Annotated in this window: 53 protein-coding genes, 2 tRNA genes, 1 other RNA gene and 1 CRISPR repeat array (2 of these 57 only partly in view); of the genes, 34 read left to right on the forward strand and 22 right to left on the reverse strand. The window is 58.0% G+C overall.

Annotation, left to right across the window (positions count from 1 at the left end; genetic code table 11):
- The 9 genes from cas3 to ABRP95_RS04600 all read left to right on the forward strand — a co-directional run.
- On the forward strand, positions 1-2,023 hold the 3' portion of the coding sequence (gene cas3, locus ABRP95_RS04560; protein ID WP_349839012.1) for a CRISPR-associated helicase Cas3'. 758 nt of this gene lie to the left of the window's left edge; the window shows 2,023 of its 2,781 coding nt (coding positions 759-2,781); its start codon lies off the left edge, out of view; the stop codon is at positions 2,021-2,023.
- 96 nt (positions 2,024-2,119) lie between these two features.
- Entirely contained in the window at positions 2,120-3,865 is a 1,746-nt protein-coding gene (gene casA, locus ABRP95_RS04565; protein ID WP_349839013.1) for a type I-E CRISPR-associated protein Cse1/CasA, read from the forward strand.
- The gene (gene casB / locus ABRP95_RS04570; protein WP_349839014.1) at positions 3,858-4,529 is read left to right on the forward strand and encodes a type I-E CRISPR-associated protein Cse2/CasB; all 672 of its coding nucleotides are present in this window, start codon (positions 3,858-3,860) and stop codon (positions 4,527-4,529) included. Before casA ends, casB begins: the two co-directional genes overlap by 8 nt.
- A gap of 35 nt (positions 4,530-4,564) precedes the next feature.
- Positions 4,565-5,707, forward strand: coding sequence for a type I-E CRISPR-associated protein Cas7/Cse4/CasC (gene cas7e / locus ABRP95_RS04575; protein ID WP_349838253.1), 1,143 nt, complete (start codon positions 4,565-4,567; stop codon positions 5,705-5,707).
- A 13-nt stretch (positions 5,708-5,720) separates the two neighbouring features.
- A complete protein-coding gene (gene cas5e, locus ABRP95_RS04580) occupies positions 5,721-6,437 on the forward strand; it encodes a type I-E CRISPR-associated protein Cas5/CasD (protein WP_349839015.1) in 717 nt (238 codons plus the stop codon).
- The gene (gene cas6e / locus ABRP95_RS04585; protein WP_349839016.1) at positions 6,434-7,132 is read left to right on the forward strand and encodes a type I-E CRISPR-associated protein Cas6/Cse3/CasE; all 699 of its coding nucleotides are present in this window, start codon (positions 6,434-6,436) and stop codon (positions 7,130-7,132) included. The genes cas5e and cas6e overlap by 4 nt, the downstream gene beginning before the upstream one ends.
- A 47-nt stretch (positions 7,133-7,179) precedes the next feature.
- Positions 7,180-8,070 (forward strand): type I-E CRISPR-associated endonuclease Cas1e, encoded by an 891-nt coding sequence (gene cas1e / locus ABRP95_RS04590; protein WP_284852219.1) that lies wholly within the window; start codon positions 7,180-7,182, stop codon positions 8,068-8,070.
- On the forward strand, positions 8,067-8,423 hold the full coding sequence (cas2e, locus tag ABRP95_RS04595; RefSeq protein ID WP_284854151.1) for a type I-E CRISPR-associated endoribonuclease Cas2e: 357 nt from the start codon (positions 8,067-8,069) through the stop codon (positions 8,421-8,423). The genes cas1e and cas2e overlap by 4 nt, the downstream gene beginning before the upstream one ends.
- Before the next feature lie 86 nt (positions 8,424-8,509).
- Positions 8,510-9,821: direct repeats of the CRISPR family, unit length 29 nt; unit sequence GTGCTCCCCGCGTGAGCGGGGATGAGCCC.
- A gap of 332 nt (positions 9,822-10,153) precedes the next feature.
- Positions 10,154-10,227 (forward strand) — tRNA-Ile (locus ABRP95_RS04600).
- Between the two features lie 42 nt (positions 10,228-10,269).
- Here ABRP95_RS04600 and ABRP95_RS04605 read toward each other — a convergent pair.
- Complete coding sequence (locus tag ABRP95_RS04605; RefSeq protein WP_284854152.1) at positions 10,270-10,800, reverse strand: hypothetical protein; 531 nt, start codon at positions 10,798-10,800, stop codon at positions 10,270-10,272.
- A gap of 130 nt (positions 10,801-10,930) precedes the next feature.
- On the opposite strand from ABRP95_RS04605, the gene ABRP95_RS04610 reads away from it, so the two are divergent.
- A complete protein-coding gene (locus ABRP95_RS04610) occupies positions 10,931-11,986 on the forward strand; it encodes a trimeric intracellular cation channel family protein (protein ID WP_349839017.1) in 1,056 nt (351 codons plus the stop codon).
- A 106-nt stretch (positions 11,987-12,092) separates the two neighbouring features.
- Positions 12,093-13,691, forward strand: a complete 1,599-nt coding sequence (locus ABRP95_RS04615) for a mechanosensitive ion channel family protein (protein WP_349839018.1) — start codon at positions 12,093-12,095, stop codon at positions 13,689-13,691.
- A gap of 3 nt (positions 13,692-13,694) precedes the next feature.
- Here ABRP95_RS04615 and ABRP95_RS04620 read toward each other — a convergent pair whose 3' ends face one another.
- The gene (locus tag ABRP95_RS04620; protein ID WP_284850117.1) at positions 13,695-14,282 is read right to left on the reverse strand and encodes a hypothetical protein; all 588 of its coding nucleotides are present in this window, start codon (positions 14,280-14,282) and stop codon (positions 13,695-13,697) included.
- Between the two features lie 155 nt (positions 14,283-14,437).
- On the opposite strand from ABRP95_RS04620, the gene ABRP95_RS04625 reads away from it, so the two are divergent.
- Positions 14,438-15,526: an alkene reductase gene (locus ABRP95_RS04625; protein WP_349839019.1), complete on the forward strand. Its 1,089-nt coding sequence runs from the start codon at positions 14,438-14,440 to the stop codon at positions 15,524-15,526.
- Positions 15,527-15,650: 124 nt separating this feature from the next.
- Here the strand turns inward: ABRP95_RS04625 and ABRP95_RS04630 are convergent, their stop codons facing one another.
- Complete coding sequence (locus tag ABRP95_RS04630; protein WP_284850118.1) at positions 15,651-17,351, reverse strand: alkaline phosphatase D family protein; 1,701 nt, start codon at positions 17,349-17,351, stop codon at positions 15,651-15,653.
- A gap of 145 nt (positions 17,352-17,496) precedes the next feature.
- On the opposite strand from ABRP95_RS04630, the gene ABRP95_RS04635 reads away from it, so the two are divergent.
- Positions 17,497-18,291 (forward strand): serine hydrolase domain-containing protein, encoded by a 795-nt coding sequence (locus tag ABRP95_RS04635; protein WP_349839020.1) that lies wholly within the window; start codon positions 17,497-17,499, stop codon positions 18,289-18,291.
- A gap of 819 nt (positions 18,292-19,110) precedes the next feature.
- Positions 19,111-19,527: a hypothetical protein gene (locus tag ABRP95_RS04640; RefSeq protein WP_284769450.1), complete on the forward strand. Its 417-nt coding sequence runs from the start codon at positions 19,111-19,113 to the stop codon at positions 19,525-19,527.
- A 76-nt stretch (positions 19,528-19,603) separates the two neighbouring features.
- Here the strand turns inward: ABRP95_RS04640 and ABRP95_RS04645 are convergent, their stop codons facing one another.
- The 3 genes from ABRP95_RS04645 to aceE all read right to left on the reverse strand — a co-directional run bounded on the left by ABRP95_RS04645 (position 19,604) and on the right by aceE (position 23,587).
- Entirely contained in the window at positions 19,604-20,392 is a 789-nt protein-coding gene (locus tag ABRP95_RS04645) for an HAD-IIA family hydrolase (RefSeq protein WP_284769451.1), read from the reverse strand.
- Positions 20,389-20,688 carry an acyl carrier protein gene (locus tag ABRP95_RS04650; RefSeq protein WP_284769452.1) on the reverse strand — a complete coding sequence of 100 codons (300 nt, stop codon included), beginning with the start codon at positions 20,686-20,688 and terminating at the stop codon, positions 20,389-20,391. The genes ABRP95_RS04645 and ABRP95_RS04650 overlap by 4 nt, the downstream gene beginning before the upstream one ends.
- 154 nt (positions 20,689-20,842) lie before the next feature.
- On the reverse strand, positions 20,843-23,587 hold the full coding sequence (aceE, locus tag ABRP95_RS04655) for a pyruvate dehydrogenase (acetyl-transferring), homodimeric type (RefSeq protein ID WP_284782373.1): 2,745 nt from the start codon (positions 23,585-23,587) through the stop codon (positions 20,843-20,845).
- A gap of 358 nt (positions 23,588-23,945) precedes the next feature.
- On the opposite strand from aceE, the gene ABRP95_RS04660 reads away from it, so the two are divergent.
- The 4 genes from ABRP95_RS04660 (at position 23,946) to ABRP95_RS04675 (ending at position 25,567) form a co-directional block, all read left to right on the forward strand.
- Positions 23,946-24,344, forward strand: coding sequence for a DUF3052 domain-containing protein (locus tag ABRP95_RS04660; RefSeq protein ID WP_284782375.1), 399 nt, complete (start codon positions 23,946-23,948; stop codon positions 24,342-24,344).
- Between the two features lie 67 nt (positions 24,345-24,411).
- Positions 24,412-24,487 (forward strand) — tRNA-Val (locus tag ABRP95_RS04665).
- A gap of 310 nt (positions 24,488-24,797) precedes the next feature.
- Complete coding sequence (locus ABRP95_RS04670; protein WP_237791676.1) at positions 24,798-25,127, forward strand: hypothetical protein; 330 nt, start codon at positions 24,798-24,800, stop codon at positions 25,125-25,127.
- A gap of 95 nt (positions 25,128-25,222) precedes the next feature.
- On the forward strand, positions 25,223-25,567 hold the full coding sequence (locus ABRP95_RS04675; protein ID WP_284769455.1) for a hypothetical protein: 345 nt from the start codon (positions 25,223-25,225) through the stop codon (positions 25,565-25,567).
- A 5-nt stretch (positions 25,568-25,572) separates the two neighbouring features.
- Here ABRP95_RS04675 and ABRP95_RS04680 read toward each other — a convergent pair whose 3' ends face one another.
- The gene (locus ABRP95_RS04680) at positions 25,573-26,532 is read right to left on the reverse strand and encodes an SURF1 family cytochrome oxidase biogenesis protein (protein ID WP_284769456.1); all 960 of its coding nucleotides are present in this window, start codon (positions 26,530-26,532) and stop codon (positions 25,573-25,575) included.
- Between the two features lie 10 nt (positions 26,533-26,542).
- Entirely contained in the window at positions 26,543-27,034 is a 492-nt protein-coding gene (locus tag ABRP95_RS04685; protein WP_005285561.1) for a low molecular weight protein-tyrosine-phosphatase, read from the reverse strand.
- A 93-nt stretch (positions 27,035-27,127) separates the two neighbouring features.
- Between ABRP95_RS04685 and ABRP95_RS04690 the strand changes: the two genes are divergently transcribed.
- The 4 genes from ABRP95_RS04690 to rnpB all read left to right on the forward strand — a co-directional run bounded on the left by ABRP95_RS04690 (position 27,128) and on the right by rnpB (position 30,631).
- On the forward strand, positions 27,128-28,270 hold the full coding sequence (locus ABRP95_RS04690) for a Nif3-like dinuclear metal center hexameric protein (protein ID WP_284769457.1): 1,143 nt from the start codon (positions 27,128-27,130) through the stop codon (positions 28,268-28,270).
- A complete protein-coding gene (locus tag ABRP95_RS04695; protein ID WP_284769458.1) occupies positions 28,271-28,990 on the forward strand; it encodes a zinc ribbon domain-containing protein in 720 nt (239 codons plus the stop codon).
- Positions 28,987-30,162: a bifunctional RNase H/acid phosphatase gene (locus ABRP95_RS04700; protein ID WP_284785340.1), complete on the forward strand. Its 1,176-nt coding sequence runs from the start codon at positions 28,987-28,989 to the stop codon at positions 30,160-30,162. Before ABRP95_RS04695 ends, ABRP95_RS04700 begins: the two co-directional genes overlap by 4 nt.
- A gap of 15 nt (positions 30,163-30,177) precedes the next feature.
- An RNA gene (gene rnpB, locus ABRP95_RS04705) (RNase P RNA component class A) lies at positions 30,178-30,631 on the forward strand.
- A 3-nt stretch (positions 30,632-30,634) separates the two neighbouring features.
- Here the strand turns inward: rnpB and ABRP95_RS04710 are convergent.
- Positions 30,635-31,909, reverse strand: coding sequence for a galactokinase family protein (locus ABRP95_RS04710; protein WP_349838260.1), 1,275 nt, complete (start codon positions 31,907-31,909; stop codon positions 30,635-30,637).
- Between the two features lie 251 nt (positions 31,910-32,160).
- Here ABRP95_RS04710 and ABRP95_RS04715 point away from each other — a divergent pair, with 251 nt between their 5' ends.
- Positions 32,161-32,355 carry a hypothetical protein gene (locus ABRP95_RS04715; RefSeq protein ID WP_349838261.1) on the forward strand — a complete coding sequence of 65 codons (195 nt, stop codon included), beginning with the start codon at positions 32,161-32,163 and terminating at the stop codon, positions 32,353-32,355.
- 70 nt (positions 32,356-32,425) lie between these two features.
- Here the strand turns inward: ABRP95_RS04715 and ABRP95_RS04720 are convergent, their stop codons facing one another.
- The 3 genes from ABRP95_RS04720 to ABRP95_RS04730 all read right to left on the reverse strand — a co-directional run bounded on the left by ABRP95_RS04720 (position 32,426) and on the right by ABRP95_RS04730 (position 35,399).
- The gene (locus tag ABRP95_RS04720; RefSeq protein ID WP_349838262.1) at positions 32,426-34,183 is read right to left on the reverse strand and encodes a CYTH and CHAD domain-containing protein; all 1,758 of its coding nucleotides are present in this window, start codon (positions 34,181-34,183) and stop codon (positions 32,426-32,428) included.
- A 174-nt stretch (positions 34,184-34,357) separates the two neighbouring features.
- Positions 34,358-34,819 carry a hypothetical protein gene (locus ABRP95_RS04725; RefSeq protein WP_502880352.1) on the reverse strand — a complete coding sequence of 154 codons (462 nt, stop codon included), beginning with the start codon at positions 34,817-34,819 and terminating at the stop codon, positions 34,358-34,360.
- Complete coding sequence (locus ABRP95_RS04730; RefSeq protein WP_349839022.1) at positions 34,710-35,399, reverse strand: DUF2786 domain-containing protein; 690 nt, start codon at positions 35,397-35,399, stop codon at positions 34,710-34,712. The genes ABRP95_RS04725 and ABRP95_RS04730 overlap by 110 nt, the downstream gene beginning before the upstream one ends.
- A 195-nt stretch (positions 35,400-35,594) precedes the next feature.
- On the opposite strand from ABRP95_RS04730, the gene ABRP95_RS04735 reads away from it, so the two are divergent.
- The 6 genes from ABRP95_RS04735 (at position 35,595) to ABRP95_RS04760 (ending at position 42,121) form a co-directional block, all read left to right on the forward strand.
- Positions 35,595-36,932 carry a glutamine synthetase family protein gene (locus ABRP95_RS04735; protein ID WP_284769463.1) on the forward strand — a complete coding sequence of 446 codons (1,338 nt, stop codon included), beginning with the start codon at positions 35,595-35,597 and terminating at the stop codon, positions 36,930-36,932.
- Between the two features lie 7 nt (positions 36,933-36,939).
- Positions 36,940-39,999, forward strand: coding sequence for a bifunctional [glutamine synthetase] adenylyltransferase/[glutamine synthetase]-adenylyl-L-tyrosine phosphorylase (locus ABRP95_RS04740; protein ID WP_349839023.1), 3,060 nt, complete (start codon positions 36,940-36,942; stop codon positions 39,997-39,999).
- A gap of 97 nt (positions 40,000-40,096) precedes the next feature.
- Complete coding sequence (locus tag ABRP95_RS04745) at positions 40,097-40,468, forward strand: Cgl2226 family protein (RefSeq protein WP_284782386.1); 372 nt, start codon at positions 40,097-40,099, stop codon at positions 40,466-40,468.
- Positions 40,461-40,910 carry a hypothetical protein gene (locus tag ABRP95_RS04750; protein ID WP_349839024.1) on the forward strand — a complete coding sequence of 150 codons (450 nt, stop codon included), beginning with the start codon at positions 40,461-40,463 and terminating at the stop codon, positions 40,908-40,910. The genes ABRP95_RS04745 and ABRP95_RS04750 overlap by 8 nt, the downstream gene beginning before the upstream one ends.
- Before the next feature lie 204 nt (positions 40,911-41,114).
- The gene (locus tag ABRP95_RS04755) at positions 41,115-41,312 is read left to right on the forward strand and encodes a hypothetical protein (RefSeq protein ID WP_284782389.1); all 198 of its coding nucleotides are present in this window, start codon (positions 41,115-41,117) and stop codon (positions 41,310-41,312) included.
- A gap of 47 nt (positions 41,313-41,359) precedes the next feature.
- The gene (locus ABRP95_RS04760; protein ID WP_284782390.1) at positions 41,360-42,121 is read left to right on the forward strand and encodes an AAA family ATPase; all 762 of its coding nucleotides are present in this window, start codon (positions 41,360-41,362) and stop codon (positions 42,119-42,121) included.
- Positions 42,122-42,126: 5 nt separating this feature from the next.
- Here the strand turns inward: ABRP95_RS04760 and ABRP95_RS04765 are convergent, their stop codons facing one another.
- On the reverse strand, positions 42,127-43,434 hold the full coding sequence (locus ABRP95_RS04765; protein WP_284769468.1) for an MFS transporter: 1,308 nt from the start codon (positions 43,432-43,434) through the stop codon (positions 42,127-42,129).
- A 38-nt stretch (positions 43,435-43,472) separates the two neighbouring features.
- Between ABRP95_RS04765 and thrC the strand changes: the two genes are divergently transcribed.
- The 4 genes from thrC to ABRP95_RS04785 are packed head-to-tail and all read left to right on the forward strand — an operon-like array spanning position 43,473 to position 46,465.
- Positions 43,473-44,915 carry a threonine synthase gene (gene thrC, locus ABRP95_RS04770; RefSeq protein WP_296088872.1) on the forward strand — a complete coding sequence of 481 codons (1,443 nt, stop codon included), beginning with the start codon at positions 43,473-43,475 and terminating at the stop codon, positions 44,913-44,915.
- Between the two features lie 7 nt (positions 44,916-44,922).
- Positions 44,923-45,069: a hypothetical protein gene (locus ABRP95_RS04775; protein WP_005278279.1), complete on the forward strand. Its 147-nt coding sequence runs from the start codon at positions 44,923-44,925 to the stop codon at positions 45,067-45,069.
- Positions 45,044-45,889: a trypsin-like serine protease gene (locus ABRP95_RS04780; RefSeq protein ID WP_296088868.1), complete on the forward strand. Its 846-nt coding sequence runs from the start codon at positions 45,044-45,046 to the stop codon at positions 45,887-45,889. The genes ABRP95_RS04775 and ABRP95_RS04780 overlap by 26 nt, the downstream gene beginning before the upstream one ends.
- A gap of 30 nt (positions 45,890-45,919) precedes the next feature.
- On the forward strand, positions 45,920-46,465 hold the full coding sequence (locus ABRP95_RS04785; RefSeq protein ID WP_296088864.1) for an NUDIX hydrolase: 546 nt from the start codon (positions 45,920-45,922) through the stop codon (positions 46,463-46,465).
- Here ABRP95_RS04785 and ABRP95_RS04790 read toward each other — a convergent pair.
- The 3 genes from ABRP95_RS04790 to glnA form a co-directional block, all read right to left on the reverse strand.
- Positions 46,462-46,836, reverse strand: a complete 375-nt coding sequence (locus ABRP95_RS04790) for a hypothetical protein (RefSeq protein ID WP_349839025.1) — start codon at positions 46,834-46,836, stop codon at positions 46,462-46,464. The two genes, ABRP95_RS04785 and ABRP95_RS04790, sit on opposite strands and share 4 nt — an antisense overlap.
- A gap of 31 nt (positions 46,837-46,867) precedes the next feature.
- Entirely contained in the window at positions 46,868-47,812 is a 945-nt protein-coding gene (locus ABRP95_RS04795; RefSeq protein WP_349839026.1) for an SLAC1 family transporter, read from the reverse strand.
- A 231-nt stretch (positions 47,813-48,043) separates the two neighbouring features.
- Entirely contained in the window at positions 48,044-49,477 is a 1,434-nt protein-coding gene (gene glnA, locus ABRP95_RS04800) for a type I glutamate--ammonia ligase (RefSeq protein WP_349839027.1), read from the reverse strand.
- Positions 49,478-49,595: 118 nt separating this feature from the next.
- On the opposite strand from glnA, the gene ABRP95_RS04805 reads away from it, so the two are divergent.
- Complete coding sequence (locus tag ABRP95_RS04805; RefSeq protein ID WP_284782403.1) at positions 49,596-50,069, forward strand: RDD family protein; 474 nt, start codon at positions 49,596-49,598, stop codon at positions 50,067-50,069.
- A gap of 144 nt (positions 50,070-50,213) precedes the next feature.
- On the opposite strand, the gene ABRP95_RS04810 is transcribed toward ABRP95_RS04805, so the two are convergent.
- The 6 genes from ABRP95_RS04810 to gcvP form a co-directional block, all read right to left on the reverse strand.
- On the reverse strand, positions 50,214-50,999 hold the full coding sequence (locus tag ABRP95_RS04810; RefSeq protein WP_284769476.1) for a DUF4191 domain-containing protein: 786 nt from the start codon (positions 50,997-50,999) through the stop codon (positions 50,214-50,216).
- A gap of 82 nt (positions 51,000-51,081) precedes the next feature.
- The gene (gene lipA, locus ABRP95_RS04815; protein WP_023023160.1) at positions 51,082-52,146 is read right to left on the reverse strand and encodes a lipoyl synthase; all 1,065 of its coding nucleotides are present in this window, start codon (positions 52,144-52,146) and stop codon (positions 51,082-51,084) included.
- Between the two features lie 136 nt (positions 52,147-52,282).
- Positions 52,283-53,086: a lipoyl(octanoyl) transferase LipB gene (lipB, locus tag ABRP95_RS04820; RefSeq protein WP_284795963.1), complete on the reverse strand. Its 804-nt coding sequence runs from the start codon at positions 53,084-53,086 to the stop codon at positions 52,283-52,285.
- Positions 53,087-53,189: 103 nt separating this feature from the next.
- Entirely contained in the window at positions 53,190-53,582 is a 393-nt protein-coding gene (gene gcvH / locus ABRP95_RS04825; RefSeq protein ID WP_284782407.1) for a glycine cleavage system protein GcvH, read from the reverse strand.
- A gap of 45 nt (positions 53,583-53,627) precedes the next feature.
- A complete protein-coding gene (gene gcvT, locus ABRP95_RS04830) occupies positions 53,628-54,740 on the reverse strand; it encodes a glycine cleavage system aminomethyltransferase GcvT (RefSeq protein ID WP_284853353.1) in 1,113 nt (370 codons plus the stop codon).
- 2 nt (positions 54,741-54,742) lie between these two features.
- Positions 54,743-56,356, reverse strand: partial view of an aminomethyl-transferring glycine dehydrogenase gene (gcvP, locus tag ABRP95_RS04835; RefSeq protein ID WP_349839028.1) — the 3' portion only. 1,230 nt of this gene lie beyond the right edge of the window; 1,614 of the gene's 2,844 nt are visible here — the last part of the coding sequence; the start codon falls outside the window, past its right edge; the stop codon is at positions 54,743-54,745.

Below are 56,356 nucleotides of genomic sequence, written 5' to 3' on the forward strand. Positions count from 1 at the left end.
TCAACTAGACCGAGTGACAAGGGCTGCAGAGCTGATTGACTTGACCTCACCCTGGGAACCGGAAACTCGATTGCATCAGGACATCGACGAGCAATTCCGGCAATCGTTTGGGTGGCCTGCAGAGTTTAAAGCACGGCAAGTACAACAGGAAATGGTGGAGGCTGCCAGAGCGATCAATGAGCCAGCGCTCATAGTCCTGGAAGCCGAAACAGGCGTAGGTAAGACTGAAGCTGCCTTAGCGGCGGCGGAAGTGCTTGCGGCGCGTAGTGGGGCACAAGGAATCTTTTTTGCCGCTCCGACCATGGCCACCGCGAATGGCCTATTGCAAAGGACCATCGAATGGAGTCGAAATGTAACGACAGATTCGGTTCGATCGATGTACCTCGCCCATTCCAAAAATGCATTGGCCAAGCCTTATACGGATTTAAAATTTACGGGAATCAACCGTTATGAAGAAGAAGGCGGCAACGTTGTTGCATCGCAGTGGATGTCCGGTCGGCGGCTCGGCATTCTTTCCAATTTCGTGGTGGGTACCGTTGACCAAGTGCTCATGATGGCACTACAGCAACGATTTTCCATGCTGAGACATGTCGGCCTGGCAGGCAAAGTAGTCATTTTTGATGAGGTGCATTCTTTTGATGTGTATTCCTCGGATTACCTGCGAAGTGCCATCGAATGGCTAGGATTTTATGGTGCCAGCGTCATCGTTATGTCAGCCACGTTGCCGGCGGACAAGCGGCGCGCATTGGTAAGCGCATACTCTGACGGTCAATGGCCGGAGAAGGAGCCGACTGGATACCCGTTAATTACTGTGGCGACAGAAGACAAAATTCGTTCTCTAGACGTCCCTGCTTCTCCAACAAATCTTGAAGCCACCATTGATTTCCTTGCAGAAAGCGAAGATTCACTGCAAGAACTTATCGAGGAATGGCTCGTAGATGGCGGGTGCGTTCTTATTATTTGCAATACTATCGCACGAGCCCAGGCAGCGTATTCGGAACTTGCCGAAAGCTACGGCGATTGCGTAGAGCTTCATCATGCGGGATTTGTGGCTTGGGAGCGCGTGGAAAAAGAGGATTCATTACGGCGCCAACTTGGCCCGGATGCCCACAGGGGAGCAGGCCGGCCGAAGCAAAAGATTGTGGTGGCCACTCAGGTAGCGGAGCAGAGCTTGGATATTGATGCCGATGCTCTGATTACTGATATTGCACCCATGGATTTGCTCATTCAGCGCATCGGGAGGCTGCACCGTCACGCACGTCCTTCCAGCGATCGACCCGAAAAATTGCGGGAGCCAAAGGTTGTTATTCGCGGGATAGACGCTTCCTCACCAGTCCCGGAATTTGAATCAGGTGCCGAGGCCATATACGGCCGAGCAATATTGCTATCAACGTATGCAGCCTTGCCAAGTAGGATTCGCCGGCCGGATGACATCGCTCCGCTTGTAGCAGTTGCATATGATCGCAACTTTAAGCCTCCAGAGGCCTGGGAAGAATCTTGGGAAGACGCCACCGCGAAGCGTGACTTTGACGAATCGACAGCGCATTCAGCGTCCTCAACGTTTCGATTGCCGGATCCGTGGAGCACCAATGGCCTCGACGCACTATTTGCACGACTACAGGATGATTCGGCAGAGGATGCCGAGATCAAAGGTGCGGCCCAAGTTCGTGACGCAGAGCCCAGCGTTGAGGTGATCCCCATCATCGAGACTGATTACGGCTATCGACCGTGGGGCTGGGATGAAGAAGTCATCGAGGCTGCCGATATTCCGTATGGTCTGGCTTTCCATTTAGCGTCTAGTACAGTACGGCTACCTGTGCGAATGACCTGCTATGACTTGGACTTTAATGCGGTAGTCGATGACCTCGAGAGAGCAACCCCGGCCGAGTGGGGCTCACACTACTTACTGCGGGGACAACTGGCGCTGCCGCTAAATGATGGGGCAGAGGCGCAGGTAGGGCGCTTTGTTTTGCGATATACGAGCCAACTGGGCATCGAAATTATGAGTGATGGGCGTGAGTGATATGTCCAAGGTGCTAGATAGGCTGCGAGCACCACCTTTTACTAGGGGTAGCCATATCAACCAACAATTCGTTAGAAAGAAAGGAGGCGAAAGATAATGACTGATACAGAAACCTTTAATCTGCTCGATGAGCCATGGATTTTGTGCATGGACAGTGCGGACAATCGCAAGGCGTTGAGCATCCGGGACATATTTTCCGGACAGGATGATGCCCGCAAAATTGTGGGAGACTCACCAACCCAAGATTATGCGGTCATAAGACTGCTATTAGCCATATTTTGGCGCGCTCATGCGCAAGAGTTGGCGGAACTAGCAGGCGGAAGGCGGAAACGTGCCAGCTTTGATTGGGGCGAATGGTTCGCAGAAAAGCGCGATGAATTATGCCATACCAAGCGGGACCAAGTTGTTCTAGATTATCTTGATGCCTTTACCGATCGATTCGATTTGCTCTCTGAGACCGTTCCCTTCATGCAGGTAGCGGATCTTCACTCGAACAAAGGGGAAACACGACCCATAGTTCACATCGTTCCGGAAGCGGCTGATGATCACTTCACCATGCGTACAGCTAAAGGCCGGCAAGCGATTTCCTTGGCTGAGGCAGCCCGTTGGCTTGTTCACTTGCAAGCTTATGATTACGCCGGTATTAAAACCGGTGTAGTAGGGGACCCCCGAGTAAAAGACGGAAAAGGTTTTCCTATTGGCACAGGTTGGACTGGCCGAACGGGTGGAACTTTGGTGCTTGGAACTGAGGGACTCCTAGAAACGCTTTTGCTGAACACTCCCATGACAGCTGTTATGACGGAGCAGGGAACAAACCCAATTGAACTGGATAAACCGGTATGGGAAAGAGAGCCTGATACCGCTGCGCAACGCCGTGGCTCGGATGACAAGCTTGGTGCTGTGCCTCAAGGTGCGGCCGATTTGGCAACGTGGCAGGCACGGCGAGTGCGCCTCGTGACTGAAGAAGGCCAAGTGACTCGCGTCCTCGTATCAAACGGTGATCGCATTCCGGATAACGGAAAGAATGTCATGGATGATCCCATGACGCCGTATCAGTATAATCCCAAGCAGTCGAAGGTCGGCCAAGATGCTTACTACGCGCGTCCCTACGACCCTACTCAGACCATGTGGCGCGCACTCGATGCGTTGGTGGCCGTCGAAGACGATCCAGGGGTCGACCAGAAAAAGGCAAAAGCTCTGAAACGGCCATCCAATCTCAGCAATCTCGCTGCGCTTGACGTTGATGGGTACCTCAACCAAAGCACCTTTGATATTGCTTTGGTGTCGATGGAATACGGACCGAAGAAATCTTCAGTAGCCACCACTTTTAGCACCACGATTGGGCTTCCCTTAGTGGTTTTGCGCGAAGATGATCTTGGCAGGCAAGCGCGGAACGCTGTCCGCACTGCCGCCCAAAAGACCTATGAAACAGCTGCGAGCTTGGGCTGGTTTGAAGGCCAACTGCGGGTAGCAGCGGGCGATGAGTATGAATTTGGGGTTAAGTCTGAGGACAGGTTTTATGCCCAGTTGGAGCCGGATTTTATTGCGTGGATGCAGACTACCTCTGTTGAAAATGCAGACAGCGCTCAAATCAACTGGCAAGAACGTGTTCGAACCGTAGCTGTCTCCCACGCAATGGAACTTCTGCGCGGCGCCGGGATGAAGGCGATCATCGGCAGGGAAGTAGACGCCGGAGAAGACGGAAAGGGTCGAATCGTCTCAGCTGGGTCCCTTTTCCAGCAGCTACAGTGGCGTTTTGATAAAAATCTGCCGTTAACAGGCAAGTCCACACGAAATCAGAATCCTAGCTCACTTATGAAGGAAGGCGTTGCCCATGCATGACACCAGTCATCCACAGGCAGACACTACTGCGGAGTACGCAGGTCCGCGATTGCGAACCTCCGTGGCGCGTACCGCAGAGGCACTGCAGAATGATTATTTGCATTCGCCACAGCACACTAAACAAGCGCGGGCGCGTGCAGCCCTAGCCCATTTGCGAAAATATTCTGCGGTCCGTCTTGAACAACATCCCGTGGCGTTTGAAGAGGTTCTTCTTTTATTGGAGCCTGCATTGAGCGAACAAGAGCTGGGTAAGGGCGCCACACCATCCGCCTCAGAGCTCGCGGCCTTTCAGGCTATGACGATGCTAGGCATTCATCTACAAAGCGCCAGCACTGAAGCCCATATTAAAGGCCAAAGCTTCGCACGTGCCTGCGGCCGTTTCTATGCGCGCAGTCAGTCACAATCCACTAAACCGCGGTTTGATGCGATGCTCGTATCCCCAGATGAGGCTTCCCGTCTAATACATATTCGTTCTTTGGTAACGCTATTGCGCGGGGAAAATTTGGGGTTTGACTACGGCGTATTTGCACAGGACCTGCGGGTTCTGGGTAGCAAAAGTACTACTCAAAAAGTGCATACACAGCGACAAGGCGTGCTACTGAAATGGGCACGCGACTTTGCTTTCGGTTCTTATGCGTCTGACCAGACCGAACCGGCTTCTTAAAATCAATTTTCATATTTTAGAAAGGAATTTTCGCAATGGCTTTGACCATCGATATTCACGCACTACAGACCCTTCCTCCTTCCCTGATCAACCGTGATGACACCGGTGCTCCTAAGTCTGCCGTTTACGGTGGTGTACCACGTCAGCGAGTCTCTTCGCAGGCATGGAAGCGTGCAATCCGCAAGTACTTTGAATCTGAAATCGATGCTGAATCTTTGGGAGATCGCTCGAAGCGGCTTCCAGAGAAGATCGCGCGTAAGGTTCAAGGACACGAAGGATGGGATGCAGAGCGAGCTCAAAAGGCAGTTGCTAAGCTCTTCGAATCTGCGGGAATTAAGACGGAAGTGGATGCAAAGCGCATCAAGGCGCTGAAAGATTCTGAGGAAACCACCGAAGAAGAACTAGCAGCAGCGCAGTATCCGCAGACCAAATACTTGTTGTTCTTGAGCCCACACCAGATTGAACGTGCCGCAGAGGCGATTATTGCGGCCGATGGTGAAAAGATTAAGAAGAAGGACGCTCTGGAGATCCTTGATACCCAGCACTCGGTAGATATGGCGTTGTTTGGGCGCATGGTTGCCGATGATGCTGCGTATAACGTCGATGCCGCAGTACAGGTTGCGCATGCACTGGGAATCCATGCCAGTGCGCCTGAATTCGACTATTTCACCGCGGTCGATGACTTGGCCGAGGAAGGCGAAGAAACTGGTGCGGGCATGATTGGCACTGTACAAATGATGTCTTCTACCTTGTACCGCTATGCCACGGTGAACCTAGATGGACTGACGCGAAATCTCGACTCGGCAGAAAACGCAAAGCAAGCCGCAGTGAACTTCGTTGATGCATTCATCAAGTCCATGCCCACGGGCAAAATCAATACCTTCGCCAATCAAACAATGCCTGAGCTCATCTATATTGCGGTTCGCGATACCCGCCCGGTTAGCTTGGTTACTGCCTTCGAAGAACCAGTAGAGCCAACCACCGGTCAGAGCTTGCGCGTCGCCGGTGCCGAAGCATTGGCGAAAGAAGAAGCCGAGTTTGAAGAAAACTACGGGCTGCAGCCTAGGGCAGCCTTTGTGGTTGGGTTGAGCGAGGCCCGTCAGGCTTTCGCACAAATCGCTGACGAAGTGACGCTGCCAGAGCTTTCGCAGCGTTTGTCTTCCGCGCTTTCGGAGTAGGAGGCTTAAAACGATGACAGCATCATTGTTGTTGCTGCTTAAAGGGCCGATGCAGTCTTGGGGAACGGAATCTCGCTACGCTACCCGTGCAACTTCGTCCTTGCCCTCAAAGTCAGGAGTTCTTGGCATGCTAGCCGCAGCTGAAGGACGCAGGCGTGATGAAGATATGGCTGACTTGGCTGGACTCAAGTTCGCGGTGCGCGTCGATCAATCCGGTAGCCTTTTGCGGGATTATCAAACCGCGCAAAACTGGCAAAAGGATCCGCAGGCATCCGCAAAGCTCATCACCCGCTATTTCCTATCAGATGCCGCATTCGTTGCGGCAATCGAAAGTGAGGATCGCGAGCAACTCGAGAGTTTTGCGGAGAATCTAAACCGACCGGTATTTCCGCTCTATTTGGGCCGACGTTCGTGCCCGGCTCCGCCCAATGTGGTGCTTGGTGTGGTTGAAAAGCCTGCGGTTACGGCATTACAAGAGCACGACACGTGGCACGCCACCAAGGAGTATATGAAATCAAGTGGTGGGGAAGTATCGCTGCCGATTTACCGGGACTCCCTCCCAGGAGAATCCGGCGTGGCTTGCCAGGATGTACCGAACTCTTTTGATCCGCAGCACCGCAAGTATTCATGGCGCACCGTGGTGCAAAAGGAGTTTGCGAATGTGGACAACCCCTTAGATAGCGCCGAGCGGCGCCCGGATCCGTTTTTGGAGGCGGTGATGAATGTATGAGTACGTTAACCAAAATTCTTATCAATCCTCAGCGGCGTCAAGGGCGAAAGTTGCTTGCTAATCCACAAGCAATGCACGCTGCAGTTGCCGCGTCATTTCCACCAGACATGGATCAAGAATCCGGGCGTATTTTATGGCGCCTTGATGAAGGTGCGCATCACCATTCCCTCTACGTGGTGGGGCCTGAAAAACCGACTGACCATGTGATTGTGGAACAAGCAGGGTGGGATACAAGGCCGGGACAATCGGTTGAGTATGACCGGCTGCTTAATTCCCTTACTAAGGGGCAAAGATGGATCTTTGAGCTGGTAGCCAACCCAACGTATTCGCAGGCTAATGAAGGCAAGCGAGGCAAAGTGAAGGCTCATGTGTCCGTGGAACACCAGCTGGAGTGGTTGTATCGTCGAGCAGAAAATGCCGGATTTGAACTAGCCCCCCGAGCAGGGGATGATGTCAGCGATGATGAGCGTTCTCGGTGGTCCGTTGAAGAAGAAACCGCGATTATTGAGCGAAAAACGTTGGATTTCCGGAAAGGAAATGGCAATAGGCGTGTGCGTATCGCCACAGCCCGATACCGCGGAACCTTGGAGGTCAAAGATTCTGAGGCTCTTCGGCACACCCTTACTCATGGGATAGGAAGAGCTCGTGGTTATGGTTGTGGCTTAATGACTCTAGCTCGGCCGATGGGGTCCTGATGTCAAATCCGAGCGAAGTCCCTGTCACCCGCCAAGCTTTGTCCCGGATGGGAGACCGAATCAGTTTCTTGTACGCCGAGCGCTGCGTGATCAATCGAGATGGTAATTCTCTAACGATCACGGACCAGCGCGGCGTCGCACATGTGCCAGCCACACAGCTGGCGGCACTGCTGCTTGGTCCAGGAACGAGGATTACTTACGCGGGCATGGCTTTGCTTGGCGATGCCGGGGTTACCACCCTCTGGGTAGGTGAGCGCGGCGTTCGGTACTATGCGCACGGTCGGCCACCAGCGAAATCGTCCCGCATGGCTGAAATTCATGCGCAGGTAGTGTCTCACCAGCGGAAGCGTTTGGACGTGGCTCGCAGAATGTATGCCATGCGGTTTCCAGGAGAAGACGTTTCTCAGTTGACGATGTCCCAGCTGCGTGGCCGCGAAGGCGCACGCATGAAGCGGATTTATGCGGCTGAAGCCGAGCGTACTGGAGTCTATTGGAATCGGCGGTCTTATGATCCCAATGATTTCGATTCTTCTGACCCAATTAACCAGGCTCTGACTGCAGGCAGCGCCGCGCTATATGGAGTTGCTCATGCTGTCGTTGCAGCGCTTGGTTTCATCCCTGCCTTAGGGATAGTGCATACAGGCACCGATAGGTCATTCGTCTACGACATTGCTGACCTCTACAAAGCAGAGATTTCTATTCCAGCGGCATTTGATGCTGTCGCAGCACAACAGGGTAATCCCTCTGTGGAAGTGCGTCGTTTCGTGCGGGATAAAGTTGTCTCACGCCGCCTCATGCCGCGGATGGTTCAAGACCTTAAAGCACTTTTTGATGTACCAGATGACGAGCTTGTCAGTGATGCCGAGTTAATGCTGTGGAGTGAACTTGAAGTCATCGCTTCTGGTCTTAACTGGGCAGAAGAGGAAACGTTGTCATGATGGTGCTGGTTATTACTGCTTGTCCCGCTGGACTACGCGGCGATCTGTCCAAGTGGCTCATTGAACTGACTCCCGGTGTATTCGTGGGACGTCCCTCTGCTCGTATTCGTGATCTGCTCTGGGAACGTACAACCGAGCTTTGTAAAGATGGCCGCGCACTTTTGGTGTATTCAGCCGCGAATGAGCAGGGAATGGAGTTCAAGGCTCACCGACATCATTGGGAACCTACGGATTTTGACGGGATTACCTTGATGACGCGACCGGCTAAGTCTAAGCAACCACAGCGAAGGACTGGATGGTCTCAAGCCCGACGTAACCGTATTTCTTATAAGAAACAGAAGGGAGGATATTAGGCCGCGTGGAGCTTCGAGAGTAGCTTTCCCCAAAATACAAGTCGTATGTAAAATGCGGTTAGGGCTCGAATTTCTGCTGTTCAGCAGTGCTCCCCGCGTGAGCGGGGATGAGCCGCCTTATGCTTCTTCCCCTGCGGGTTATGCCACGTGCTCCCCGCGTGAGCGGGGATGAGCCCCAATGACCCCGATGACCCCCGGAGAAGCGAAGGTGCTCCCCGCGTGAGCGGGGATGAGCCCCAACGGGGTAAAGACGTGTTTACACAAACCCAGTGCTCCCCGCGTGAGCGGGGATGAGCCCGGTGAAGTCGAGTTCTCACTTGGGCTTCATGAGTGCTCCCCGCGTGAGCGGGGATGAGCCCAACGCCACCAGCCACGAAGAATACAACTACCAGTGCTCCCCGCGTGAGCGGGGATGAGCCCCTCTACCAGTGCGGCGACGGCAACTGTACGGCGTGCTCCCCGCGTGAGCGGGGATGAGCCCGGACTACGGTTCGACTTCCCGTGGATAAACTAGTGCTCCCCGCGTGAGCGGGGATGAGCCACAGCTAGTCATTGGCGAATTTCAAACCCAGTACGTGCTCCCCGCGTGAGCGGGGATGAGCCCCGTTATGAACTGGGACAAGCTACGCCCTAAGAGTGCTCCCCGCGTGAGCGGGGATGAGCCGTATCCCGCCCCGGACGCAAAGTCCTATTCACCGTGCTCCCCGCGTGAGCGGGGATGAGCCCAGCGCCGTTTTTGATGTTTTGTTTGACGCTTTGTGCTCCCCGCGTGAGCGGGGATGAGCCCTAAGACCGGAACAACCTTTAGGGCCGCGAAAGGTGCTCCCCGCGTGAGCGGGGATGAGCCCTGGCTAACCCCTAGGAATGTGGTTGCTGCGGTGTGCTCCCCGCGTGAGCGGGGATGAGCCCAACCTCTGGCGCACAATGGCATTCCTTGATGGGTGCTCCCCGCGTGAGCGGGGATGAGCCCCAGCCGGGGCGAATAACGCTACGGGGGTAAACGTGCTCCCCGCGTGAGCGGGGATGAGCCCGTCGTACTCACGCTCTCGCGGAAGCGATGTTTGTGCTCCCCGCGTGAGCGGGGATGAGCCCCCACGCGGGGGGCGACGGGAACGAGATTTCCTGTGCTCCCCGCGTGAGCGGGGATGAGCCACCGAGTCAGGCCGTAAAGACGGCGGCGGTATCTGTGCTCCCCGCGTGAGCGGGGATGAGCCGAACTCGACCACGCCAAATACGAAAGACCACCCGTGCTCCCCGCGTGAGCGGGGATGAGCCGTTATCTAGCGAATCATCGCCGCCGCGCGAGCGGTGCTCCCCGCGTGAGCGGGGATGAGCCCTCCGGGTGCTCCTCATGCAGCCGCCGAAGCTCGTGCTCCCCGCGTGAGCGGGGATGAGCCCGGGCTAGGAACCTCGCTTTTTCTCAATAACACGTGCTCCTCGCGTGAGCGGGGATAAATTTTTTTGATTTAATGCCTCAAATTTCTTGCTACCCAATAATCAACAAATCGAAAGGACATCTAGTAACGACGATCAGCACTTCGGTTATGAGGGGCAGAATTCATCTTCGCTGAGGCTCTAACGTGGGTTCCAGTCGCAGCACGGACATCCACGGTTGGGCGTCGCGCACTCAACTGGGGTTATTTTATGAGGGGCTGAGAATTGGTCTTTCGCGAGCTATTGACTAATCTTTTGGGAGCGGAGTTTCGTATTTTACGACATGGCATCCGTGTGGGGCTATAGCTCAGTCGGTTAGAGCTCCGGACTCATAATCCGTCGGTCCCGGGTTCGAGCCCCGGTGGCCCCACGGTAGAAGGAGGCGTCGGCAAGCAATGCTGGCGCCTCCTTTTTAGTATTCGGTGCGCACGCGCTCGGAGAAAATCGGCCTGGCGGTCAGCTCGATGCGGGTGCCGATATTTTCGTCTTCTTGGGACCTGCAATGGACGGATTTTTGATTCGTGGCCATGATGCAGTGGAGATCGTAGCTGTCACCAGAGCTCGGGTTCTTCACAGTAATATCGCTCTGCCAGGCTGCAGTAACGGTTGGATCAGGGGTTTCGAGCCTGTATGTGGCATCCACTGCATGCTTATAAATATCCAGGGCAAAGGCGCAATCGGTGGCATCGTCGGCGATGATTTGTGCATAATCGCGAATGCCGCACATACCGCCTACCTGCGCAGCGAGTGCGGAATCATCGTCTTTCTCCGCTTTCTGCGGCTTGGAAAGCTTGGCAGTCGCGGAAGGCGCGGAATCGGTATCGGCGTCGGCATCGGCAAGCGCACCGCTGTCTGAACCGGTGCTGTGCGGGCTGGTATCGGTGAAGTTGGGCTCGTCGTCAGCGGGGGTGGACGAGCCCCCAACCAGCAGGAATGCCGGCAAGAGAGAGAATCTTTTTCATGCGGAATGTAGGAAGAGATAGAAGGGGCATTAGAACAGGAAAAGTGTAGCACCGCAGCGCATGTGGGCAGGCGAATTGCGCGTGGGTGAGCAGTGCAGTCTAATAAATGGCATGACAGAAGTAGATCCGCTCATTGAGTCCCTCTATCGCTGGTCCGATGTCAGCGGTGTATTGCTGATGGGAATTATCGGCGGCACCATTGCGCGCAAGCGCGGGTATGACATCATCGGGTTTTTCTTCATTGCGATGTTTTCTTCCCTGGGCGGGGGCATGGTGCGCGATGTGCTTATTAATCGCGGCACCGTGGCGGCGATGAGCGAGCCGGAGTACCTCTACCTGGCGTTTACTGGCGCGTTGATTGCGCGCTTTGTCTACTTCAAAGGCAAGACCTGGGATTATATCCAGGCGCATGGTGATGCCGTGGTTTCTGGCCTGTGGGCCGGTACCGGCGCCGTGAAGGCCATTACCTATGGTCTGCCGCCGATTCCGTGCATCATGATGGGCGTGTTTACCGCTACAGGCGGTTCCATGATTCGCGATATCGCCATGGGGCGCGAGCCCGCCGTCTTTGGCGATAATCAGCCGACGGTGATTCCGGCCATCGCCTGCACCGTGATCGTGTTGGTGGGCAACCACTTCGATATGTTGGCCGTCGGCATGATCGTGGGACCGTTGGTGTCCATTTTCTTGGCGCTGCTGGGTATTTGGGCCGGTTGGCGCGTGCCCGCGAACCAGGAGTGGGCGCCGATTAATGATACGGCTGCGCAGGTTAAGGTGCTGGCGAAGAAGGCTGAGAACAAGAGCCGCGCGGTCGGGCGCAAGCTGGAGCCGCACCGCGTGCGCTCCTGGCGCCACCGGCAGATGGAAGAGGCGCTGCAGCGGCGCATCGAAAAGGAAGTGCGTTCCGGCAAGCGCCGCCAGGATGCGGCGGAAGAGGCCAGCGAGTTTTTGCAGTCCTTCGAATCAGACGTCGATCAGTTCAGCTCGGCGCCAGCGGAGTCCGAGGACATGGACTTTGGCGTGGACTTTAGCGGCGATTCCTATGAGGAAGAGGAGCAGACCTCCAGCGAGGAATCCCAGCGGCTGCTCGATACGATTTTGGAAGATGACAAGCTTACTGATGAGCTGATTGATCGCCTGATGGACCGCTACCAATCGCGCGACTAGGCCCCGGGGCATCTGCTTGCTGATGCCCCATCTTCCGACTCCTTCCTTCTTACTTCTGGCAGAAAACTGGCATCAATTTCTCAGCTAGGTGCCATATCCTTGAACCATGAACTTGAGGTATTACTTTTTTGAGCTGTGGGGCCTCATTGTTGACCACGGCTTGCCGCTCATCGCATTCGTGATTATCGGCATTCTTTTGCCCCGCATGGGGCGCCTAGCCATCCGGATTATCGAACATAATTTGGATGAGCAAGAAGAATCCACGAAGGCGCGGTTGGCTCTGACCGGCGCATTGGTCTACATCGTCCAAGCGGTGGCGTACTTCCTATTGGTCGCGGCCGCGCTGACTAATCTCGGAGTTCCGGCGCTGGGCGCCGCGGTGCCTGCGACGATAGTGTCTGCTGCGGTTGGTTTTGGTGCCCAGTCCGTGATTTCGGATTTCCTCTCCGGATTTTTCATCCTCACGGAAAAGCAGTTCGGCGTGGGAGACTACGTCTCCTTTGCCGGCATTCCTGGGGTAGAAGGCGATGTGGTGACGCTGACCCTGCGCACCACGAAGGTGCGCACCCCTAGCGGTGAGTTGGTGACCATCCCCAATAGCTCCGCCGGCGTGGTGACCAACTATTCCAAGGAATGGTCCCGCGCGGTGGTCAATATCAATGTCCCAGTGCATGAGGGCGAGTCCCTGCCGGAGATTACGAGCCGCGTCAAAGAGATTTCGCAGCACGCCATTAAAGCCCCAGAGATCTCCGTCGACGTCGCCGGCGAGCTCACGGTCCTTCCCGCCACCCAATTGGTCAGCCCGCAGGTTGCCGGCCAGCCGTGGCAGGTGGGTTACCGCATCATGGTGACGGTGAATCCCGCCCGCCAGTGGTCCGTGGAGCGCGCCATCCGCTCGTCGCTGCTCTCGGAATTCTGGGACCACTACGGCTCCGCCATCGACTTTGATGAGCTGCAGGAACAGAAAAAGAAGAAACCTGCGGACCCAAAGCATGCCGCGGCGCAGTCGGCCAAAGACGCCTTGGACGCTGGGGAAGGCTCCCGCCCCGATACGCCAGTAGATGACCCCACGGCGGAAGAGGAATTGGTCCCAGAAGAAGTCGATCGTGCTGAGACCAAGGTCGATGAACAAGCAGTCACGGCCGAAGCGGGCGAAGATGCCGCAGAAGGCGACGAGGAATCGCGCCGAAAGATCTGGCGCACGATTCAGACCAGTACCCAATTCCAAAAGATTGCCACCATCGGCGGGCGCGTGCGCGCCTCCACCACCGGCCTCGTGGCGGCCCTGCTTGTCGTTGGCCTGCTCATCCTCGCGGCAAGCAACCCAGAGGAAGGGGAAGCCGGCTGGCTGTCGCCGGACTATTGGAAGGATCGCGATACGCAATCTTCCTCCGAAACACCATCGGAATCTGAAGAGCCTGTGCCTACAGAAGATCCTCTAACTACCGGTACCCCAACGGAACCGACGGACGCAGATTCAACACCAACGACCACCAATACGCCGACCGTTCCTAGCTATCCCAGCCAGGCGCCCAACTCCACGCCTAATTCCGGGGACGGGCACGGCAGCGGTCAGGATGGGCCCGCTGACTCAAACGGCGATGCTGGCGATGGCCAAGGGAATGGCGACGGAGACTCCGGCGCAGACGGAAATAGCGGGGCGGCGGATAGCCAACAGACCACGATTCCTTCAGAACCCCACTAGATGCTAGTGGGAGCCGTCGACTACGTCGAGGCGGTCCGTCCAGAAGCGATCGAGTTCCTCGGCTCGGTATATGACACTTAAGCTATTGTCTCCGTCTTTCCCGCAGATGAGTCCGCGGCGATCTGATCCAATTGAACAGCGAAGGTCATAGGTCTTACCGGTGATAGGGCTGGCGACGGAAATTTCGGTGCTATACGCGCCGTTGGCTCTCGGATCGCGCTGCTGGAATGTATAAGTGTGCTTGAGCGCTTCATCAAAAATGGGGCCGGTAAATTCGCAGGATGTATGTTCGCCTGCGTGGATGGTGTCTCCCTGGTTGGTATATCCGCAGTCGCCGCCAATTTTTCCGGCGTAAAGCGTGTGATTTCCAGCAGGGGGAGCGTCATCATCCGAGCCGGCATCGCCATGCTCGTCGCCTTCCTTATCGCCCTTTTCCTCGGTGGAGTCTGGAGTATTCTCCAGGGTTTCCGTCACGGTCGTAGGAGCCGTGGAAGCGTCGCTGGGCACAAAGGCAGGTTCGGGATCGGCAGAATCAGAATCATCGGAGGTACCGCAGGCGCTGAGCATGGTGAGGGACAAGGCGGCAAGCATTAAGGAAGTGTGGCGTTTCATCATCATAAAAACTGGTAGCAATCGACGGTGTGAATTGTGAAAACTTTAGCACTTAAACCGGTATCTAACTGCGGACTTATAGGAAATGCGGCGAAAGGTGGAACAAATTTAAACCACGGGCTGTTTCAGTAGACATGACATCATTATTTACATCTTTGGAACTTGGCCGTTATACGTTGAACAACCGCGTGACCATGGCGCCGCTGACTCGTCAGCGTGCAGGTCACAGTGGTGTACCCAGCGAGCTACACAAAAAGTACTATTCCCAGCGCGCTAGCGCCGGTCTCGTCGTGACCGAGGGAACCTTCCCCGCATGGACCAACCGCGCGTTCCCTGGTCAGGCGGGCATCGTCGATGACGAGCAAGCCGCTGGTTGGCGCGAGGTAGCTGACGAAGTACATAACAAGGGCGGCGTGCTGTTCATGCAGATCATGCACGGCGGCCGTACCAGCCACCCGGATCTCATTGATGGCGCCCAGGCAGAGGCCCCGAGCGCCCTGGATTGGGACGGCCAGGTTCGCGGCTTTGCCGGCAAGATGGATGCACCGGTGCCGCGCGCACTAGAAGCCGATGAGCTCCCGCGCATCGTTGAGGAATTCCGTGCTGCCGCACGCCGGGCCGTCGACGCGGGCGTTGATGGTGTAGAAATCCACAATGCGAATGGCTACCTGCTGCACGAATTCATGGCACCATCTGCCAACCAGCGCGACGATGAATTTGGTGGCAGCCCAGAAAACCGGTGGCGCCTGCCAGAGATGGTTATTCGTGCTGTCGTGGATGAAATCGGTGCTGACCGCGTGGGCGTGCGCTTCTCCCCAGCCCACGTTGTACAAGGCATTGTTGAAGATGACGAAGCGGATATGCTGGCCACCTACGGCGGCCTTTTGGACGCTATCGCCCCGCTGAACTTGGCGTATGTCTCCTTCCTGCACGCCGAGCCGGAAGGCGAACTCATCTCGGCCTTGGCAAAGAAGGCTCGTGCCAATGGCGAGACCAAGGTCTTGATGAATGATGGTTTCGGTACTGTCACCACTAAGGAAGATGCCGAGCGCGAGCTGGAATTGGACCACGTGGATGCCGTTGTCGTGGGTCGACAGCTCATTGCTAATCCGGACTTGGTACGCCGGTGGGAAGAAGGTCTGGCCCTTAATGAGCCAGATCAGGCCACGTTCTACGTCGGCGGCGAGCGCGGCTACATTGATTATGAAACTGCCGCGGACTAACCCGTAGTCCGCGGCAGGTAGGGGGGAGAGCGCGAGTGATAGAGAGTGAAATATCCCAGAGAGGATCTTTCACTCTCTATATCGAACGTGCACCCAGCGAGCGTTAACAACTGCCCGCTAATAATTAAGAATTGAATCCCTGATCCGGGCGCCATGTCAGCGTGACGGCTTCGTTTACTGGTGCGGCGGGATTGAGGAGATCCTCAACGCGCAGCCAGTGCATTTCCGCAGAATCCGGGCGGATGGTGACGTAGCTATATCCGTGGTGATCGAGGTTTACGTGGCGTGTATGAGGGTTTGCCTCCAAAAGGAACCTCTCTGCCAACTTGGAAAGCTCGTTGTCCTCGGGTAAGTGAAGCTGTTCGTTGACATTGGGCGCGGAGACAGATGAGCACACCATTTCGGCCCCGAAGATGTGCCCATCCTTGCTGATATTATGCGCCCATTCGGAGTGGATATCGCCGGTAACAAAGAGGGCGTGGGAGTCGTGCTTCGCAAGGGCATCGATAAGCATCCGGCGTTCTGCCGAGTATCCATCCCATTGGTCGCCATTGACGGGAATGCCGGTGATATTGGATGACAGTGAGGATGATACGGGTGCTAGCTTATCGTCGCGCTGCAGGGTAGCCAGGTTCATGGGGGAGAACATGACGGAGTTGCCCAGCATATTCCACGCGGCGGCGGAGGTATCGATCTTGTTGACCAGCCAGTCGTACTGCTCCGAACCGAGCATGCTTCGCCCCTCCGAGGCCATCCTGGCAGGTCCAAAGAGTATCTGTTTATCGCGGTACGTGCGCAGATCCATCATGGTCAGTTCCACGAGATCGCCAAAGGTCAAGCACCGGTAGAGATGGCCATCATTGGAAGGATTGCTTGCCCGTACCGGCATCCATTCAAAGTAGGCCTGCATCGCGGCGTTGCGGCGATCGATCCACGCGCCTTCTTTCCCCTCCGTGTGGTTATGGGCGCCGTCCCTCCAAGAATTATCTGCGGTTTCGTGGTCATCCCAGACCGCGATCCACGGCAGGGCAGCATGCGCCGCTTGGAGATTTTCATCGGTGCGGTAGCGGCCAAGGCGCGTGCGATAATCTTCCAGCGTCGTAATCTCATGCGCTGGGTGGTGCAGGCGCACTGGACCGAAACCGGCGTACTCGCGCTGTGGGTATTCGTAAATATAGTCTCCTAGAAAGACCATATAATCTAGTTGCCCGGCTCGTCCGCGCTTTGCGATATCACCATAGGCTTGAAAGAAACCGGACTCCCAGTTGGCACAGCTGGCCACACCAAAGGTTAGCTCCTCTGGGGATGCCGTAACCGCCGGTGCGGTTTTGGTGCGACCTACGGGGGAGATTTTATCTTGGGCATGAAAGCGGAAGTAATACACGCTTTCTGGTTCGAGGCCGTGAGGATCCACGTGGACGGTGTGATCCTGCGCAGGATCGGTGGTGACTTCGCCGTGCTTGACGATGTCCCTAAACTCCTCATCCCGCGCAATTTCCCATTCCACGGTGGTAGGCGCGCCCGCACCGGAGCCAGGCATCGCATCTGCATCTGGGGTCACGCGTGTCCACAAAACAACGGAATCTGGAATGGGATCTCCCGAGGCTACCCCGTGCAGGAAGGGGCGTTCCCCGAGCGTGGGCTCTACCATGTGTGGTTCTGGGCGCGAGGAGAGACTGCTTTGTGCATGAGCAGTGCTGGCGTTGGCCGTGCTGGCAGTGGTGGTCAGCGCCAGGGCGGCGCCGACGGTGCCGCTGGTTTGGAGGAATTTGCGGCGGTTGACATGAGACATCTCTGATTGCGTGCTGTGGTTTCTGCTAGTCATATTCATAAGTTTTCTAAGATTGAAAAGGCCTGCAACCGCTCAGGCCGCATTACACCAGAAATTCCTCAATCAGTAACCACGGGTTTACCTCCGCGTCGGTAGGCACGCCTTATTCTGAGGCCTAGAGCACAGTAGGCTGGAAGCCATGAGCGAGTTGCAGCAGATAAGTCAATGGCCCGTAGATACCGTGGCTGGAGCGTTGATCCACAGCGGTGAGTCGATAGATACGGTAGGAGATACTTCGCGCCAATTTCCGGTTGCCTCAGTTACCAAGCTGGTATCGGCGTACGCGGTGATGATGGCCGTGGAAGAAGGTGCGGTGGATTTGAAGCAGCCCGCCGGTCCGGAAGGTTCTACCCTCGAGCATTTGCTCGCGCACGCCTCGGGCGTGAAGTTCGATTCGCGTGAACAACAAAAACCAGTGGGAGAGCGGCGCATCTATTCCTCTGCTGGATATGAATGGGCGGCAGAGATCGTAGAAGAAGCCACCGGCATCGAGTTTGCAGAGTACCTGCGCGAAGGCGTGTGCGAGCCGCTTGGAATGTCCTCCACCCGCTTAGAGGGCTCGGCTGGGCACGGCTTGGTTTCTACTGTGGAGGATCTCGCTGCATTTGCTGCCGAGGTCCACGACCCGCAGCTCTTGCACCCCAGCACCGTGGCCGATATGCGCCGCGTTCACTTTGCTGGTTTGCGCGGCATTGTGCCCGGTTACGGGAGCTTTAAGGATTGCACCTGGGGGCTTGGATTTGAGATCCGTGGCGAGAAAGACCACTGGATGGGAGCACTGCCTGCCGATGCCACTGGGCACTTCGGCATGTTCGGAACCTACCTCTGGCTGGCCGGCGACTACGCCATGGTGGCATTAACGGACCGAGATTTTGGCGATTGGGCAAAGCCGCTGTGGAATGAAACCAATACGAAGATCTGGCAGGCGCTATAAGAGGCTTCTTCGCAGTTTTCCTTAATAGGAAAACGGGAAAAGCTCCCCATTCCAGTGGAGTGGGGAGCTTAAAGCTGCTCTATTTAGAACAGGGATTGGCCGACGATCTTCTCTAGGATCATGGCGATTTGGGTGAAGAAGCCGTCAAAGGCGCTCAGAAGATCGAAGCCGAAATCGGACGAAGAATACGTTTCAGGCATGTCAGGCATGGTTGTACCTTTCTGTAGGGGTGCACTCAAACCGGATTGTTTGAATTTATCTCAGTATAGGCAGCGTGGGTGGACGGTGTCAAACTGTTTCTTAGTTACAAATAAATGTATATCGACTATCCGCTGCGGCTTGCGCGTTTTCTATAAGGCTGGGTGTGGGGGTGGGGTGGGACAGCTAGCTACCCCCGCTGTGGGTTTACGCCCCGGGGCTTTTTGGAGGGCTTCGCTTCTATCGGGATTGGGGCAGTTTTCGGCCGAGGTTTCAGGGGATGAGCGCTATTGGGTAAGCGTTTCTGCTGGTACCTGCCGTGTGAACGGATTCTGTCAGGAAGTCGCTTCGGGGCGAATGGTTTGAGGGGGTAAATCTCTCAAATTCCACTGTTGTAACTTCAATTTCTTTAGTCACTTTAATCACAGTCTGGACTTTGGGTTGAGGTTTAGAACTTGGGGGTTGAAGTGAAAGTTGAGGGTTGTAGAGGGTGGTGTGACGCAGGAAAATTGGGTGCAGACGCAAATGACAGTTCGTTGGGGAAGACGAAGCTCGTCTTGCACTGCGCCGCATGCCATGCGTGTGGTTCGCAGTGGTGATTTGTCGAGGGAGATATCGGCTATGAATACTTGCGTCAATACAGTGCCGGTTGATCAACCGGCCTCCAACTACACGTGGCCCAGCCGCAACGGCGCGGCCGTCGTGGTCACTGGTGTGCTGAAAATTTCTGGGATGCCGCGTGCGCTGCGCCCGGAAGTAGAGCGCGCCATGGATCGGTGCATTCGCACCGAATCGGAGTTCATCGTCCCAGGCGATGACCCGCTGACCGCCCAGTGGTGTACTCGGTGGTACCGCGATGAGATCTCTATGGAGGCACTCGTGCGAGGTGAGGCCATGGGGCCGGAGATTGATTCCGGCATCGGCATTGGCTGCCATCAGGTGCTCACCGGAACCGAGGCGGAGCTTGCCGCGCTCGAGAGTTCGGTGTGCTATCTTGCGCAACGCTATGGTTTTAGCGCCACCGTGCGTTTTAGCTAAAGCGCTCGAGCGAATCGGCTCGAGCGCGGCCATGTGAGCCGAGCCGCACGAGCTAGGTCGCGCGGCGGGGTGCCGTTTAGGATTCCTCGTCGGCGAAAGGATCCATGATCTTATCGGGAATTTCCGCAACAGACTTAAACACGGCGGTGGGGCGATACGGGTAGCGGGAGATCTCGCGGTCATCGGAAATGCCGGAGCGCACCAAAATGGAGCGCATACCGGCCTCTAGGCCCGCCTTGACATCGGTATCCATGCGATCACCAATCATGATGGTGTTTTCAGAGTGTGCGCCGATGTGATTGAGGGCCGAGCGCATCATGACAGGGTTGGGCTTTCCCACGTAGTAGGGCTCCCGGTTGGTAGCGGCGGTGATCAATGCTGCTACCGCGCCAGTTGCTGGGAGCACACCTTCGGGAGCAGGGCCCGTAACGTCCGGGTTGGTGGCGATGAAGCGGGCGCCATTGCGGATGAGGTTGATAGCGGTGGTAATTGCCTCAAAGGAGTAGGTGCGGGTTTCACCAAGGACCACGAAATCGGCGTCATCATTGGTGAGGATCCAACCGGCCTCGTGCAGCGCGGTGGTCAGGCCGGACTCTCCCACGACGTAGGCCTTGCTGGAGCTGGCCTGGGTGGCCAAGAAGTTTGCCGTCGCCGTGGCAGAGGTCCAGATGCGCTCGGCCGGAATATCCAGTCCGGTATTACGCAGCCGCGCTGCCAAGTCGCGCGGGGTGGACATGGAGTTATTAGTGAGCACCATGTACTCAATATCGTTATCCTTCAGCGCCTGTATGAATTTATCGGCGCCGGGGATCATTTCCCCTTCCTTGATGAGTACGCCGTCCATATCGGATAGGTAAGAAATCATTGGTGGTCCTCCAAATAGTCAGCGATATCGCCGATGGTCTCGCAGTTAAGCATTGTTTCCTCAGTAAGTCGCACCTTAAAGAGCTCTTCTGCACGCACGGTGAGCTCTATAAGCTCTAGGGATTCAACGCCGACATCAGAAAGCGCGGTGTCTTTGCCAAGTTCGGCCTCGGTATCGGTGACTTTGACGATGAGGGCGATGAGCTCGCCCAGCGTATCCCGATCCGGGTCGTGGTCCTTATCTGGGTCAGAACCCTGAAACTTTGCCTGCAATTGGGCACTGAGGTCATTTGCCATAATGACCAGTGTAGTAGCGATTGGTGCGTGACATAGGAGAAATAGGCTCACGCGGTACTGGTTAGGGGGGATGGGGCGAAAAACAATTCAGGCGCTTCCAGCATTAAGCCGGAAGCGCCTGAGCTACATCTCCATTGTGGAGGTGCGGGCGATATTACTCGCCGCTATTAGGTGCAGTTGGGTCGTCCAACTTCAGCTCGGAGGCCGCCTTTTCTACGACGGAGCGCTCAATCTTGCCATCGCGGGCAAGGCCATCGAGCACTGCGACGACGATGGATTCCGCGTCATTGTTGAAGAAGCGGCGGGCACCCTCGCGCGTATCGGAGAAGCCGAAGCCGTCTGCGCCCAAGGTGATGTAGGTACCTGGGACGTAGGGGCGAATCTGCTCCTGCAGCTCGGTGGTGAAGTCCGAGACACCAACGAATGGGCCCTCGAAGTCCTTGAGCTGGGAGGTAGCGAATGCCTCGGAAGGCTCTTCGCCCTTGCGCAGCGCTTCCTTATTGCGGCGGGCACCGTCGCGGGCCAACTCGTTCCAAGAGGTCACGGAGAATAGCGAAGCCTTGACATCGTAATCCTCAGCCAGCATCTCCTGTGCGCGAAGAGCCTCGTGCACGCCAACACCCGAAGCCAGGATATTGGCCGGGGTGGAGCCGTTCTCGGCAGTATTGAAGTGGTAGATGCCCTTGTGCAGGCCCTCCACATCCAAGTTTTCCGGCTCGGCCGGCTGGTGGACTGGCTCGTTGTACACGGTGAGGTAGTACATGACCGGCTCATTGTCCTCGCCGTACATGCGCTCGATACCGCGCGCTACCAGGTGTGCAACCTCAAAACCGAAGGCCGGGTCATAAGAAATGACCGCAGGGTTGGTGGCTGCCAAGACAGGGGAGTGGCCATCCATGTGCTGCAGGCCCTCACCGGTCAGGGTGGTGCGGCCGGCGGTAGCGCCGATGATGAAGCCGCGGCCCATCTGGTCGCCGGCGGCCCAGAAGGCATCGCCAGTGCGCTGGAAGCCGAACATCGAGTAGAAGATGTACAGCGGGATCATGGCTTCGCCCTGGGTGGCATACGAGGTAGCGGCGGCGGTAAAGGATGCTGCCGCACCGGCCTCAGAAATGCCCTCGTGCATAATTTGGCCATCGGTGGCCTCGCGGTAGGACAACATCAGGTCGTGGTCCACCGGCACGTAGTTCTGGCCGCGCGGGTTCCAGATCTTCATGGTGGGGAACCAGGAGTCCATGCCGAAGGTACGAGCCTCATCCGGGATGATGGGCACGATGCGCTTGCCCAGTTCCTTATTGCGCATGACCTCCTTGAAGGTGCGCACCAAGGCCATGGTGGTAGCGACTTCTTGCTTGCCAGAGCCCTTGCGCACGGAGCGCAGCTTGTCCAAGGAAGGTGCTTCCAATGGGGTGAAGTCCGTGCGACGCTCGGGCAGGAAGCCGCCGAGCTCTTTACGGCGCTCCAGCATGTACTTGATCTCCGGGGAATCCTTGCCCGGGTGGTAGTACGGCGGCAGGTAGGGATCCTTTTCCAGCTCTTCATCGGAGAAGGGGATTTCCTGCTTATCGCGGAAGTTCTTGAGATCCTCCAGCGTCAGCTTCTTCATCTGGTGGGTAGCGTTGCGGCCCTCGAAGTTGTGACCCAAGCCGTAGCCCTTAATGGTGTGGGCCAAGATGACGGTCGGCTTGCCGGAACCCTTGTTCTCCAGGGCTCGGGCGTACGCTGCGTAGACCTTGCGATAGTCGTGGCCGCCGCGGCGCAGTGCCCAAATCTCGTCATCGGAGAAGTCTTCTACCAGCTTTGCGGTGCGCTCATCGCGGCCGAAGAAGTGCTCGCGCACATAAGCGCCGTCATTGGCCTTGAAGGTCTGGTAGTCGCCATCAGAGGTGGTATTCATGATGTTGACGAGGGCACCTTCGGTGTCCTTTTCCAGCAGCTTGTCCCAGCCGCGGCCCCAAATGACCTTGATAACGTCCCAGCCGGCGCCGCGGAAGAAGGACTCCAGCTCCTGGATGATCTGGGTATTACCGCGCACTGGACCGTCGAGGCGCTGCAGGTTGCAGTTAATGACGAAGGTGAGGTTATCCAGCTCGTACAGAGCAGCGGTTTGCAGCAGGCCGCGGGATTCTGGCTCGTCCATTTCGCCATCGCCCAAGAAAGCCCAAACGTGCTGCTTGGAGGTGTCCTTGATACCGCGGGTTTCCAGGTACTTATTAAAGCGTGCCTGGTAAATGGCGTTCATCGGGCCAATGCCCATGGACACGGTGGGAAACTCCCAGAACCATGGCATCAGGCGCGGGTGCGGGTAGGAGGGCAGACCCTTGCCTTCACCAAGGGAGACTTCCTGGCGGAAGCCATCGAGGTCTTCCTCAGAAAGGCGACCTTCCATGTAAGCGCGGGCGTACATGCCCGGGGAGGCATGTCCCTGGAAGAAGACCTGGTCGCCGCCTGAAGGATCGTCCTTACCCTTGAAGAAGTGGTTGAGGCCGACTTCGTACAACGGGGCGGCACCCGCGTAGGTGGAGATGTGGCCGCCCACGCCGATGCCGGGGCGCTGCGCGCGGTGCACCATGATGGCAGCGTTCCAGCGGATCCAACGGCGGTAGCGCTTTTCTAGTTCTTCATCGCCAGGAAATTCCGGCTCCATGTTGGTGGGGATGGTGTTGACGAAGTCCGTCGACGTCAACGAGGGAAGCTCCACGCGCTTGGCGGTGGCGCGCTCCAGAAGGCGCAGCATCAGGTAGCGTGCGCGTTCTTGGTCAGAATGGTCCAGCAGACCATCGAGGGAATCCATCCACTCGCGAGTTTCTTCTGGGTCGCTGTCGTGAAGGTACGATGCAACACCATCGCGGATAAGCGGGAAGTTGGAATCGCCCTTGGCGGGGTCCTTCTCGGCCATGTAAACCTCCTAATTAAGGGTCTGCAGAGTTTATCCCCTACGATACGCGTTCCCAGATCGCGAGTGGGAGTCTAGGCCGGATAAAACGCCGCGCTTTCCGATGCACCCCCTATAACCTGCGGTTTGCTTTCCTAGCTCGGCGTGCAAACGTGGGTAGTAGGCCCCTAAACGGCGCTAGTTCTCCCACAAAACAGGCGCCGGTGTGAGCAGAAAAGGGCCTGCAAATTGGGGGAAAGGAGTGCTATAGCAAGTAAAAGACGCCCTGGGACGTTAAACTACATGTAATAACACACGCCCTCTCCGCCAAGCGCGGGCCGGGCGTGAGCAAGAATTCACCGAATAAGGAAGGAAATGCATAGTGGCTGACGCTGCAGTCAAGCTCGGAATCAAGGAAGGGCAAATCGCTCTAGAGCTTGGTTGGGACGAGGATTGTGACACCACAATCTCTGAATCTATCGAAGCCGTACTCGGTGAGGATTTCCTCGAAGAGGAAAATGATGAGCTGTGCGATGTAGTCCTTCTTTGGTGGCGCGAGGAAGACGGCGACCTCGTGGACGGCTTGGTGGATGCCATCCGCCCGCTCGCGGATAACGGTTCCGTATGGTTGCTGACCCCAGGCGCTGGCAAGCCTGGCACTATTGAGCCTGGTCTCATTTCTGAATCGGCACAGCTCGCCGGCTTGGTGCAGACCAAAGCTGAGCGCTTGGGCGAGTGGCAAGGTTCCTGCCTGGTACCGCGCGGTTACACCAAAAAATAGCTTTCACCAGCTGATTTGTGTAGCTTCACAATCCTGCGCTACTGTACATAACAGCGCAAGGGCGCATGCGGCTTTAGCTCAGCTGGAAGAGCAATTGGTTTACACCCAATAGGTCGGGGGTTCGATCCCCTCAGGCCGCACCAAATTAGACCCCGCTTTTCGAGAAATCGAAGAGGGGGTCTTTAATATTTTTACTACAACCATGCGGCATCCGGCCTAAATGACATTTTGTGTTGGTGGGGTGTGTGGTTTAGAGCATGTGACCTTTGTATATTCCCATAGAGTGGTTGTAGCTAGAGTCGATGCCGCTGTTGAAACATGCTGGTCGGTCGTCTCCATGGCCGTTGGTGGCTTGTGCTGCTTGGTGTGTCCACTTTCCGGGGTCAGGACCGTATGATCGCGTTTAGGAAATAATTACTGTTTCACAGGATAATAAGGCGGTGAAACGGAAACGTGGCGGAAAGTATAGCTTTTGTTACTGATGCTCGGCTGGCTAGAGTAATTAAGATTCTCGATACAGCTGGAGAGTGCCTTAACCTAAAATCTGATGATGATTCCCAGGAAACTTACAGATTTAACACTCCTAGTGGTGCTTATGTAACTGCGTTTTGGGATTTGAAACCAGATATCGACGAATATGAAACGGTTGTCGATGTTTATGAACAAACTGATACTGGAGCGGCTGCGCGACTTTTTGAAGTAGTTGCTAGCTCCATAGAACAAAGAATTGTTTTGTTTGGTCCCGATTCTGATGAAGTAGTTGCCGAGTCAAATGTCTACTAACGGAAGGTCCCTGCTCGGCTTATCTCCTTATGCAGGTTGGGAACCTACACACAAACCATTAGACACTCTCAAACTCGGGGCACTTCAATTTTGGTATGGAATGGTTGGCCATCGCGCTGGGTATTCTTTCCACTTCATTGCTCACGGCAGGCCTAGCTGCGGTGATCGGTACCGCAGGTGTGGGAATTGGCGCGGTGTTTACTATCTTCCTTGGCAACCCACTCTCGGGCCTAGCCACCGGACCATGGTTGCTCCCTGCTGGCTGGGCTACATCCATTGGCGCAACGGGGTACCTCGTTCGTTCCTTGTCCTATTTTGATGGTCAAGGCGCAGGACACGCGTGGTGGGTATTCGCGGTCTGGATCGCAGTAGGCTTCGCATTACTCATGTGGGACCGGTCTGCCAGCACTACAAAATCGAAAGCAGGTCAGGAGGGCTAGGAAAGTTAGTAGCGCTCGCGGCGGCGCTTTTTCAGCTTGGCATAGTGATCCGGCTTGGAATCGCCGTAGCGGGAGCGGTTGCGCAGCGCCGCGGCGTGAGATGCGGTATCGGCTTCGGCAGCGGCGGTGGTAGCAGCCTCGGTTCCAGGCTCGCCGTGGGCGGAGGGGCTGGAGGCGGGGGCATCGGCAAGCGATTCTGCGTCCGCATTGAGGGCCTGCATGGCGGCTTCTTCTTCGCGCAGGCGGCGGCGCTCGCGGATCTCGGACCAAATAAAGTATCCCAAACCCAGTGGGGCCATGATGCCAAAGGCAATCCACTGGTAGCCGTAGGAAAGGTGGTTGCCGCGATCGAGTTGTGGGACGGGCATGGCGTTGAGCACGCCCGGCTGATCCTCGGAGAGCTGGATATAGTCTTGGCCTAAGTCAGCACCGATAAGCGAGCCCACCTGCTCGGTGTGGATGGAATAGACTTGCTGGTAGCCCTCCTGCGTGATGGGGGCGGTTTTGTGCTCGGCCTCATTCGAGCGCACCATGCCGGTAATCGTTATCTCTTCGGAGGGGGCAGGCGGAATATCCGGCACCGCATTGCCCTCCTCAGCGCTGACCCAACCGCGGTTAACCAGCATGGTCAGGCCCGCATCGGTGCGGAAAGGAACCAAGGACTGATAGGACGGGCCGGAACCGGCGGGGCGCAGGCGAAGCAGCACCTCATCCTCGGGCAGGTAGTGGCCCTTCAGAGTGGTGCGGGACCATTCATCGCCAGAGATGGCTCCATCCGCGTCCACGACCTGGTCAATCGGCTGCGGATCGGCTTCGTAGGCGTGGGTGATGTTTTCATTGCGTTCCACAATGTCATCGTCCTTTCCCAATTGCCATGGGGCAAGGACACTAAAGGCCAGGTAGGAAAATGCCACCACGAAAAGCAGCATGAGCACCCAGCCAGGCTTGAGGAACGTTTTTAGCATGCCCCCAAGTCTAGTCGTGGTTTTCGCGAATCCAATCCAGCAGGCCGGGGACGGCGGCTTCGATATTCTTGCGCGCGGTTTCGAAGTCTTCTTCGGTGCCGTAGTAGGGGTCTGCGACCTCTGCGCCTTCCGGAGAATTGGGATCGAAGCTGCGCATCAGCCGGACCTTGGCAGGCTCGATGCCCAGATCGATGAGCGAATCATAGTGCCCGGAGTCCATCGCGATGAAGAGATCGGCGTCCATGTGCTCTTCGCCCAATTTGGATGCACGGTGGGAGGCCCCATCGTGTCCGGCGCGGCGCAGCTCCGCCACGGCCCGCTCATCCGCGCCTTGCCCCACGTGCCAGCCGCCGAGCCCGCAGGAATCCACGGTGGCGAGGAGATCGAGCATGTCATCTTCCATTTCATCGCGAACGATGATTTCGGCCATGGGCGAGCGGCAAATATTGCCGGTGCACACAAAGACGAGGTAGAGACCCGAGTGAGAAGAAGATTCAGTCATGCGAAAACCCTTTGCGCAGATAGTACTGTAGTGCGGGAGACAGGATATAGCACTAGCGTAATTTACAAGAATCGAGCATAAAGGAGTATCCCCATGTCTGCTGTGCGAGTGGGCGATGTGCGCCGCGTTTTGGACAAGGCCTATCCGCCCCATTTGGCCGAAAAGTGGGATGCCGTAGGCCTTATTTGCGGCGATCCCGCAGACGAGGTGCGCACCGTTGCCTTTGCTTTAGATTGCACGCAAGAGGTTGCGGACCGCGCGGTTGAGCTCGGCGCGGATATGTTGGTAGTCCACCACCCGCTGCTACTGCGCGGCGTGGAATCAGTGGCGGCCGATACGCCCAAGGGCAAGGTTGTCCATGCCCTGATTAAAAATGGCGTGGCGCTTTTTGCCGCCCACACCAACGCCGATAAGGCCCGGCCAGGGGTTAACGATAAGCTCGCGGAACTCGTGGGCATTACTCCGGGGCGGCCCATCGTGCCGGAGGCCCCAGAGACCATCGATAAGTGGGGAGTGCATATTCCTGCAGGCAGTGCGGAGCAGGTAAAGCAGGCGCTTTTCGATGCCGGGGCGGGCCACATCGGCGCCTATTCTCACTGCTCCTTCGATATCGCGGGCGCAGGCCAATTCAAACCGGAAGAGGGCGCGGATCCTGCAGAAGGGCGCATCGGCAAGCTGCATCGCGGCGACGAGGTACGGGTGGAATTTGTGGCTCCCGCCTCGTTGCGGGCCACGCTGATTGCGGCGCTGCACGAGGCGCACCCGTATGAGGTGCCCGCCTATGACATCGTGGAAACGGCCGGAAGCGGCAACCTTGATACCGCGCTGGGCCTGGGGCGCTTGGGCGAGCTGCCCCGCGAGATGACCCTGCGGGAGTTTACGCAGCAGGTGGCCAATGCCCTGCCCGAGACCGCGTGGGGCATCCGGGCCGCCGGCGACCCAGAACAGACTGTGCGCACCGTGGCGGTTTCGTCCGGCGCCGGGGATTCCTTCCTGGCAGCTGCGTCAAAGCTGGGCGTCGATGTCTATGTCACCTCCGATCTGCGCCACCACCCGGTGGATGAGCATTTGCGCGCCGGGGGACCAGCCGTCATCGATACAGCCCACTGGGCCAGCGAATTTCCCTGGACGGCGCAAGCAAGCGATATCGTAGAAGCAGCATTAGAACTAGATACGGAAATTATTAGCCTGCGAACTGATCCGTGGACTATCTCCGCGCACCCAAAGGAGTCATAAGTGAAATTATCGCAAGAACTACAACCGGTACTGCTGGAATTGGCCAACCTGGAACGCTCGCAAGGCATTGGCGGGGATAAGGAACTGCCAGAAAAGGTCGAGTACGACAAGGCGCAGCAGGAACACAAGCGCTTGCTCGATGCCTCCGGTTCCGCGCAGATGGCAGTCGATGACATGGAAAATGAAATCCTGCGCATCCAGGCCGATGAGCGCAAGCTGCGCAGGCGCGAACGCGATGACAAAGGCCAGCTTGGCGCCGAATTGGATACCGAAAAGCGCAAGGACATCGAGCACGATCTCTACGCCACCAAGTCCCGCATCGCGGATCTGATGAGTGAGCTACAAGAAGCCCACAACGAGATCCACGCGCTGCGCTCCAACCTGGACGTGCACGGTGCGCGCGTCTCGGATTCTGAGCGCAAGCTGGAAATGCTGCGCCGAGCCGCAGACGCCGCCCAAGAGGCCGCGGATAACCAGCCCGATCCCGCCGTGCGCATCGCGGATTTGCGCGAACAGCTGCCCTCCGATGTCCTGGAGGAATACGACGCGCAGCGGCAAGAAAACGGCGTTGGCGCCGCGCAGTTTAAGGCCAACCGGGCCTGCGGCGGCTGCTTCATCGTCTTGCCACCCGCCGATAAAAACGCCGTGCGCAATGCGCCTGCCGATGAGCTGCCACAGTGCAGCGACTGCGGTTCCTACCTGGTGCGCCTGGCATCATGAAGGTCATCATCTACGCCGATGGCGGCTCGCGCGGCAATCCCGGAGTAGCCGGTTCAGGCACCGTCGTTTATGCCGCGGATGGCGCAACCATCCTGCGCGAAATCGTCTATGTGGTAGGTACCAAGGCCACCAATAACGTGGCCGAATACCACGGCTTATTGCGCGGGCTCGAGGCAGCCTCCGAGCTAGGTGCCAGCGAGGTGGAGTTCTATATGGATTCCAAGCTCGTCGTGGAACAGATCAACGGGCGCTGGAAAATCAAGCACCCCGATATGCAAAAGCTGGCCCTTAAGGCCCGCACTCATATCGACGGGTTTTCTTCCTTCAGCCTAGACTGGGTCCCGCGCGCGAAAAATAAGGTGGCGGATGCCCTATCCAATGATGCGATGGACGCGGCCGCGGCGGGGCATAAGGTGGGCATCGTCAAGAGCGATGCCGATGAGCCTGCCGCCGAGCCTTCGTCCGCAGCCGCGCCGGGTGAGTCTACGCCTGTCGAGGGCGAGAAAGAGTGGGATACCTCCGCGCCGCACCCTTCCGACTGGCTGGGCGAGCGCGACGATAAAACCCGGTTTATCCTGCTGCGCCATGGGCAAACCGAAATGTCTGCCGCCAAGCAATACTCAGGGCGCGCCAATCCGGAGCTTACTGAACTGGGTAAAAAGCAGGCGCTCGCCGCCGCACAGGCCCTTGCCGGTACCACCATCGACGCCATCGTGTGCTCGCCGCTGAAGCGCTGCCAGGAAACGGCGGCCGCCGTCGCGCATGGCCGCGATATCGACGTGGTGACCGAAGAGGGCCTGAGCGAGGTGGACTTTGGCGAGTGGGAAGGAAAGACCGCAGCCGAAGCGCACCAGCGCGACCCGGAGATACACGAGCAATGGCTGCACGATGCCGCCACACCGTGCCCCGGCGGGGAATCGCTGCAGGCTGTTAACCGTCGCGTGCGCGCAGCCCGCAAGGAATTGCAGCGGCGCTATAGCGGCAAGACGGTGCTGATTGTCAGCCACGTCAACCCCATAAAATCCTTCCTCTGCCAAGCCTTGAACGCGGGCCCGGCCACCTTCCAACACCTGTTTTTGGATCTGGCTGCGCTATCAGATGTCGAGTTCTGGGACGGTGGCTCTATGGTGCATGGATTCAACGATGTGGGACACCTGGAGGGGCTGCGCTAGACTAAGGAGCGCGAATGAGCCGGCCGGGCGATCGCGTCGCCGCAAACGGGCAGCGTTGGTGCTGCTACGTGGGCGCCGAGGAAAGTCCGGACTCCACAGAGCACGGTGGTTGCTAACTGCAACCCGGGGTGACCCGCGGGCAAGTGCAACAGAAAGTAGACCGCCTTGTGGCTCCACTTGCGCTTCCACCCAAGTTGGGACCACAAGGTAAGGGTGAAACGGTGCGTTAAGAGCGCACCAGCACCGTCAGCGATGGCGGTGGCTGGGTAAACCCCGCCGGGAGCAAGGCATCACGGCCCTGCCACGTCGCAGGGCCCGATCAGGCGTTTTAAGGCTGCTCGCCCGAGCCTGAAGGTAGCTGCTGGAACCAACTGGCAACGGTTGGTCTAGATGGATGTTCGCCGCGCGGCGTTCCGCTTGTTGGGGCGCCGTGGTTAGACAGAATCCGGCTTATAGGCCGGCTCATTCGCCCTTAACCTTCTACCTTGGCTGGCTCGCCAGCGGCCAGTTTGACCACCAGGAACCCATCGTCTGCTAGGTCTGCCGCGAAGTTTTCTGCGCGGTTGCTGGGGACATAAGCAATGACGGCGCTAGATAGTCCCGCGTGCGCCGAGCGCGCGGCCACCGCGCCGCGGACCGTGACGAGCTCCGCGAGCTTTTCTGCGGAATCGAAGCCATAAATATTGGTCAGCGAGGCCTGTGATTGCAAGACAATGGGGAAAAGCTCGTTGCGGCGGTGTGAGCGCAGGTAGCGCACAAAGTGCTCCACACGGGTGGTTTCTTCCTCATAAAATGCCATCCACGCGGTAGCCGCATTGATGCTGGGGCGACCGTCCTCGCCGTAGACCTTGTGTACGGCTTTGAGCCACTCCACCACTCGCTGCTGTGCATCAGGCAATAAACGCAGCGACTCCGTGCCGAAGGAATGGCAAGCATCATCAATAAACTGCTGGCGTTGGCGGATGTCACTAATTGCCTGTTCCTGTTCGTGCGCAACGTCCCCGGGCACCGCCACGGCAAAGGCCACCACGTCCTGGCCCACCACCTGTGGCGCATGGGTGACCGAACCATCGGCATAGTCGATGATGCACACGCCGTCACCACTGCTGCGCAGCGCGGCCGTGTGGCGCGCGCGAAGGGCAGGCTTATGAGCAAAGGTGGTCACCGCTTGGGTGCAGACATCCGCAACGCGCACGCGCAACGGCGCGTCGAGGTTATCGGTTGGGCCCATTAAGGCAAGCGCAACGGCAACATCCGCCGCCGATGCGGCGCCTAAGCCGATATCGGCAGGGATATCGCTGACGATGGTGATATCCGCCCCAGCCGTTTCCCGGGATAGTAACTGGCGGTTGACCATGGTGTGCACGATGCCGCCGATGCGCGCGGCAAGCCCTCCTTCTGGTGCGGGCGGGATGACCGGTTGGCCCTCAGAGTCCGTCGTGGGTTGTTGGGCCGCAGCGAGCGCAGCCACCTCCTGCAGGCTAATGGAATCGTGCGTAGGCTCCCCGCTAGCCGGTATGTAGTGGACCGAAACGATGCCATCCGTGCGCGAACTGACGGCCGCTGCTGCGCGGAGATCCGACAAGCTTGCGGCGACGATGCCCCCATAGTGATCGATATGCTCGCCAATAAGTGGCCAGGTCGCGGGCGCGCTGGCGACATGGGTGGGCTCCGTTCCCACGATAGAGGCGTGTTGTTGTGCAACGCGCTCAGCAATAGGGGACTTAGGCGTCGACCACAGTGGCATGAAGGCAAAAGCTCCTTTTCCAATTCGGCGGATAAAAATCACGCGGCTACGTGGCGCGGGCTAGCGCCATGGACAAAGTAGCCGATAAAGCGGCTCCCTCGCTCCGCGTGAGAGAGCAGGGGAGGCATCAAAAGAAATACTGCCCTCATATTCTAGCGGGCGTGTGTTTTCGTGCATGGGTAGTGTGGGCACCAACCACAAACAGGCGGCGCACACGTGCTGCCCAGAGTATATAGACGAAAGGGACTACCGTGGCGACCACAGCAGATGAGAAATGGTATTACGACCCCTCCACCAAAGAAGTCAGCAAAGGAAAAGTATCCGGCTGGGAAAACCGCATGGGCCCCTACGACACCCGCGAAGAGGCCGAGCACGCCATAGAAATCGCGCGCGCTCGCACCAAGGCAGCCGATACCGCAGAAAAGGAAGATGATGGCTGGGACTAGTTAATTTCCCAACCACCATCTGACTGCCCTTTATGCGGCCTAACGCGGCACAGCTGGTGCCGCGGCAGCGCTACTTCTTCAGCTTCTTGCGCAGCGGCTTAAACGCGGCCTTGATGTCCTTGAAAGACTCGTTGTAATCATCCAAAGCAGAAAGGCCGATGGCGCGTTCGCGCTGGTACAGCAGGCCGTAGCCAAAGGTATCTTCCCCGCGGCGGTGCGCGTTCTGGGATAGCTCGAGCAACTTATCCCGCGAGGTAACCGAGTCTTGGAAATCCCCCAAGACCGATTGCATCTTTTTGCAGGCCTTGTACAGGCGCTTGGTCTTTAGCTTCGTTGCTGAACCAGCCGCCTCTGCTGCGTAGCGCAGCTTCTTGGCAGCCTTGCGCATATCGTGGAAATAATCCTCGCGCTCGTGCAGCGAAAGCTCCGCGTTATCCCAATTGTCCACGGCCTTCTTATGCCGCTTGACCAATTTCTTATAGGCCTTTTCTAGGTGGCGCGCCATCACGGCATCGACGTCCTCGGCCTCCGCGTCGCCAGCGCTAGACGGTTCTTCCGTCTTCTTTTCAACGGCCGATTTTTCCTCTGCAGCATGCGCTTGTGCGGATTCTTCGACTGAATTATCGGTTGTATCCCCAGCCGCTTCCTCAGTCGCGTCCACAACAGCGGAATCGTCATCACTATCGGTATCTTCTGTGGACTGGGAACCGGACGTAGGGGGATCCGCCAATAGGCGGTCGAGGGACTCGAGTAATTCGAGGTATTCCTCAGAATTTAGCGCGGCGATAACCCTGCGGTGCGCCCGCCGGTAGGCGGTACCCATGTCGCGGGAGATGTGTTCGCGGGTGGCGGCATCTAAGGTATCGGAGTCCTCGGACTCCAGGAGTTCTTGCCAGCGCTCTTCTACGACCTCTGCATCGCGGGCTACGCCCAAAATGCCGGCGAGTTCTTTGAGGTCAGCTTCGATTTTTTCAATCTGTGGGCCGACGACGATGCCGTGAAAAGTCTGTAGGTGGCTGCGCAGCTCGCGGGTGGCCACACGCATTTGGTGCACCGAGTCCCACTCATCGCGGCGAACGCGCGGATCGTAATCAATGAGCTTGTCGCGGTTAGCCTGCAGCGCTGCAATCACCGCTGCTGCCGGGGAATCCTCATCAACATCCGGGGTTACGAGTGCTGGTGGTAGGGGAGCATTGTTGTAGGAATCTCCCAAGGCCGACTTCAACTTAGACGGGGACGAAGAAACGCGAGCCCCAGCGCCGATGAGAAGTGAAGTCGCGCGGCGGATGAACTGGCTTCCTTCTTCGGTGCCTGGAAGCTCACCGGCAAGCTCCACTTCCCATTCGCGCCAGGATTGCTGCTGGCCGCCGGGCAGGAAAGAAAAGGCGGTGACGTGGTCATCGCAGAATTCCGCGACAGGATTATTGTGCTCGTTCGCAAGCAGCATCTCGGTGCGGTTATTATCCACCTGCGCAATGGGGCTTAACTCTTTGTGGCGAACGATAGAGCGCACTTGCTTTACAAGCTCTTGGGGCACCTCGTATTTGCCGTCTACCGGTTCTCCCAGTTCGGCATGGATCTCGGTTCGGCCACCCCCGCTGGGGATCTTGATGTGCCAGCCATCGTCATTGCCGCCGGTGCGGCGGCGCAAGGTGATTTTGGCGTGCGTTAGACGTAAATCTTCCGTGTCGTAATAAATGGCGGATAGAGCGTGGTGGCGCGTTTCTGCAATATGGTCAACGGATTCGAGTCGAGTGAGTTCAGGTAGTTGAGTCGATTCTGCTACGGCGAATTTCGCTTCTACTTCCAGGAAAGTCTGTGTTGACATTCACATACCCTTAAGCTTTTACAACAATTAATTTCACCTGTGATCCTACCCGTGACGCGCAGCACGCGCCTGAAAAATTTCGCAGCGTTTGCTGTGCGCACAGGTAGAAATGAGCCGCCGACACCACGGGACTGAAAGGGGACAGAGCAGGCCGCGGCGTACCCGCCATCGGTATTAAGAATCGATGCCCGCGGCAGGCCCGCCCAAGTGAGACTTTTCCGCGGCCGTGATGCCATCAGTGATGCCGTGCAAACTATTCATGGATAGCGAGGAGGTAGTCAGGTTGGGAAATAAGCGGTTTCGGGTTTCCTCGGCATGATCGGTGCGCGCTTGGAGCGCAGGCAGCGTCTGAGTGGCGATGAGCTCCGCGTGGTGACTGCAATAGGGAGACTCATCGAGTTTTTCTTCGATGCCGTCTTCATTGGCCAGCTGCAGCAGCTCCCCGATCCGGGCGGCATAGGAAAGACGGAAGCTGCGGCGATAGGCCGCGGTGGTCTGTGTCGCCCTTGCAAACTCGGCCCCTTCACTATTGCGCATGTACCAATCGCATTGGCGGTTCAGGGAGGAGAAAAGGTCGGCGCAGTGCGCGGCGTCTTCGGGCGCGCCGATGATGCAGGCAAGGCCCTTTTCGTGGATGAGGAGGGTGGTGCACCCATTGGCATTGGCGATTGGTGCCTAACAAGGTGACCTGATGCTTGATATACGGCGGGTGAACGTGCACGCGGTGGGAAATGAGACGCGGTTGGTCAACGGTTAAGAGATCTTCGATGCGATATTTTTGCTGCAGCGACTGCGCCTTGGAAATGAGTACCTCTGCTTCTTCTGCAAAGGACGTGGATTCTGCCTTGCGTAATAGCCCCAAGACCTTGTGGCGGATTTTGTCCTGCTTATCGCTAGAGTCACCAGCCTGGCTCAACTCGCCGCCTGCTAAAAGTTCGGTATCGCGCAAACGTGGCAGGTGCACCAGCTCTTTCATGATGGCGCGCATTTTATCGCGGGGAATGAAGTTTTCTTGCGGGGCTTCTAATTGCAACCACGCTTTGCGCAGCACGGGTGAGGTGATGCGGGCAGGTACGTGCGGGCTAGCGCGGTAGATGAGGGGATAAGAATAAGAACCAAGGATGTGGCGTAAATCGTCCGGGGACCACCCGTATTGGGCGGCGGTCACTACGGCATCGATAACGCTGGCAGAAAGTTCATCAACGTGGGAGGTCATACTAGTTTCTTCCTTTAGAAAGCTTGTACAGGTGTTCGCTTGCCCCACTAGCAAATCACGTGCGCGAAGCCATACCTGCTGCATTAACCCCCGCTAGCTACCCCCTGAATACTCTGGCGACCTGCGAATCTGACCATGTGGAAATTGACTAATGAACTGCACACTGCCTAGCGGTGAGCCGGTAAGGTTTAGGGCATGAATAGCCAACACGAATTCGTCTTACGCACCGTTGAGGAACGCGATATCCGCTTTATCCGCTTGTGGTTTACGGATATCATGGGCGCCCTCAAATCCGTAGTGATGAGCCCCTCCGAACTCGAATCCGCCTTTGAGGAGGGGATTGGCTTTGATGGCTCTTCGGTAGAAGGGTTTTCCCGGATCTCTGAATCGGACACCATTGCGCTGCCGGATCCCTCCACCTTCCAAATTTTGCCCTTTGATGACAACGAGCCGGACCTGCAAACGGCGCGCATGTTCTGCGATATTGCGCAGCCGGATGGTCAGCCTTCCGTGGTGGATCCGCGCCATATCCTGCGCCGCCAGGTTACCGAGGCGGCCAATGATGGATTTACCTGTATGGCCTCGCCAGAAATTGAGTTCTACCTGCTGGAACACAGCAAGGAACTGACAGACCTGGTCCCCACCGATAATGGCGGGTATTTCGACCAAGCGACGCACGATACCGCGCCGCTCTTCCGCCGCCGCGCCATGCTGGCACTGGAATCACTCGGCATCGCCACCGAATTTAGCCACCACGAAACCGCACCGGGCCAGCAGGAAATCGATCTCCGCCACGCCGATGTGCTGACCATGGCGGATAATATTATGACCTTCCGGCGGGTTATTAAGCAGGTAGCCACGGATTCAAATGTGCGGGCTACGTTCATGCCCAAGCCTTTTGAGGATCTCCCGGGCTCCGGAATGCATACGCACTTTAGCCTTTTTGAAGGCCAGTCCAATGCCTTCCACGATCCGGATGATGAATTTTCGCTCTCACACACCGCCAAGCAGTTCATCGCCGGAATTTTGGAGCACTCTACGGAAATGAGCCCCATCATCAACCAGTGGCCCAACTCCTATAAGAGGCTGATGTTTGGCAATGAAGCGCCGGGTTCGGCTACGTGGGGCGTGCAGAACCGTTCTGCCCTGGTGCGCGTGCCGACGTACCGCCTGACCAAGGAGGAATCGCGCCGGGTGGAAATCCGGTCCATCGATGCCTCTATGAACCCATACTTGGGCTATGCGGTGATCCTCGCCGCTGGGCTGCGAGGCATCCGGGAAGGCTACGAATTAGACGAGCCTGCGGAAGACGATGTCCACCAGCTCACCCACCGGGAACGCCGCGCCATGGGGTATAAGGATCTTCCCTCCAGCATGGATCAGGCCCTGCGCGAGTTTGAAAAGTCCGAATTTATGGCGGAGGTCTTGGGCGAGCACGTCTTCGAGTTCTTTTTGCGCGCCAAATGGGAAGAATGGCGCGATTACCAGCGCCAAATTACTACAGTCGAGCTGCGCAACAACCTGAATTTCTAGGAGAATAATGCGTCCTGCCACGGTGCCGTCGCCGGCGTCGCTGGGCCTTAGCCGGTCCCATGCCGCACAAGACTTAGAACAACTGGGATGGAATAACCCGGAGTCCGTTGACCTCTTATGGACGCTGGCTGCGGTCGGTGATCCAGATTTAGCGCTTAATAACCTCGTGCGCATTTACGAGCAGGCCCCGGAGCTCGATGCGGAAATCCGCAGCAATGAGCAAGTGAGGGTGCGCCTTCTTGCGCTCTTGGGTGCGTCGACGGCGTTTGGGGATCACCTCGCTGCCCACCCGGAGCTGTGGGAAGAGCTGAAAAAGCCCCTGCCGGAGCCAGAAGAGATGCTCACCAGCCTGCTTGAAACGGTCGGCGCGCAGCCGGCAACGTTTGCGGCAGAGCTCGATGCTCCCGATCCCGCGAGGGAGGATCTCAGCGCGCCGGGTACATACCGCGCGAGCGAAGGTGAGCATAAAAAGGAGATGCGGACCCAGTACCGCACGCTGATGATGCGGCTTGCCGCGCACGATGTGGCGGGTACCTTCCACTCCCGCAAGGGGCAATCCCGCCCGCAGCCGGAGGTAAGCTTCCGGCAGGTCACCACGCTGACGACTGCGCTTGCCGATGCCGCCCTTACCGCCTCCCTTGCCGTTGCGGTACGCAAGATCTACGGCGATGATCCGCTCGATGCGCAGCTTGCCGTCATGGCGATGGGCAAGTGCGGTGCCGGCGAACTCAATTACATTTCCGATGTGGACGTCATCTTCGTCGGCAGCGAGGCAACGCCCAAGGCCACCAGGCTAGCCGCGGAGTTTAACCGGATTGGCTCGACGACATTTTTTGATGTCGATGCGAACCTGCGGCCGGAGGGTAAGTCTGGGGCGTTGGTGCGCACGCTGGATTCGCACGTGACCTACTACCGCCGGTGGGCAGAGACCTGGGAATTCCAGGCGCTGCTCAAGGCGCGGGCGATGACCGGCTACCTGCCGTTGGGGGAGGATTACCTGGAGCAAATCCGGCCGATGGTCTGGACGGCTTCGCAGCGCGATTCCTTCGTGGAAGACGTCCAAGCCATGCGCCGACGCGTATTAGATAATGTGCCGGATGAGCTCAAACATCGCGAGCTCAAGTTGGGCGTCGGCGGGCTGCGCGATATTGAATTCGCGGTGCAATTGCTGCAATTGGTGCACGGTCGCTCCGATGAATCCCTGCGTGCGCTTTCGACAGTGGATGCCCTCGACGCGCTTATCTCCGCAGGCTACGTGGGCCGCGAAGATGGCACGCAGCTCATTGAGGCCTATGAATTCTTGCGCCTTTTAGAACACCGCCTGCAATTGGAGCGCTTCCGCCGCACGCACACGCTGCCGGCAGACGATGATGAAGCGGGCCTGAACTGGCTCGCGGTGATTTCGGGGTTCTCCCCGCAGGGCACAAAGTCTGCGGTGCAGGGCATGTTGGCGCATTTGCGCCGCATCAGGATGCGCATTTCTGAGTTGCACTCGCGCCTGTTTTATCGCCCGCTGCTTAATTCCGTGGTGACCATGTCCGCCGATGAGCTGAAACTTTCGCCCGAGGCGGCAAAGCTGCAGCTGGCGGCATTGGGCTATAGCTCACCGGTGCGCGCCTTCGAGCACCTGACCTCCCTGGCATCCGGTACGTCCCGCAAGGCACGCATTCAAGCAATTTTGCTGCCGACCTTGATGGAGTGGCTAGCAGACACCGCGGATCCGGATATGGGGTTGCTCAATTACCGCAAGCTATCTGAGGCCGCCCGCGATAAGTCGTGGTTCCTGCGCATCCTGCGGGATGAGGGGATCGTCGGCCAGCGCTTGATGCATATTCTAGGAACCTCGCCGTTTACCGCGGACCTTATTATCAGTGCCCCGGATTCGGTAAAACAGCTTTCCGATGGCGCGACCGGCCCCAAGTTGCTCGAAACTAAGCCGGAGCAGGTGTCCAAGGCGCTGGTTAATTCCAGCAAGCGCCATGCGCACCCGGATAAGGCGGTGGCGGTCGCGCGCTCGCTACGCAGGGTGGAGCTGGCGCGCATTGCCAGTGGCGATCTCCTAGGAATCATCCCTGTTGAGCAGGTGTGCCAAGAACTGTCGACCATCTGGAACGCGGTCTTGGAAGCCGCCCTGCGCGCTGAGGTGCGGGCTTGGCGGATGGACCACGAGGATGCGGAACCGCCGGCGCGCATTGCGGTTATTGGTATGGGTCGGCTCGGTGGCCGTGAGCTTGGGTTCGGCTCCGATGCAGATGTTCTTTTTGTGGCAGAGCCTGAGGCTGCAGACGATGAAGGCGAGGCTATGCGGTGGGCCATTGGGGTCGTCGATAAGCTGCGCCGTCGACTTGCCAAGCCCTCTGGGGATCCGCCTTTGGACGTTGACTTGGGCCTGCGCCCAGAGGGGCGTTCGGGTGCTGTGGTGCGCAGCATTGCCTCCTACAAGCGCTATTACCGCGAGTGGGGCGAGGCCTGGGAAATGCAGGCGCTGCTGCGCGCGGCCTTCATCGCCGGAGACGAGGAAGTGGGCCAGCGCTTTATGGAGATGATCGATGAATACCGTTACCCGGATAGCGGTGCAAGCCAGTCCACCATTCGCGCCATCCGGCGCATGAAGGCTCGGGTGGATAATGAGCGCCTGCCGCGTGGGGCCGACCGCACCACCCACACGAAGCTGGGGCGCGGGGCCCTGACCGATATTGAGTGGACGGTGCAGCTGCTGATTATGATGCACGGGCACGAATATCCCGAGCTGCGGCAACCAGGAACCTTACCGGTGCTGGAGGCGCTGGAAGAAAGCGGTATCTTAAGCGCCGATCAAACTAGTGACCTGCGGGATGCGTGGTTGATGGCAACGGATGCCCGCAACGCGTTGGTGCTGGTGCGCGGCAAGCGTGTGGATCAATTGCCTGGGCCGGGCCAGCAATTGGCTCAAGTAGCCGGCGCGGCCGGCTGGACGCCGGAGGATAACCAGGATTTCCTAGATACCTACCTGAAACTGACCCGGCACGCACGCAAGGTGGTCGATGAAGTCTTTTGGGGAGAGGAGGAATCCTTCGAGCATTCTTAAAGTTGCCGCATAACTTGGTCTATACAGCGCTAATTCCCTTAACTTTTGAAGTATCGCGCCCTAGAGTAGGAATAAGTTAGAGAAAGGATCTTTGGTTATGTCATTTCAGCTGCAGCTCGATGTGGACTCCGCCACGGTTGGAGAATTGGCCGCATTGCTTTCTGCCGCTCGCGCGGCAGGAGTCCGTGATGATGACGCCCTAGAATTAGATGGCACCACCTTGACCATTGAGGTCTCGGTCCCACAAACAGGCGCATCCCGCGGCGGGCAGAATCTCGACGCGCCGCATCACCAAGACGACCTTGGCCGAGAGGGCGGTGCGGACTCCCGCTCGCGCGGGCGCGGCGACCGCATTGGGGAGGCCACGATCCGCTCGCTCATTGATATTTTGAATGAACGCGGCAATGGTAATTCCTCGCGCGGCAATGGTTATGGCTTCTTCGGAGGAAACTCGGATTACCATGGCTAAATCTTCGGGAGCCCACCGCAGGAAGCTTATCTACCTCTGGGGCTGTATCGCCGTCGTCGTTGGCACGTGGGCAACCAGTCGCCATCACCCGCCTAAAGGGACGATGACCGTGGGAGATGCCGTAGCCGGGGGAGTGGTGCAAGAAGAAGCGCCCGCCCAGGTGAATGGTGCGGTAGGAAGCGATGCGTCTTCAGAGGCCAATCGCGTGATGTCGCTGGCAAAGGCGTTGGGGATTCCCCTGGAATCGGTGCCGCGCGATATTATCCAGAATAAATCCGGAAAGTCAGATGTCCGGCAGTATCTAGAGCGCGAGTTAAAGAGCGCCGTGGCCTCTGGCGAGCTGGATGAAGAAGATGAAAAGGCCATCATCGGCGCCTTTGAAAAAGGAATTGTCATCCCAGCCAGCGATGGCATCGTGGCTGAAAGCGCCCCGGCGAATTAGGTCGGTACCAGACTCTGCCTAGACCACAGCCTGTGCATCGGCTGGGGCAGCCGCTTGGGCGTATTCCAGCCGAGGAACGCCCCATGAAGTTTCAGGAAACCGGCAGACTGAGGGCATGGCCTTAACAGCTCGTCTCCCTAAAGTTATCCCATAACGAAACGGTAACGATTCAAGGTGTGCGTTACCGAGGGACTGGAGGAGACGATGACAATCAACAATAAGTTATCTACAACCGCGGCGGTGGCCGCAGCCATAGTCTTTCCTATTAGCGGGGGATTAGGTATTACCTTTGCGGTAAATGCGGTTCCAGCAGAGACCATTGCCCAAGCAGCAACCGGGGATCCGTTAATCCTGCACCTCAAGTCCGCATTCGAGCTAGCAACCGCAATAGCGCGGCGATAACGTGAAGACCCCGTCCAAGCACCGCCGCTGCTGCTAAAGTACCAAGCATGTTGGTTGATGCCGTCCGCCTGAAATCCATGCCGCGGGATTATCGCCGCAGCCTGCCAGTCTTCGATTACCTGGCAGATTTAAGGCGTTTTTCCTTTACCCGCCCGGTGACGATTTTCGTCGGTGATAACGGTATAGGAAAATCCAGCCTATTGGCCGCCATGGCAACAGATCTTGGGTGCTCTCCCAAGGGTGGCCGAATGGGGGATCCGGAAGCAATCGTGCCGTTAAGCCCGGTGGCCTGCGAGCGCACGGGGCTTATTCAGCGGGCATACTTCCTGCGCGCAGAAACCCACGAATACCTCCTGACGCGCGAGCAATCCCCGGAGGAATCCGGCGGGCGTTCCACCCTGCCTACCCAGGTGGATGTGCAGGCCCGCTCGCACGGCGAATCCGTCTTCGATGTGCTCTATGAGCGCGTCGATGGCGCGGGAGTATATATCTTGGACGAGCCAGAATCGGGCTTATCCGTAGTCCGGCAATTGGCGCTGATCGCTGAAATCGCCCAAGCCGTTGACCGCGGCGCGCAGGTATTTATCGCTACGCATTCACCGATATTACTGGGCTGCCCCAATGCCGATATCGTGGAATTAAATGATACCGGCTTCCAGCGCATTTCCTTTGATGAGGCCGAAGCTGTGGCTGCCACCAGGGAGTTCCTCGCGTATCCAGAAGGAACTATCAAATTTATCTTGGACCCAGAGGCAGAGGAGACTGGCGCGACGGAGATAGCAACAGATGAGGCCGAAAGGCCTCAATAAAGCCGCTAGGTAACTTCCACGATCCGCACCGAAGGCCCCGCATAGCCACCGCGCCGGCGCAGGATGTGGGTGATGACGACGCCGGCCATGCCGCACAGCCATACGGCTAGAACGGCGAGGGCTGCGGAAGTGAAATCGGGCATGGAGTACTTGGGGGCATCGGCAGAGTGATCCAAGACCATGCCGAATAATTGCGCACCCAACATGCCGGAGGTAAACCCGCCCATATTGCCTAAGCCGGTTGCGGTAGCGACGACAGAGCGGTCCATGTTCTCGCGGATGATGTCGAAGCCATAATTCGCCGTCGGCGTGCACAGCGCCAAGATAAAGGAGACCGCAGTGATGGCTGCCAAACCCCCGCCGGTGCCGAAGGCGAAGAATAGTACCCAGGTCAGCACGTGCAGGCTGACGAACCCGAGCGCGACCCACGGGCGGATATTCTGCGCACGGGAGGAAATCCGGCCGTGCAAGGGTCCGACCAGAACCAAAAATACCGCCAAGAGGGTCAGCACGAGGCTGGCCTTGCCCTTGGATAGTTCCATGCCTTGGGTCATCATGGGCATGCCCCACAGCATGACAAAGACAATCAGCGGCAACATCCCGCTGTAGTGAATAAAGTATGCCTGCCAGGCGATGGGCGAGGTAAAGACCGCCTTCAAGCGCGCGCCGATGCTGCTGCCCTGGGAATTGGGTGGTTCCTTCTCCAGCGGAATAACCCCGAGCTTCTCTGGGGAGTCAGCGACCGCGACTGCGGCGGCAATGGCGACGAGGATGCCTACTGCACCCAAGGTTACGAATGCTGCCGTCCATCCCGCCGTTCCGAGCAACCAGAGGAAGGGGACGGCGGAAATGAATTGGCCCATCTGGCCAATCGAGGAGGTCACCTGGGTAAACATCGGCGTGCGGTGTAGAGGGAACCAGTAGGGTAGGATGCGCATTACCGACAGGAAGCCCGTGGCATCGCCGGCGCCGATGAGCACGCGCGCGAAGATGGCTACCCCGTAATTGCTGGTAAAGCCGAGCATGACCTGGCCTACGCCCATAATGACCGCGCCCACCACGAGCAGGATGCGGGGGCCAAATTTATCGATCAGCATGCCGGTGGGGATTTGCGCGATGGCATAGACACCCAATTGCACGGAGGTAAATACCGCGATGCGCCCAGCATCGACGTCGAAGCGCTCGATAGCATCGAGTCCGGCTACGCCGAAGGAAGACCGCCCGGTAATGGCTACGAGGTAGACCGCCATGGCCGCCACCCAAATCATTAACGCCTGGGTTGTGATAACTTCTCTTGGATTTGGCTGCGACATGGCTGATACCTTACGCGTTAACTACTAGGATTCATCTTGTGAAGTATATTTCGACCCGTGATACCACCGGCCAGCCCGCATCCTTTACGGATATCCTCTTAGGAGGGCTCGCGCCCGATGGTGGCCTATACCTGCCTGAAACCTACCCGCAACTGGACTCCGCCACGCTGGATGCGTGGCGTGAAGTGGCTAAAACCGACGGCTATGCCGCCCTTGCGGCCGAGGTCATCAAGCTGTTCATCGATGATATTCCAGAGGAAGATCTGGATAAAATCACCGCCCGGGCATATACCAGCCCGAAGTTTGCCTCCCCTGAGATCGTCCCCGTCACTGAACTAGGAGATGACCTCTTTATCGGTCACCTTTCTGAGGGGCCCACCGCTGCATTTAAAGACATGGCCATGCAGCTTTTGGGCGAGCTTTTTGAATACGAGCTTGCCCGCCGCGGGGAGACGCTGAATATTTTGGGCGCTACCTCTGGCGATACCGGCTCTTCCGCCGAATACGCCATGCGTGGTCGCGACGGCATCCGCGTTTTCATGTTGACCCCAGCCGGGCGCATGACCGCCTTCCAACAGGCGCAAATGTTTGGCTTGGATGATCCGAATATCTTCAATATCGCCCTCGACGGTGTCTTTGATGATTGCCAGGACGTGGTAAAGGCCGTCTCCAGCGATGCGGAATTTAAGGCCAACTACCGCATCGGTGCGGTCAACTCCATTAACTGGGCGCGCCTGCTAGCCCAGGTGGTTTACTATATTTCCTGCTGGATCAAGGTCACCGATAATAACGAGCAAAAGGTCTCCTTTAGCGTTCCTACCGGTAACTTCGGCGATATTTGCGCCGGGCATATCGCTCGCAGCATGGGCCTTCCCATCGATCGCCTCATCGTGGCGACGAATGAGAATGACGTTTTGGATGAGTTCTTCCGCACCGGAAACTACCGCCCGCGCCCAGCCGCGGAAACCATGGCCACCTCATCGCCGTCGATGGATATTTCCCGCGCCTCCAATTTCGAGCGCTTTGCATTCGATCTTTTAGGCCGCGATGCTGCGCGCGTTGCGGATCTCTTTGGCACTAAGGTCAAAGAAGGCGGGTTTAACCTTGAAGAAGACCTCATTACGGCCGCGCGTGAAGACTACGGTTTTTTGTCCGGTTCCTCCACCCATGATGACCGCCTTGCCACCATCAAGGATGTGAACGAACGTTATGGTTACCTGGCGGATCCGCACACGGCCGATGGCATCAAGGTGGCGCGGGCGGCCCAAAAAGAGGGCGTGACGACGCCCATCGTCTGCTTAGAGACGGCACTGCCGGTAAAATTCAGCGAAACCATCACCGAGGCCATCGGGAGCGCACCGCAGCCACCCGAGCGTTTTGCTGACATCCTGAGCGCGGAGCGCCACGTGGCGGATCTGCCCAACGATGCTGCAGCGGTCAAGGACTTTATTACCTCCAGCATCAAGAACACGGAGGTGTAGCCACCACATGGCATTAGAAAACTTCGCTGGACCGGAGCACTATACCGAATTCGATCCGGAAAAATTCATCCGCGATTTAAAAGCACAAGCAGAGGCGGATAAGGAAGAACAGGATAAGGACTCTGCAGGTGACGCGGGTACGGATAGCCAGTAGCCTGCTGGCAGCAGCAGGGCTGTTTATGGTGGCATCGTGTAGCACCGATGCTGCCCGGCAGCCGGATGAAGTGGTTGCGCAATCCACTGACACACCACCGCCGGCACCGCCGAATGAATTTTATGAGCCCGCGGTGGTGCCGGTACCTCCAGGCGCCGCGCTGAATTTAACCACGAGTGACCCGCAGCCGGGCGAGTACTTTAACTTCCAGTCCTGCACCGCGGCGTGGTCTTTCGCGCTTGCCGATGGCCGCACCATCGCCGTGACAGCCTCCCATTGCGGCAAACCTGGCGATAAGGTCTGGGCCGGAACCCAAGAGGGTGACTTTGCCTACCCAGCCGATCCAGTAGGCGAGGTGATCTATTCGGACTTCTTTGCCGAGGAGACCAATCACTTGGACGTTGCCTTCATCGAGCTGTACCGCGACGCGGACTACTTCACCCCAGGCGAGGTAGCCACCACCGTGGCGACGCAGCTAGACAAATTGCCGGATGCGGTGTGCAAGCTAGGCAGTTCCACCATTGTGACCTGTGGGAACCTGAAAAACTCGGTGGATTCCACACAGCTGAACTATCAGGGCCTAGAACACGATTCCAACGCCGCCTTGGCGGAGGTGTGCAGCGCCGTCGGGGATTCCGGCGGGCCTGTCTACGGCGATGTCGATGGCCGGCAGACCATCGTGGGGCTGGTCTCTGGAATTACCGAGCCCTTGGACGAGGGGCATAGCTGTGAAGACACGCAACAAACCATTGACGTGGCCTTTACCACCGCACCGGATATCCAAGCACTGGCGCTGAAGGTCCTCGGCCCCGTGGCATAGCATCGGGCAAGATTGGCTACGCTAGGTGGTATGCCAACGCCTGATTATATTGTGAAGCTGCGCGAATCCATCGGCCACGATCAGATCTTCGTCCCCGCGTGCAGTGCCATCATTCTCCGCGATGTACCAACCGGTGCGGCGCTGTGGGAGGTGCCATCCGTACTGCTGGTAAAGCGCGCCGATAATGCCGTGTGGACTCCTGTGGAAGGGATTTGTGAGCCTGGCGAGGAGATTACGACCACCGCCTTACGCGAGGTCAAGGAAGAGGTAGGCCTCGATGCCAAGGTGGAAGCGCTCCTCGGCGTTGGCCAATCCGGCCCAGTGACCTATCCCAATGGCGATGAATGCATGTTCATGGGAACTGCGCTGCGCCTGTCTGTTGCCGACGGTGCTGAGCCCGTCATCAGCGATGAAGAAAATACTGAAGCGCAGTGGTTCTCGGTGGCCCACCTTCCGGATAGCTTGTCGCGCCGCCATCGCCTGATGATCGCGGATGCCGTGGTGCATCTCAAGCACCCGCAAGGCTTTTCTCCCCGCATGGGCTGGATGAAGCGCAGCGAGCAGCCCGGGCTCTAGCGCGTCTCCTGCGTGTCAATAAGCAGGTGTCGTAGCTCCTCGGCGCTGCTCGCTACAACCAACTCTTGGGCGATACACTCCTGAGCCTCCGCCGCGTCTTTATCGGATCCGCAGCATATGACCGTGGCATCGATCGTCATCAGCAGCTTGCCGCGGCGCGCCAGCTCAAAAAAAAGCTCGCTATCTTTTGGACCCCATTCCCAGGCGGTGCCATAGAAATCCTGGGCGGCATCGCCAAGCCAGGAGGTTTCAAGCGTTAGGCCTGCTCGGTACAAGAAGACCCCGTCGCGCTGCAAGCCGGCGAGCACCTCCCGCACTCCAGCAAGGTCCGCAGCATCCCAGGCGATGAAGGTAATAGGCGAAGAGCTCATGGCCCGATGATAGACGAGGTAAGGACATCCCTTAGTGAGACAGTTCTTTGCGCGTGCGGCCTTCCCAGAGCCAGCCTAAGAACCGCGCTGAGCACAGGCACCAGTGCGCAATAAGGAGCAAGGGAATGCTCAGCGCGACAACGTCAAGCCACTCCGAGCCATTGACCAATGCCGTTTGATGCCCGCCCATGCTCACGGTGCCAGGCGGGAAGGTGCACGCCCACCACGCAGGGGAATAGGGGACCCAGCGGGCTGCTTGCGGATAAAAAGTCACCATCGCATAAAGCGATAGCGGGATGGCAATAGCTAGGGCAATAAGCCCGTAGTACACGGAGACACTGCCGGGGTAGAGGATCTGCATTGCGGTGGTAGATTGCCCAACCACGCCCAGTGGCACCCAGGCGGTGGCGGATTTTCCACCACTAAAATCCACCTTGCCGTGCCAGGCCGCCCAGTAGACGTAGGCAAATACCGGGACTGCCGTCAGCAAAGACATAGCGAAGAGCACGGTGCCCATGATGTGGTAGGTCTTCCCGTAATCAAGGGCAAGCCACCCAGCCACCGATGCCGAAATCATCGGCCCAACCAAAGGGAGACCCCAGGTAAAGCGCGGCTCTCCATCGAAGCGAGTGAGCTGAATTCCCCACGTGATGACGGTGACGGGACCACCCACCCAAAAGCCGACGAGGCGGAATATTCCAATGCCCGTCAAACCGGATAATGCCGCCCCAAGCGCGAGGACGCCGATGAAAAACATAGACCACTCCGCCATGGTGGTCCGCTCAAACCGCGGACTGCGGTAGCGGGTGTAACCGGCGGTCAAAACAACGAAGATAGCGCACGCAAGTGCAGCAAATACACCAGCGGCAACAAACATGTCTTCTTCAACCAACATGCGCGAGACGATGGAAGTACCCATAAGGCTGCCGGCCCAAGCCGGACCAGGCGGGGGAAGGTGGCGGAATTTATCAGTCACTACCCAGATTCTAGTTTCATCCAGAGCTTCTTACTTAGACTGCGCCACTTTTTGCCTAGTAAAAACCCTCATGTGCGCGCTGGGGAGCGGCCACTGTCAAAGTGGGCGGCGGGTATGACGAAACTCTCGGGCACGCTTACCTGTGCCGATGCAAGCAAAAAGAAAGCAGCCACCTAAGCATTGTTTAGGTGGCTGCCTTGTAGGAGAAACTAGCTGAGAACTAGCGACGCCTTAGCAGTCAAAGTAGAGCTCGAACTCCTGCGGGGTGGGACGCAGGCGCGCGGGGTTGATCTCGTTTTCGTACTTGTAGTTGATGTAGGTCTCGAGGAGATCCTCGGTAAAGACATCGCCCTCGGTCAGGAAGTCCATGTCTTCCTTCAGCGCCTCCAAGGAAGCCTCCAGGGAGGTCGGTGCCTGCGGGATGGATTCAGCCTCTGCCGGCGGCAGCTCATAGAGGTCCTTATCCACCGGGGCGTGCGGCTCGATGCGGTTCTTCACACCATCCACACCGGCCATCATCATGGCAGCAAAGGCCAGGTATGGGTTGCTGGATGGGTCCGGTGCGCGGAACTCGATGCGCTTAGCCTTTGGGTTGGAACCGGTAATTGGAATGCGGATCGCAGCCGAACGGTTGCGCTGGGAGTACACCAGGTTGATCGGCGCCTCGAAGCCCGGAACCAGGCGGTGGTAGGAGTTCAGCGTTGGGTTGGTAAAGGCGAGCACGGCGCCTGCGTGGTGCAGGATGCCGCCGATGAAGTAGCGGGCGATATCGGAAAGCCCTGCGTAACCAGCCTCATCGTGGAAAAGGGGCTCGCCGTCCTTCCACAGGGACATGTGGGCGTGCATGCCGGAACCATTATCGCCAGCCAGTGGCTTTGGCATGAAGGTCGCGGCCTTGCCCCACTCCTGGGCGGTGCGCTTGACCACGTATTTGAAGGTCTGGATGTCATCGCCGGCGTGCAGCAGGGAGTTGAAGCGGTAGTTGATCTCGTTTTGGGCCGCGCCCACCTCGTGGTGGAAGCGCTCGATCTGGAAGCCGACCTCTTGCAGGTTGGCCACGATGTCATCGCGGACCTCGCTGTGCTTATCGTACGGCGGGGTAGGGAAGTAGCCGCCCTTCACGCGGGTCTTGTAACCGGTATTGGGAGTGCCGTCCAAGTTGGTCTCGTTATCGCGGTTCCACCAGCCTTCATCGGAGTCCACCTCAAAGAAGCCGTGCTGCATATCGGTGCCATAGCGCACGGAATCGAAGAGGTAGAACTCGGCCTCGGCGCCAAAGTTACAGGTATCGGCGATGTCGGTGGACTGCAAGTATTCCTCGGCCTTGCGGGCAATATTGCGCGAGTCACGGGTAAAAGGCTCAAAGGTAAAGGGATCGTGGACGAAGAACTTGATATTCAGGGTCTTCGCCGAACGGAAGGGATCGATATGCGCTGTGGCCGGATCCGGCAGCAGCGTCATATCGGATTCTTCGATGGTGGTAAAACCACGAATGGAAGAACCATCAAAGGCCAAACCATTTTCTGCTTCTTCTTCAGTAAATTCGCTGGCAGGGATGGAAAAGTGGTGCTCGGTGCCGGGGACGTCCGTAAAGCGGACATCCACGAACTTTACGTCCTCATCCTGAATAAATTGGACGATGTCCTGCACTGTCTCGAAAGACAAGATTGCCTCCTGTTTGTTGGCCGATGAATTATCTGCCTATAGCCTACTAGTTTTATCCATCCGGCATGGCCATTGGCCTCGTTTCACTTCTGGGAGAGGGGCAACTAAATTGGTGAGCATGGCAGACAAGCGCACGTGGCTCGATGGGCCCAATATTCCGGGCGAATATGACGATGCAGGAACCCCCGGCCGGTGGCCCGGTGAACACTTGGGCTTGCCGGAATCCGGACCTGGGTCCATGGCGTCGGTCGGCCGCCGCGCAGGCGCCGTAGCCATTGACTGGATCATCTGCATGCTGCTGGCCAATCTCATCCTCATGTTCACCACGCAGCTCGGCGGCGTATCCTTCTTGGGCTACGCCCTCTGGGCATTAATGGGCATCGTATGTGGCTGGCTATTTGCACGCACCCCGGGCATGCTCATCCTCGGCATGGGCGTGGCCCGCCTGGATGTGCCGGGCGCGCAGGTGGGTTTCTGGCGCGCGGCAGTGCGCACGCTGCTTACCGGTGTAATCTTCCCCGCCGCCATGGTGGACGCGGACGGCCGCGGCATGCACGACCGAGCAACCGGCACCATCGTCATTAACTCTTAGCGGCGCGCGGGGATAAGTCCCGCGCACCGTAAAACTACGACGGTCCCTGCAACCTTTCCCAATCGGGTGGTTGCAGGGACCGTTTGTGCTTTAGAGCAAGGCGAGAGCCGAAAGCCTAGCCGGGGCGAGTGGCTAAAGCAGTATTTAGCCCTTTCCCTTGCGCTGTTGCGCGCGGCGCATGCGGCGGTTCATGCCCGACATGTTCTGTGCCTGCTGCGGCATTGGGCCCTTGGGCATACCCGGCATCGTTCCCGGCATGGAGTCCATGGCCTCAATGCGGCGGATATTGTCGTAGGTGGCGTTCTTATTGTAGTTGCGCGGCAGCTTCATGAGGTGGTTGCGCAGCTTGGAAACCGGCACCTCGTCCTCGCCGTTGCCGACGTAGACCTCATAGACCGGCACGCCACCGGCAATCTTGTCCACGCGCTTTTTCAGCTGGTTCAGGGTGGGGCGAAGGCGGTTCTTATTGCCTTCGCACACGAAGATGACGCCCGCATTGCCGATGACCCTGTGAATAAGATCCTGCTGGCGGGTGGCGGCGATGCCGGACTTTACGGACCACACGATGCCGACGGTATTGCGCAGCTGCTGCTCCAAGGCCCAACCGGCGGCGCCGGGCTGGTCTTCGACGCGCTTGTACATATCGCGTTCTAGGCGGCGGGTAAACAGGAACATCGCCAAAAGCGCGCCCAATCCCAAGCCGATAATCAGCATGAACCACTGGCCATTAAAGAGCGTGCCAATGAGGAAGAACAATAGGCCGACGCCGAGGAAGGCGGCCAGCATGATAGGAATGAGCGCCTTATCCTGCTTGCGCTGCAAATTGAATGCCTGCCACAACTGTGACCAGGTTTGCTTACGCTTTTGGCGCTTGGCCGCGCGTTCTTGCTTCTTGGCAGCTTTCAGGGCTGCTTTGTCATCTTTCGCCATGGTTCCTACTTTAAAGGTCAGGTGACAAAAATGTTAAACGGCCCCGCAGATGGCGAGGGCCGAGTAAGAAAACTCCGAGGGTTTAGCGCACGGTTGCCGCGACCGAATTAGCATTGGCCGGAGTTTTGGCCATGCGGGTGGTCACCGGGGTTTCTTCCGAAGGACCGTACTTATCCAGCAAAGTGGATGCCTCCTGGGCGGTAGCACCCTGGGAGGTCTCCTTCAGGTGCTTGAGATTCTCCGGCAATTCCAGGCCGCGCTTTTCCATGGCCTGCACGTACAGGCGGCCGGCGCGGTAGGAGGAGCGAACCAGCGGGCCGGACATGACGCCGCCGAAGCCCAGCTCCTTGGCCAGCTTGGAGTGGGCCACGAATTCCTCCGGGCGCACCCAGCGCTCGATGGGGTGGAAGCGCGGGCCGGGGCGCAGGTACTGGGTGATGGTGATGATGTCACAGCCAGCCTCGCGCAGGTCGCGCAATGCTTCTTCGACCTCGTCCTCGGTCTCGCCCATGCCCAAAATCAGGTTGGACTTGGTAATAAGGCCGTAGTCGTGGGCTTGGCGGATGACATCGAGGGAGCGCTCGTAGCGGAAGGCCGGGCGGATGCGTTTGAAGATGCGCGGCACGGTCTCCAGGTTGTGAGCGAATACCTCCGGTTGTGCCTCGAAGACCTCTTCGAGCAGATCCGGCTTGCCAGAGAAATCCGGGGTGAGGTTCTCTACGCCGGTGTGTGGGTTGAGCTCGTGGATCTTACGCACGATTTCCGCATACAGCCACGCGCCCTCATCTGGGAGGTCATCGCGGGTCACACCGGTAATGGTGGTGTAGTTGAGGTCCATTTCCTGGATGTTTTCGGCCACGCGGCGCGGTTCGTCGCGGTCAAGCGGCTCCGGCTTGCCGGTAGCGATATCGCAGAAGTCGCAACGACGGGTGCACTTATCGCCGCCGATGAGGAAGGTTGCCTCGCGGGATTCCCAGCATTCGTGGATATTCGGACAACCGGCTTCTTGACAGACGGTGTGCAGGGAGGCGCCGGCCACGCGGGACTTCATGTCCTCATAGCCCGGTCCGGTGCGAACCTGGTTGCGGATCCACCGCGGCTTTTGTTCGATGGGCGACTCCGCATTTTTCTTCTCAATGCGGAGCATCTTGCGTCCTTCAGGCTTTACAGTCACAAATACTCACTTTATCGATCAAAGATGGTGATGGCTAATAGCTCTTCTTGGTACAAGGCGCGCGGGCGCGCAACTATTCCACGCTAGCCCCAAACTAGGGCCACGGAGCTTAAGCCCGCGCTTGCCGACGCCGCTCCCGCGCCTTCTCATTCGCAAGCTTCGTGGGATCAGGCGCGGAACCGAAACTGTGATCGGCGACGATGAGGCGGCCCGAGAGGGCATCATCAAGTGCCCGCAAAAGCGGCTGCGAGGCTTCTTCCATTGTGACCTCGCGTCCCAGTTCCAGCGAAAGCGTCGTGATATCTGCATCATCGATGCCACAGGCCACGATGTGCTCGTAATACTCCAGCGTATTGCTGCAGTTGAGCGCCAGGCCGTGCATGGTAACCCCGCGGGTAATGCGGATTCCCAGCGCCGCAATCTTGCGATCGCGCTGCGAGGCGGAAGGATCTTTAGCCTGGGTGGTAGAAGGCACCCACACCCCAGAGCGGCCGTCGATGCGGCCTGCGGTAGTCACGCCCATCTCGCGCACTGCCTGGATGGTGGCCTCCTCGAGGCGGCGGACATAATCGACGACATCGACAGGCTCCGCCAGCTTGATGATGGGATAGAGCACCAACTGCCCCTCGCCATGCCAGGTAATGCGCCCGCCGCGGTCCACGGTGATAACCGGCAGATCATTATCCGGCATATCCTCAGGCTGCGTGCGCTTGCCCGCGGTGTAGATATTGGGGTGTTCGACCACTAAGACCACATCGTCCTGCGCGTCCTGCGCGCGCGCCGCTGCCACCTCCGCCTGATAATCCCATGCCTCTTGATAATCCATGCGGCCCAAGTGGCGAATTTCAAGGGGGTTATCCGAGGCGCGAATGGAGCGTTCAGCGGGAAAGAAAGGATCGCGTGGTGCAGTCATAATCTCTAGTGTCGTCTTCTTTGGTAGGGAAAAGCAAAGCGGGAGAATGCCTTGGCATCCTCCCGCCTTATTTTATGTTCGAGGGCGTCGAACTAACCGCCTTTTAGTCGAGGCCGTTAGCGGAGGCGTATTCCTCTTCCTCCATGAGCTCGCCTGCTTCATCCACCTCGACCTCGAAGAGCCAGCCTTCACCGAAGGGGTCGTTGTTTATGACGGCGTAGTCATCGTGAACGGCATCGTTGACGGCCTTCACGGTGCCGGTGACCGGGGAGAACAGGTCCGATACGGACTTGGTGGATTCGACCTCGCCACAGGAATCGCCGGCGGTGACGGTATCGCCTACCTCAGGCAGTTCGGCGAAGACGACCTCGCCTAGGCGGTCTGCGGCAACGGAGGTGATGCCGATGCGAACGGTCTTGCCTTCTACGGCGTCCTTCGCGGCGTTAACCCATTCGTGGTCTTCGGAGTAGGAAAAGTCTTGGGGCAGGTTAGACATGGTGTGTAGTCCTTTCGGGCTGAGATTTTAGGGTGTGCGGGTGGCTTACTTGTCGCGCTTGTAGAACGGCAACGCGGTTACCTCAAAAGGATAACGCTTGCCGCGGATTCCTACCTCCACCGCGGTGCCCGGTTCGAGCTCCGCGCTGGTATCAAGCAGCGCAATGGCCACTGGGTGGCCAAGAGTGGGGGAGGGCTGACCCGAGGTGACGGTGCCGACCTTGGTGTCATTGAGATAAACCTCGGCGCCGGAACGCGCCGCGCGGCGCTGATCCGAGGTGAGCCCGGAGATAACGACCTGTGGGCCTTCCTCGGCGCGCTTGCGGATGACGTCTGCGCCCACGAAGTCCGCTTCCTTCTTGGCAAAGGCGCGCGACATGCCCGCCTCTACCGGGGTGATATCGCGGGAGAGCTCGTTGCCGTAGAGCGGCATGCCAGCCTCCAAGCGCAGGGAATCGCGCGCGGCTAGGCCGCACGGCTTGATGTCATATTCCGCGCCCGCCTTGAGCAATTCTTCCCACAACTGCGGGGCATCGGAGTTGTAGACGATGAGCTCGAAGCCATCCTCGCCGGTATAACCGGTGCGTGCGATGATGGCGAAGGTGCGTGCCACCTTGCCCATCGTGGCGGCGTAGTAGCCCAGCTCGTAGACGGCTTCTTGCTTATTGTCCTCTACCAGCGGGACGAGGATCTCGGCGGCCTTGGGGCCCTGCACGGCGATCATGGCAACGTCGCGGGACTCGTTCTTGAGCTCTACGTCGAAGCCCTCGGAGCGCTTATTGAGTTCGTCCCAGACGGTATCGGCATTGCCGGCGTTGGGCACGACGAGGAACTTTTCATCCTCGAAGCGATAGGAAATCAGGTCATCGATGATGCCGCCGTCTTCAGCGGTGATCATGGAGTACTTGGCCTTGCCCACCTTCAGCGAATCTAGGTTAGAGATGAAGGAGTAGGACAAGAACTTGCCGGCGTCGGGTCCATTGACCCAGATTTCTCCCATGTGGGAGAGATCAAACAGGCCTGCGCTGTTGCGAACGGCGCGGTGTTCTTCCAGCTCGCTGTTGTACTTCAGCGGCATATTCCACGGCCCAAAGGCCGTGAAGGTAGCGCCGAGTTCCTCGTGCTTGGCATTGAGCGGGGAGGTTAGAAGTTCGGTCATTGTTACTCCTCGGAATCGTCGATCTCGAATGCTTCTGGCGGCGGGCAGCTGCACACCAGGTTGCGGTCGCCGTAAGCCTCATCGAGGCGGCGAACCGGTGGGAAATACTTGTAGCTATGCAATAGGGATTCGACCGGCCACGCGGCCTTGTCACGGCCGAAGGAGTACTCCCAGTTATCGGTAGCTACCGACTCAGCCGTAAACGGTGCGTGGTGGATAACGGAGTCCCCGTAGGCCACCTCACCGTCGATTATCTCCTGGATTTCGGCACGGATGGTGCGCATGGCTTCGATGAAGCGATCCAGCTCGCCCTTGTCCTCAGACTCGGTGGGCTCAATCATCAAGGTCCCGGCCACGGGGAAGGCCAGGGTGGGGGCGTGGAAGCCGAAGTCAATGAGGCGCTTGGCCACATCGGCGGCGGTGACCCCGGAGGCATCGGTAAGCTCGCGCAAATCGATGATGCACTCGTGCGCTACCAAGCCCTCGTTGCCGGTGTAGAGGACAGGGAAGTGCTCGTTGAGTGAGGCCGCCACGTAGTTAGCACCCAACACTGCGTGGCCGGATGCGGCGGCGAGGCCCTCGGCACCGGTCATGGCCAGGTAGGCCCACGAAATAGGCAGGACACCGGCGGAGCCGTACTTGCTGCCGGTAATGGGAACGCCCTGGCCAACAGGGGTTTCCGCGGTGGCATCAAGCTCAGGGGATGCAGCATCACTGGGCAGGAACGGAATGAGGTGTTCTGCCACCGCCACCGGGCCGATGCCCGGGCCGCCGCCACCGTGCGGAATCGTGAAGGTCTTGTGCAGGTTGAGGTGGGAGACATCGCCGCCGAAATCGCCCGGACGAGCCCAACCGGTCAGCGCGTTCATGTTGGCGCCATCGATGTAGACTTGGCCGCCGACCGCGTGCACCTTATCGCAAACATCGCGCACCTCGGGGTCGAAGACGCCGTGGGTGGAAGGGTAGGTGACCATGATGCCGGCGATGTGGTTGCCGTGCTTTTCGATCTTTTCTTCCAAGTCCGCGACGTCAATTGAGCCGTCCTCGGCGGTCTTGACCACGGCGACGCGCAGGTTTGCCAGGGTGGCAGAGGCCGCGTTGGTGCCGTGTGCGGAGGCCGGGATGAGCACAACATCGCGCTCATTATCGCCATTGGCCACGTGGTAGCGGCGAATGGCCAGCAAGCCCGCCAACTCACCCTGGGAGCCGGCATTGGGCTGGATGGAGACCTTGGCATAGCCGGTAAGCTCGGCGAGCCAGCCTTCGATCTCTTCCACCAACGCGCGCCAACCCGTCGTGGTCTCTTCCGGGGCATATGGGTGGATACCGGCGAATTCTGGCCAGGAGATGGGTTCCATGGCCGCGGTGGGGTTGAGCTTCATGGTGCACGAGCCCAGCGGAATCATGGAGCGGTCCAGTGCCAAGTCCTTGTCCGCGAGCTTGCGCAAGTAGCGCAGCATCTGGGTCTCAGAATGGATGGAGTGGAAAATCTCGTGCTCCAGCGGTTCCTCGGCGCGCTGCAGGTTCTCCGGCAGGCCAAAGTTTGCCTCAGCCGGGGTGGCGCCGAAAGCCTCTGCCAAGTGTGCGACATCGCGCTGCGTGGCGGATTCGCCGAA

Origin of the sequence: Corynebacterium sp. KPL2895 (genome assembly GCF_040225815.1) — a bacterium.
Taxonomy (GTDB): Bacteria; Actinomycetota; Actinomycetes; order Mycobacteriales; family Mycobacteriaceae; genus Corynebacterium; species Corynebacterium rhinophilum.

What these genes read in the sequence shown, in the direction of transcription:
- ABRP95_RS04680 (WP_284769456.1), bottom strand. Translation starts at nt 26,532, where the DNA reads ATGCTAAAAACGTTCCTCAAGCCTGGCTGGGTGCTCATGCTGCTTTTC.
- cas6e (WP_349839016.1), top strand. Translation starts at nt 6,434, where the DNA reads ATGAGTACGTTAACCAAAATTCTTATCAATCCTCAGCGGCGTCAAGGG.
- ABRP95_RS04650 (WP_284769452.1), bottom strand. Translation starts at nt 20,688, where the DNA reads ATGGCAAATGACCTCAGTGCCCAATTGCAGGCAAAGTTTCAGGGTTCT.
- ABRP95_RS04785 (WP_296088864.1), top strand. Translation starts at nt 45,920, where the DNA reads ATGCCAACGCCTGATTATATTGTGAAGCTGCGCGAATCCATCGGCCAC.
- ABRP95_RS04735 (WP_284769463.1), top strand. Translation starts at nt 35,595, where the DNA reads ATGAATAGCCAACACGAATTCGTCTTACGCACCGTTGAGGAACGCGAT.
- ABRP95_RS04760 (WP_284782390.1), top strand. Translation starts at nt 41,360, where the DNA reads ATGTTGGTTGATGCCGTCCGCCTGAAATCCATGCCGCGGGATTATCGC.
- ABRP95_RS04615 (WP_349839018.1), top strand. Translation starts at nt 12,093, where the DNA reads ATGAACTTGAGGTATTACTTTTTTGAGCTGTGGGGCCTCATTGTTGAC.
- ABRP95_RS04805 (WP_284782403.1), top strand. Translation starts at nt 49,596, where the DNA reads ATGGCAGACAAGCGCACGTGGCTCGATGGGCCCAATATTCCGGGCGAA.
- ABRP95_RS04790 (WP_349839025.1), bottom strand. Translation starts at nt 46,836, where the DNA reads ATGAGCTCTTCGCCTATTACCTTCATCGCCTGGGATGCTGCGGACCTT.
- ABRP95_RS04745 (WP_284782386.1), top strand. Translation starts at nt 40,097, where the DNA reads ATGTCATTTCAGCTGCAGCTCGATGTGGACTCCGCCACGGTTGGAGAA.
- ABRP95_RS04755 (WP_284782389.1), top strand. Translation starts at nt 41,115, where the DNA reads ATGACAATCAACAATAAGTTATCTACAACCGCGGCGGTGGCCGCAGCC.
- ABRP95_RS04740 (WP_349839023.1), top strand. Translation starts at nt 36,940, where the DNA reads ATGCGTCCTGCCACGGTGCCGTCGCCGGCGTCGCTGGGCCTTAGCCGG.
- casA (WP_349839013.1), top strand. Translation starts at nt 2,120, where the DNA reads ATGACTGATACAGAAACCTTTAATCTGCTCGATGAGCCATGGATTTTG.
- gcvH (WP_284782407.1), bottom strand. Translation starts at nt 53,582, where the DNA reads ATGTCTAACCTGCCCCAAGACTTTTCCTACTCCGAAGACCACGAATGG.
- gcvT (WP_284853353.1), bottom strand. Translation starts at nt 54,740, where the DNA reads ATGACCGAACTTCTAACCTCCCCGCTCAATGCCAAGCACGAGGAACTC.
- ABRP95_RS04685 (WP_005285561.1), bottom strand. Translation starts at nt 27,034, where the DNA reads ATGACTGAATCTTCTTCTCACTCGGGTCTCTACCTCGTCTTTGTGTGC.
- ABRP95_RS04635 (WP_349839020.1), top strand. Translation starts at nt 17,497, where the DNA reads ATGAGCGAGTTGCAGCAGATAAGTCAATGGCCCGTAGATACCGTGGCT.
- cas1e (WP_284852219.1), top strand. Translation starts at nt 7,180, where the DNA reads ATGGGAGACCGAATCAGTTTCTTGTACGCCGAGCGCTGCGTGATCAAT.
- lipA (WP_023023160.1), bottom strand. Translation starts at nt 52,146, where the DNA reads ATGCTCCGCATTGAGAAGAAAAATGCGGAGTCGCCCATCGAACAAAAG.
- ABRP95_RS04645 (WP_284769451.1), bottom strand. Translation starts at nt 20,392, where the DNA reads ATGATTTCTTACCTATCCGATATGGACGGCGTACTCATCAAGGAAGGG.
- ABRP95_RS04810 (WP_284769476.1), bottom strand. Translation starts at nt 50,999, where the DNA reads ATGGCGAAAGATGACAAAGCAGCCCTGAAAGCTGCCAAGAAGCAAGAA.
- ABRP95_RS04765 (WP_284769468.1), bottom strand. Translation starts at nt 43,434, where the DNA reads ATGTCGCAGCCAAATCCAAGAGAAGTTATCACAACCCAGGCGTTAATG.
- ABRP95_RS04630 (WP_284850118.1), bottom strand. Translation starts at nt 17,351, where the DNA reads ATGACTAGCAGAAACCACAGCACGCAATCAGAGATGTCTCATGTCAAC.
- ABRP95_RS04700 (WP_284785340.1), top strand. Translation starts at nt 28,987, where the DNA reads ATGAAGGTCATCATCTACGCCGATGGCGGCTCGCGCGGCAATCCCGGA.
- ABRP95_RS04625 (WP_349839019.1), top strand. Translation starts at nt 14,438, where the DNA reads ATGACATCATTATTTACATCTTTGGAACTTGGCCGTTATACGTTGAAC.
- aceE (WP_284782373.1), bottom strand. Translation starts at nt 23,587, where the DNA reads ATGGCCGAGAAGGACCCCGCCAAGGGCGATTCCAACTTCCCGCTTATC.
- ABRP95_RS04775 (WP_005278279.1), top strand. Translation starts at nt 44,923, where the DNA reads ATGGCATTAGAAAACTTCGCTGGACCGGAGCACTATACCGAATTCGAT.
- ABRP95_RS04690 (WP_284769457.1), top strand. Translation starts at nt 27,128, where the DNA reads ATGTCTGCTGTGCGAGTGGGCGATGTGCGCCGCGTTTTGGACAAGGCC.
- ABRP95_RS04730 (WP_349839022.1), bottom strand. Translation starts at nt 35,399, where the DNA reads ATGACCTCCCACGTTGATGAACTTTCTGCCAGCGTTATCGATGCCGTA.
- ABRP95_RS04720 (WP_349838262.1), bottom strand. Translation starts at nt 34,183, where the DNA reads ATGTCAACACAGACTTTCCTGGAAGTAGAAGCGAAATTCGCCGTAGCA.
- cas5e (WP_349839015.1), top strand. Translation starts at nt 5,721, where the DNA reads ATGACAGCATCATTGTTGTTGCTGCTTAAAGGGCCGATGCAGTCTTGG.
- ABRP95_RS04620 (WP_284850117.1), bottom strand. Translation starts at nt 14,282, where the DNA reads ATGCTTGCCGCCTTGTCCCTCACCATGCTCAGCGCCTGCGGTACCTCC.
- ABRP95_RS04640 (WP_284769450.1), top strand. Translation starts at nt 19,111, where the DNA reads ATGAATACTTGCGTCAATACAGTGCCGGTTGATCAACCGGCCTCCAAC.
- cas2e (WP_284854151.1), top strand. Translation starts at nt 8,067, where the DNA reads ATGATGGTGCTGGTTATTACTGCTTGTCCCGCTGGACTACGCGGCGAT.
- ABRP95_RS04750 (WP_349839024.1), top strand. Translation starts at nt 40,461, where the DNA reads ATGGCTAAATCTTCGGGAGCCCACCGCAGGAAGCTTATCTACCTCTGG.
- lipB (WP_284795963.1), bottom strand. Translation starts at nt 53,086, where the DNA reads ATGACTGCACCACGCGATCCTTTCTTTCCCGCTGAACGCTCCATTCGC.
- ABRP95_RS04710 (WP_349838260.1), bottom strand. Translation starts at nt 31,909, where the DNA reads ATGCCACTGTGGTCGACGCCTAAGTCCCCTATTGCTGAGCGCGTTGCA.
- ABRP95_RS04610 (WP_349839017.1), top strand. Translation starts at nt 10,931, where the DNA reads ATGACAGAAGTAGATCCGCTCATTGAGTCCCTCTATCGCTGGTCCGAT.
- cas7e (WP_349838253.1), top strand. Translation starts at nt 4,565, where the DNA reads ATGGCTTTGACCATCGATATTCACGCACTACAGACCCTTCCTCCTTCC.
- ABRP95_RS04675 (WP_284769455.1), top strand. Translation starts at nt 25,223, where the DNA reads ATGGAATGGTTGGCCATCGCGCTGGGTATTCTTTCCACTTCATTGCTC.
- casB (WP_349839014.1), top strand. Translation starts at nt 3,858, where the DNA reads ATGCATGACACCAGTCATCCACAGGCAGACACTACTGCGGAGTACGCA.